Below are 57671 nucleotides of genomic sequence, written 5' to 3' on the forward strand. Positions count from 1 at the left end.
TCGACCACGTACTGGATCGCCGGCTTGTCCACGACCGGCAGCATCTCCTTCGGAGTGGCCTTGGTCGCCGGCAGGAACCGGGTACCCAGACCCGCCGCCGGGATGACGGCCTTGGAGATGGTGGGACGGGAAACCATGGAGTGCTCGTCTCTTTCGTTCTGCACGTCAGGCGCCGATGAGGCCACGCTCGCCGGCCGGCTGCAGCGGGATGTGCGCCTTGGCGAGGGCGGCCGGCGAGGGCGCCGGAGTCCGCTCGTCCAGGGGCACCACCGCGGGGGCGGCCTCCTGGCCGAGGAACAGACGGCGCACCACGCGCTCCGCCGCGTTCCCGTCGTCGTACTGCACGAACCGCTCGCGGAACGCGGCCCGCAGCTCGGCGGCCTCGCCGCTGTTCCAGGCGCCGGAACGGAAGGCCTCGATCAGCTCGTCCTCGCTGGTCGCGGTCGCGCCCGGGGTCTCGCCCGGCTCGCCGGAGAGAATGTCGAAGTAGACGCCGCGGGCCTTGCGGTAGACCTCCCAGTCGTCGGCGTAGGTGACGATCGGGCGGTCGAGGCAGGCGTAGTCGAACATGATCGAGGAGTAGTCCGTGATCAGCGCGTCGGCGGCCAGGCAGAGGTCCTCCACCACCGGGTACCGCGACACGTCCTTGATCAGGCCGCGCTCCTGCAGCGCCTCCAGCTGGGGGTCGGCGCCGTAGAAGTAGTGGGTGCGCACCAGGACGACGTAGCCCGGACCCAGCTCGCGGCAGAACCGCTCCAGGTCGATGCGGGGCACGTAGCCCTTCTGGTAGTCGCGCACCGTCGGGCAGTAGAGGATGGCGGTCTTGCCCTCCTCGATGCCGAGTTCACGGCGGATGCGCAGGACGTCCTCGCCGGTGGCCCGGAAGTAGACGTCGTTACGCGGGTAGCCGTACTCGACCGCCTCGAACGCGCAGGGGTACACCCGCTCCCAGATCTCCGTGGAGTGCTGGTTGGAGGTCAGGCTGAGGTCCCACTTGTCGGCCCGCTCCAGCATCTTGGCGAAGCTCATGTTCTTGGCGGCCGCCGGGTACCTCTGCTGGTCGATCCCCATCTGCTTGAGCGGGGTGCCGTGGTGGGTCTGCAGGTGGACCTGCTCCGGGCGCTTCACGAAGTTGTTCGGGAAGTTGACGTTGTTGACGAGGTACTTGGCGCGCGCCATGACCTCCCAGTAGCGGGGCGAGTTCGCCACCACGTAGTCCACGCCCGCGGGAATGGTGTCCACCGCGTCGCGCTTCACGATCCAGACGCCGTGGACGTTCGGGGCGAGTTCCTTCGCCTTCTCGTAGATGGCCGCGGGGTTGCAGGCGACGCCACGGTTCCAGTAGGCCGCGTAGACCGCGAGGTTCTCGTCCACGGGACGGCGCAGGTGCAGCCGGTACAGCCGGTCGTAGGCGGTCTTGCCGAGCTTGGTCTTCACCTTGGCAGCGCGCTTGATCATCTGGCGACGGGTGTTGCCGGCGGCCGTCACCGCGGCGTACGCCGTGTAGGAACCGCGCTCCAGCAGCTGGAAGCGGACGCCCTGCGAGCCCTCCGGCAGGACGAAGCCTTGCGGCTTGAAGCGCTTGTAGTTGGCGGCCGACAGCTTGAAGAACTCCGCGCGGTCCTTGGGGACGATGCGGTCCTCACGGGCCAGGGTGAACAGGTAGTGGCTGGCCGCGCGCTCGAACAGCAGCGCCCGCACCGGCTCCAGGTGGGGGCGCTCGTCGAGGAACTCGAAGAGTCGCTGGTACTGCTCGAAGATCCCGAAGTGCTTGCGGCCGGGCGTGCGCATGGAGTTGCCCTGGCGGCGCTGGCGGTACTCGACGCAGACGTGGTCGGTGGCGGCGATGCGCTCCGCGGTCAGCATGGTCTTGTAGACCATGAGGGCATCCTCGTAGATGCCGTCGGTGAAGGTGAAGTTGTGGTCGTCGACGTAGAACTCACGGCGGTAGGCGCGGTTCCACACGACGGCGAACATGCTGAGGTACTCGGGACGCTCCAGCGCCGTGAAGACGTCCGTGCCGGCGGCGGCGAGCATCTCGCCGGCCGCGCTCGCCTGGACCCGGTTGTTCCAGTACGTGCGGACGTGGTTGAGCAGCAGGATGTCGGGGTTGCCCGTGACCTCGAGGCGGTCGGCTATCGCCTGCAGGGCGCCGTCCGCGAGGGTGTCGTCGCTGTCGAGGAACAGGATGTACTCGCCGCGCGCCTTCAGCGCACCGGCGTCCCGCGCCTTTCCGATGCCCCGGTTCTCCTCGAAGTGCACAGGTATGACGCGGCTGTCGAGGGCGGCGTATTCATCGAGTATGCGGCCGCAGGAGTCGGGGGAGTGGTCGTCGATGGCGACGATCTCGAAGTCCTCGAAGGACTGGGAAAGTATGGAATCCAGGCATGCGCGGAGATATCCCTGAACTTTGTAAACAGGGACGACAACGCTTATCTTCGGCGAAGTGTTTCCATTCGCAACGGGCATGCTTGGGGCTCCTGGACGGTCGGTCAAACTCAACCGCGCCCCGCAGCCGGGGATGGGGTGCGGGACGCGAGAGGCACAAGGAGTGCAAGGTTAACGTTTGTAGAAGCCTACCGTACGTGCCCCTGTGGATGGTCCTACCGTACGTTCATCGACCCCTGGTCAACCGGGGTGTGTCAAGGCTCACGGGAGCCCCCATGCGGTTGTTCCGCGACGGTGCCGGTGCTCCGATCCGCTGATGTGATGAAGGTGTTGCCGTTCGGTGACACGGAGCCCTCCTTGTCGTACCGGATTCGACACCTATCTGCACGCCATGTCCGAATTCGCGGAGATGCATGCACCGGCACCGCCCGGGCGGCGTCCGTCCAGCGGACCGGAGCGCACGGTTCTTGCCCCTTGGCGTAGATTGCGACGCAGGGAGCACGCTCCGTGAAGACCGAAGGGGACGGACCGCAGGTGGCAAGGGCAAGGCAGGCCGTGGGCGAGGCCCGCAGGATCGTCGTCAAGGTGGGATCTTCCTCGCTGACCACCGCCGCCGGCGGTCTGGACGCCGACCGCGTCGACGCGCTCGTCGACGTGCTCGCCAAGAGCCGCAGCGGGGGAGAGAAGGAGATCGTCCTCGTCTCCTCCGGCGCCATCGCCGCAGGCCTCGCGCCGCTCGGCCTGCGCCGCCGCCCCAAGGACCTGGCCCGCCAGCAGGCCGCCGCCAGCGTCGGCCAGGGCCTGCTCGTCGCCCGCTACACCGCCTCCTTCGCCCGCTACGGCGTCCGCGTCGGCCAGGTCCTGCTCACCAGCGACGACATGAGCCGCCGCGCCCACCACCGCAACGCCTCCCGCACCCTGGACAAGCTGCTGGCGATGGGCGCCTTCCCGATCGTCAACGAGAACGACACCGTTGCCACGGACGAGATCCGCTTCGGCGACAACGACCGCCTGGCCGCCCTCGTCGCCCACCTCGTCCACGCCGACCTGCTGGTCCTGCTCTCCGACGTCGACGGCGTCTATGACGGCGACCCCAGCAAGCCGGGCACCTCGCGGATAGCGGAGGTACGGGGGCCCGAGGACCTCGCCGAGGTCGAGATCGGCAGCGCGGGCAAGGCCGGCGTCGGCACCGGCGGCATGGCCACCAAGGTCGAGGCCGCCCGGATCGCGGCCGCCGCGGGCATCCCGGTGGTGCTCACCAGCGCGATCCACGCGGCCGACGCCCTGGCCGGCGGCGACACCGGCACCTACTTCCACCCCAGCGCCAAGCGCTCCGGCGGCCGGCTGCTGTGGCTGCAGCACGCCTCCACCCCGCAGGGCTCCCTCACCCTGGACGACGGCGCGGTCAGCGCGGTGGTCGAGCGGCGCAAGTCGCTGCTGCCCGCCGGAATCGCCGCCGTCGAGGGCGAGTTCAGCGCCGGCGACCCCGTCGAGCTGCGCGACGGCACCGGACGCGCGGTGGCCCGCGGACTCGTCAACTTCGACGCCAAGGAGATCCCCCAGCTGATCGGGCGTTCGACCCGCGAGCTGGCGCGCGAGCTGGGCCCGGCGTACGAACGTGAGGTCGTACACAGGGACGACCTGGTGCTCCTGCACTCGTAACACTTGTAAAACCGCTCGTAAAACGGGGCGTAACGAACGCCCCCGCTGGGGGACGTTCCGTAAAACCGCCACGCGGAGCCCTGCGGCCTGCTCAACTTTGTCCCAGAGGCATGTTGAAGGGACACGTTCCGTCAAGAGGCATTGCGTGTAAGGAGACCGTCGTGAGACGAGTGCGCCCTGGGGCGGCGTCCCGCGGTGCTCTGACGAGCGTCGCGGCCGGTGACACCTACCAGGACTACGAGGAGCCCAAGGACCTGCCCCGCCTGTGGCACGTCACCCTCAGCGTCTCCGGGGAGAGTGTGCCGCTGCCGGACCTGCGGCGTGCCCTGGAACAGCTCGCCCACGACCACCCCTTCCTGCTGACCAGCAGATACGCGAGCGATCACGCGGAGATCCGGTACTGGGAGGAAGCCCGCGACCTGCACGACGCGGCCGCCGTCGCGCTGCGCCTGTGGGGCGAGCACCGGCAGACCGCCGGGCTGCCGGCCTGGGAGATCGTCGGCCTGGAGGTCATCGACCGCGAGACCTACCACCAGCGCATCGCCGAGGGATACGGCCCGGCCCCCGCCACTCCGGTCGGCATCCACCCCTTCTGACCTGCACCTCGAGATGACCCGCCGACGGTCCCCACGGTGTGGTGGCCCCCACGGCGCGGTCGGTGGCGACCACGGAACCCGCAGGGACTGCGGGCGCCGTCCCGTCTCGGCTTCCGGGACAATTGCCGCGTCCGCCTCCCGGCGCACTACCCTGCGAGCATGACCACGCTCTCGCCGTACGACGCCATGTCCCCGGTCACCCAGGCCGCCTACCGGGCCAAGGCCGCCGCCGCCGACCTCGCGCCGCTCCCGCGCGCCGTGAAGGACGACGCGCTGCTCGCCATCGCCGACGCCCTGGAGGTCCGGACCAGCGAGATCGTCGAGGCCAACGCCAAGGACGTGGCCAAGGCCCGGGAGAACGGCACCAGCGAGGCCATCGTCGACCGGCTCACCCTCACCCCCGAGCGAGTCCGCGCCATCGCCTCCGACGTCCGCGACGTCGCGAAGCTGCCCGACCCCGTCGGTGAGGTCGTCCGCGGCTCCACCCTCCCCAACGGCATCGACCTGCGCCAGGTCCGCGTCCCGCTCGGCGTGGTCGGCATCATCTACGAGGCCCGCCCGAACGTCACCGTCGACGCCGCCGCCCTCTGCCTGAAGTCGGGCAACGCCGTACTGCTGCGCGGCTCGGCCTCCGCCTACGAGTCCAACAGCGCACTCGTCCGGGTGATCCGGGACGCCGTCGGCGGCGCCGGGCTGCCCGCCGACGCCGTCCAGCTGGTGCCCGGCGAGAGCCGCGAGTCGGTGCGCGAGCTGATGCGCGCCCGCGGCCTGGTCGACGTGCTGATCCCGCGCGGCGGCGCCTCCCTGATCCAGACCGTGGTCAACGAGTCCACCGTCCCCGTCATCGAGACCGGCACCGGCAACTGCCACGTCTACGTCGACGCCCACGCCGACATCGACATGGCGATCGAGATCCTGATCAACTCCAAGGCCCAGCGGGTCAGCGTCTGCAACGCCGCCGAGACCCTCCTGGTCCACCAGGACATCGCCCCCGAGTTCCTGCCGCGCGCCCTCGACGCCCTCGCCGAGGCCGGCGTGACCGTACACGCCGACGAGCGCGTGCTCGCCTACGGCAAGGACTCCAAGGCCACCGTGGTCGAGGCCACCCCGGAGGACTGGGAGACCGAGTACCTGTCCTACGACATCGCCGCCGCCGTCGTGGACTCGCTGGACCGGGCCGTAGAGCACATCCGGCTGTGGACCTCCGGCCACACCGAGGCGATCGTCACCACCTCCCAGCAGGCGGCCCGCCGCTTCACCCAGCTGGTCGACTCCACCACCGTCGCCGTGAACGCCTCCACCCGCTTCACCGACGGCGGCCAGTTCGGCTTCGGCGCCGAGATCGGCATCTCCACCCAGAAGCTGCACGCCCGTGGCCCGATGGGCCTGCCGGAGCTGACCAGCACGAAGTACATCGTCACCGGCGACGGCCACGTGCGCCGCTGACCGACCTTGCGTAAAGGCGTCTCATCAGGCGGATGAATTTCCATACCGTCTGCCCAAATTGACCCCCCAGGTCTACTCTGGATCCGTGCCGGAGGACGTGGGGGGCACGCCGTTCCCTGACGGCTGGGAGCCCGACGACGACCACGACCACGGGGTGTCGGACGAAGAGTTCGCCTCCGTGGTCTTCGACGAGGCCTTCGTACAGGCGGCCGTGGTGCACGAGCCGACCGCCGTCGAGCGCCTCCTGGCCGCCGCGCAGGCCAGAGCCGAGGCCTCCGAGGCAGAAGCCCGCCGCGCCCACGCCAGAGGCGAGCGCTACGACGACGGGTACGGCTCCGACGGCACCGATTTCGGTCATGATCGGGACGACGACGAACTGGACGAGACGTACGTCCTCGGCGACCACGGCCGCGTCTTCGGGACCCATGGCAAGCAGGTCCGCTGGCATCGGCCCGTGGCCTGGGTGCTCGCGCTCGTGATGGGAATCGGCATGGTCGCGCTGGCCTTCGCCGCGGTCTACCGGGGCGCTTCCTCGCACACCCGGGACCGGATGCCGTCACCCACCTCGACCGGCCTGGAGCAGGGCGCGGCCTCGCCTCCCTCCGCCTCCGTCAACTCCTCCCAGCCGGCGATCTCGGCGATCCCCCGATCCCCCTGAACGCCCGCACACGTCGTTTGAACACCGGGCACAGGTCCTTGGTGAGAACCTGTCAGAAGTTGTCGTGTAGCAGGGCGTTTACCCGAGGCTCACGAGACCTACTCTGAAAGTATGGGCGGGCCTGGAGACCCACCGGAGGGGACACCCGAGGGCGGCCCCGCAGGTGGAGAGGACGAGTACCGATCCGTCGTGTTCGACGAGTCGTTCGTCCGTGCTGCCCGCCTCCAGGAGTACTCCGCGCAGGAGCGCATGGCCGACCACGCGCCCGCCGTACGCCGCCGCCCGCCCCTGCGCCGGGGACTGACCCGGCAGATCCTGATCCTCGCCGTGCTGATCGTCGTCGCCTTCGGCACCGCGGTCTACATGAGCGTCCGCCACACCTACGACGCCCCGCTGGCCCGGCGCCCCGTCGAGGCCCTGCGGATGACCGTCATCCCGCTCGCCCCACAGGGCAAGGTGCCCGGCGCCGCCGACGCCGAGACCCTGTACACGCACAGCCACGCCGCCCAGTTCGAGACCGGCGCCGCCGGAATCCCGCTGCCGGCCTCCCGCGGCACCGCGCACTTCTCCGACAGCCAGATCACGGCCGCCCTGAGCATCGCCAGGACCTACCTCGTCCGCTCCTCCCTCTACCCCGAGGTGCTCACCGGCCGCCAGGTCCGCCCGGCCCGCTCCCTCCTCGGCTCCGATCAGCTCGACCAGTTCGACCAGAGCTTCGACCACCCGGCGGCGGACGGCCGCCATGCCCCCACCGGCTGGCTGGTCCGCTTCGACCCCTCCCATGTGCAACTGGCCGACGACCGGATCCGCGTCCAGGGCACCCTGCAGGCCGGCGAGGCCGACTCGGCCACGCTGGAGGTCAGCGCCGACACGATCTTCGTCTACGCGCTGCGTCCGACCGGTGCCGCCGACGCCCCCGTGTCCCTGTTCACGATCCGGCGCGAGATCACGTTCCGCTTCGACCGCGACGACCTGCGCGTCGGCCAGACGCAACTGGCCACGTCCTACGCCCAGGCCGGCCCCATGTCCTGCGCGGAGGACTCCACCTCCTACCTCCACCCCCTCCTGGCCGGCCAGACCGCCCGGACAGGCGGCCCGGCAGGCACCGATCCCTATGCGACGGACAGCGCCACCGCCCTGTGCGGGACGCTGGCCGCTGGGGCTCAGCCGACGGCGTGAGGTGGGCTGACGGGGTGCGCTGTCGGGTGCGGGTGGGTGTTGCGGCTGCGTAGGTGGGGCTGGTCGCGCCCACGCGGCGGAGCCGCATGTCCTACGGCCCGGCGCCCCTGGGCGGGACCAGTTACTCCTCGTCCCGAGGGGGCGTGTCCTTCGGTCCCTCCTGGGACTGCGGCGGGCTCCGGAAGCCGTCGAAGCCGCGGCGGACCCGGCCGCCCAGGTCGCCGGCGCCGCCCGCAAGGTCCGTGACCAGCTTCATCAGCGGGTCCTTGGAGCTCTTCACGTCCTCCGCGTAGCTCGCGGCGGACTCGCGGAAGGAGCCACTGACCGAGGTGTCCTTGTCCTCGCTGCGGCGCGGGTAGTGGCCGTCCATGATCCGCTGGTAGTCCCGCGACTCGGCCCACTTCTTCAGCTCGGCCGCCCGGATGGTGGCGAATGGGTGCGAGCGGGGCAGCACGTTGAGGATCTTCAGCACCGAGTCGCGCAGATCGCCCCCGGACTCGTACTCCTCGGCCTGCTCCAGGAACGCGTCCACGTTCATCTCGTGCAGATGGTTGCCGCCCGCGATCTTCATCAGACCGCGCATGGAGGCCCGCAGATCCTGGCCCGCCAGCAGCCCGGCCCGGTCCGCGGACAGCTCCGACTTGCGGAACCACTCCCGCAGCGCCGTGACGATCGCCATGATCGCGAGGTTCCCCAGCGGGATCCAGGCGACCTTCAGCGCCAGGGTCGTCAGGAACAGCAGGATCGTGCGGTACACCGAGTGCCCGGACAGGGCGTGCCCCACCTCGTGCCCGACGACCGCCCGCATCTCCTCCTCGTCGAGCAGCTCGACCAGGCCCGTGGTGACCACGATGATCGGCTCGTCCAGCCCGATGCACATCGCGTTCGGCTGCGGATCCTGGTTGACGTACATCGGCGGGACCTTCTCCAGGTCCAGGATGTAACAGGCGTCCAGCAGCATGTCGTGCAGATGCTTGAACTGCCGCTCGGAGACGCGCACCGAGTCGGACAGGAACAGCAGTCTCAGGCTCCGCTCCGGAAGCAGCCCGCTGAGCGCCTTGAACACGGTGTCGAAACCGCTCAGCTTGCGCAACGCCACCAGGGCCGACCGGTCGGCCGGATGCTCGTACGCGCGCGAGGAGATCCCGGGGAAGCGCCTGCGCTGCCTGCTCGGCACGCTCTCGTGCCCCGTCTGCTCGCGGCCGTCGTCGGACATGTCTTCCCCCATGTGCGTATGAGTGCCCACTGTGCCCCCGAGGCAGGAGCCAGCCTAGGCGGAGATACCGTGGACGGGCAGTAAAGCCGAAGGAGTCCATGTCATGGAGCACCACCCCGCAGCCGCCTGGCTGACCGAGGCCGCGAGTGCCGTCCAGCAGCACGGGGCGGGAAATCTGCTCCGGGTCGTCCTGATCGTGATGGTCCTTGGCTGCGTACTGACCGCATGGTTCCTGCTGCGCGGCTACAAGCAGAAGGACGACTGACGGGCGCCGGAAGTTCCCCGCCGACGGCCGGCCCGTGCCCCGCGCCGGTCCCAACGGCGGAGTCGGCGTGATCGGCGCCGGGCCGCCCGCTTACGATGAGCCGACGTCTTTATCCCGCCCACACGCGATAGGTCCTGCCGAAGATGAGCTTCCACAGCACCGCTGCCCAGTTGGTCACCCTCGCCGCCGAGGGCGAGGAGCACGGCGGCCACCACAACAGCCTGAACCCGGCCGTCACCGGCGGCAGCGCTCTGATCATCCTGCTGCTCCTGCTGTGGATCACCACCCGCTTCAACCGCGACCGCTGACCCGGGACCCCGTCCCCGGCCGGGGCCCTCAGGCCGGGCCGGTAGGGTCTGCACGCATGGGAGAGCAGGACATGCCTACCGGTCCGGCGAACGAAGCGGCCGCCTACGCGGCCGACGACGCCGCCAGGAGCGCCTACCCGGCGGCCGGCACGGTGAGGACCCCGGAGTACGGGCCGGGCAACGGCCCCGCCCACACGGGCAAGCGCCGTCTCGGCGTCATGGGCGGGACGTTCGACCCGATCCACCACGGGCACCTCGTGGCGGCCAGCGAGGTCGCCGCGCAGTTCCATCTGGACGAGGTGGTGTTCGTGCCCACGGGCCAGCCGTGGCAGAAGACCCATCGCAAGGTGTCCCCGGCCGAGGACCGCTATCTGATGACGGTCATCGCGACCGCCGAGAACCCGCAGTTCTCCGTAAGCCGCATCGACATCGACCGCGGCGGCCCCACCTACACCGTGGACACCCTGCGCGACCTGCGGGCTCTCAACCCCGACACCGACCTCTTCTTCATCACCGGCGCCGACGCCCTCGCCCAGCTGCTGACCTGGCGTGACTCGGAGGAGTTGTTCTCCCTCGCGCACTTCATCGGCGTCACCCGGCCCGGCCACCACCTGACCGATCCCGGGCTGCCGGAGGGCGGTGTCACGCTCGTCGAGGTGCCGGCGCTCGCCATCTCTTCCACCGACTGCCGCGCGAGAGTCGCCAAGGGCGAGCCCATCTGGTACATGGTGCCGGATGGAGTCGTGCGCTACATCGACAAGCGCGAGCTGTACCGCGGCGAGTGAGCCGAGAGGGGCACCGGTGAACGACCGATACGACACGGGTTCCGCCGACCACGGCGCAGCCCCGTACGAACTCGTCGGCTACGACGAGTACGGGCAGCCCGTGTACCGGCAGATCCCGGCACAGCAGCAGTCCTACGATCCGTATGCCCAGCAGGGCTACGGCTACGACCCGTACGCCACGGGCGGCCTGCAGCAGTCGACGCCGTCCTACGACCCGTACGACACCGGTCAACAGCCGCCCGCCGCACCCTCCTACGACGGCTACGGCTCCCAGGCCCCCTACGACCCGTACGGCACCGGGACCCACGGCACCGCCGCCCCGTACGACCCCTACGGGCAGGCCGCGACCAGCGGGCAGCAGCCCCGGGTCGCCGAACAGACCGCGTACATCCCGCAGCAGGCCGGTCCGGCCGAGCGCACGCAGGCCCGGCAGGAGCCCGAGGAGCAGGCGGACGCGCGGGAACGGGACTACCACACCGGGCAGTTCGCGTTCGTGGAGGAGCCGGACGGCGACTCCGAGGACGTCATCGACTGGCTGAAGTTCACCGAGAACCGCACCGAGCGCCGCGAGGAGGCCCGCCGCCGCGCCCGCAGCCGGATCATCGCCCTCCTCGTCGTCCTCGCCCTCGTCGCCGTCGGCGGCGTCGGCTACCTCTGGTACGCCGGAAAACTGCCCGGCCTGTCCTCCTCCGGCTCCAAGACGGGCACGGCGACGCCGGTCACCGCCCAGAAGCGCGACGTGATCGTTGTCCACCTGCACAACACCGGCAAGGGCGGCACCTCCACGGCGCTGCTGGTCGACAACACCACCACGAAGCAGGGCACGACCGTCCTGCTGCCCAACTCTCTCGCGCTGAGCGGCGACGACGGCTCCACCACGACCCTCGCCAAGTCGGTCGACGACGACGGCTCCTCGGGCACCCGCGACCAGCTCGACACCGTCCTCGGCACCGACATCCAGGGCACCTGGCGCCTGGACACCCCCTACCTACAGAACCTCGTCGACCTGGTCGGCAGCATCGACATCGACACCAACGCCGACGTGCCCGACCCGGACGCGAAGAAGAAGGGCACCGCGCCGCTGGTCCACCGGGGCAAGGGCCAGACCCTCAGTGGCAAGATGGCCGTCGCCTACGCCACCTACCGCGCCTCCGGCGAGGCCCAGAACGCCCAGCTGGAGCGGTTCGGACAGGTCATGCAGGGTGTGCTGCGCAAGATCTCCTCCGACGCGGCGGACGCCACGGTCACCGTGCAGACCCTCGCGCAGATCCTCGACCCGCCGCTGACCGACAAGGACCTCGGCGCCTTCCTCGCCAAGCTCGCCGACCTCGCCAAGGGCGGCGACTACAGGACGGCCCTGCTGCCCGTGCAGTCCGACGGCACCTTGACGGCCAAGACCAGCGACAGCGTCGTGAAGGACATCCTCGGCGGCACCGCCAAGAGCCCCGACGCGGGCTCTGCGGTCCGGGTCTCCGTCCAGAACGCCACCGGTGTGAAGGACGACTCCGAGAAGGCCCGCGTGGTGCTCCTCAACGGCGGCTTCACCTTCCTCGAGGGCGGCACCGCCTCCAGCACCCGGGCCACCTCCAAGGTGCTCTACGCGGACTCCGCCGACAAGGCGAACGCCACCGAGGTCGCCAAGACCCTGGGCCTGCCCGCCGCCTCCGTGGCCAAGGGCACCGTCTCCTCCGGTGCCGACGTCTCGGTCGTCCTCGGCACCGACTACAAGCCCGCCTCCTCCTGACAGCGCCCGGGGCACCCCACGTGATGCCGTAATCACGTGGGGTGCGTCAGGCGGTCCGTGAGACCCTTGGTGTCAAGTGACCCCTTGACGGAAAGCCATGTAGTGACCGCCACCGATCGTTCCCTTGAGCTCATCAACACCGCCGCCCAGGCGGCGGCCGACAAGCTCGCCCACGACGTCATCGCCTACGACGTCAGCGACGTCCTGTCGATCACGGACGCATTCCTGCTGGCCTCCGCACCGAGCGACCGCCAGGTCAAGGCGATCGTCGACGAGATCGAAGAGCGCCTGCTGAAGGAGCGCGGCGCCAAGCCGGTACGCCGCGAGGGCGACCGCGAGGCCCGCTGGATCCTGCTCGACTACGTCGACATCGTCGTCCACGTCCAGCACAGCGAGGAGCGGGTCTTCTACGCCCTGGAGCGGCTGTGGAAGGACTGCCCCGAGCTCGAGCTGCCCGCCGACGCCAAGGCCACCCGCGGCAAGGCCGCGGAGCACGCCAAGCTGCAGGCCGCCGAGGCCGCCGACGAACCGGGCAGGGAGTGGTGATGAGCGCCACGGGCGAGGTGAGCGACCGCAAGGACCGGGGGCGCCGCATCATCCTGTGGCGCCACGGCCAGACCGCCTGGAACGTGGAGCGCCGCTTCCAGGGCACCACGGACGTCGAGCTGACCGAGACCGGCATCGGCCAGGCCCGCCGTGCCGCCCGGCTGCTCGCCTCCCTGGGACCCGACGCGATCGTCTCCTCGGACCTGCAGCGGGCCTCGAACACGGCCGCCGAGCTGGCTGCCCTCACCGGCCTCGACGTCGTCCGCGAGGAGGGCCTGCGGGAGACCTACGCGGGCGTCTGGCAGGGGCTGACGCACGACGAGATCATCGCCCGCTACGGCGAGCAGTACGCCGCCTGGAAGCGCGGTGAGCCGGTCCGCCGCGGCGGCGGCGAACTGGAGACCGAGGTCGCCGACCGTGCCGCACCTGTCGTGCTGCGGCACGCCGAGAAGCTGACGGAGGACGGCACCCTCGTGGTGGTCAGCCACGGCGGCACCATCCGGACCACCATCGGCCGTCTCCTCGGCCTGGAGGCCGGCCACTGGGAGAGCCTCGGCGGTCTCTCCAACTGCTGCTGGTCGGTGCTCGGCGAAGGCGCCCGCGGCTGGCGGCTGCTGGAGCACAACGCGGGCACCCTCCCGGAGCCCGTCCTCGGCGACGACGACTGAGCGGCCCGAGGGCCCGCCGTTCCCGGCCCGGGGACCCGGATTTCACTTTCCGGCAGGTCGCAGGCTAAAGTTCTTCTTGTTCGCCCCGCCGAGCGGGAAGAACACCAGGGGCTATAGCTCAGTTGGTAGAGCGCCTGCATGGCATGCAGGAGGTCAGGAGTTCAATTCTCCTTAGCTCCACGGATCGACACTCTGTTGAGTTGTCAAAGATCGGTGATGAGAATCCCGTCCCCTCAGGGGGCGGGATTTTCTGTATTCCATCGACGGATGATCTCGGCGGCCTCCCCGTCGGTCGGCGGCCACAGCGGCTGTCTCCGTTCTCTCAGCAACGCGACCTTCGCGCGCGCGTCTTCGTCAGCCGGCGTGTAGATCACGATCCGGCACTCGGGCATCCCGTCGATGGACAGCGACTGCGAGGTCATCCGCATCTCGCCCACCCTCTGGTGACGGAACGTCTTCACCCGCGGCCCCGGCGGCGTCACCTCCCCGCTCGCCCACAGCGTCGCGAAGTAGGGGCTCGCAGCCGACAGCCCGCGTATGTACTCCTCCCAGGCCGGCTCGCCCACGTGTCTGCCGTACGCCGACCGCAGCGTCGCGACCATCACCGGCAGCTCGCACTGCCGGTGCACCACCGGACAGGTCTCCTCCGGAATCGTGAACAGCGTCCACAACACGTTGGCCACACCGATCCGGAGGGTCTCCGGCACCACGAACAGGTCGCGGTAGGGCGCGTTGGTGGCGAGGACGTCGTACCGCGAGTTGTAGACCACCGCGAGCAGCGGGTCGAGGGCGTCGATGATGCCCTGGACCTCCGGGCCGATCCGGCGGGTGAGGCTCTCGGGGGCCGGCTCGAAGGGCACCTCCGCCAGCCGGTACAGGTGCTCGCGCTCCGGCGGGTCCAGCCGCAGCGTTCGCGCGACCGCGTCCAGCACCTGCGGAGAGGCGTTGATCGGCCGCCCCTGCTCCAGCCACGTGTACCAGGTCACCCCCACGCCCGAGAGCTGGGCGACCTCCTCCCGGCGCAGCCCCGGCGTGCGCCGCCGCAGCCCCGGCGGCATGCCCACGTCGGCCGGTGTCACCCTGGCCCGCCTGCTGCGCAGAAAGGCGGCCAGCTCCGGCCTGCGGCGCTGTGTCGTCGTCCCCATCGTCGATCCCCCGTCCCCCGTCGTCCCGTCCCCATGGTCGGCACCCGGCCCGGGCGCTGCCAGGTGCTGCCAGTACCAGCATCAGCGGGCACTCGGCACCCGTACCGGCCCGTCGTCAGGCTCGACGCCATGACGACGACATCTCGAACCGGGCCGAGTCCCGCGCCCGTTCCGAACCCTGCGATCAGTGAACCACTCGCCACTGACAGTGAGGCCTTCGTCGCCGACGGCTCGGCAGCTGCCGATGGCGGTACATCACCTGTCACTCACAGTGAACCACCCGCCACTGACAATCGGTCCCGACTGCTGCTTGCGGCGCTCCTCACCGCCTTGTTCATGGCGGCCCTCGACGTCTTCATCGTGAACGTCGCGGCCCCCACCATCGGTTCCGACCTCCATGCCTCGGGCGCCGACCTGCAGCTGGTGGTCGCCGGCTACGCCATCACCTACTCCGTGCTGCTGATCACCGGCGCCCGGCTCGGTGACCGGTTCGGCCACGGCCGGGTCCACCTCGCCGGGCTCGCCCTGTTCACCGCGGCCTCGCTCGCCTGCGGCCTGGCACAGGGGGCGACCGAGCTGATCGTGTTCCGGCTGGTGCAGGGCGCCGGAGCGGCGCTGATGATCCCGCAGGTGCTCAGCCTGATCCAGCGCACCTTCACCGGCGAGGCCCGGGCCCGGGCGCTCGGCGCCTACTCGGCGGTCCTCGCCGTCGGTGCGGCGGCCGGGCAGGTCACGGGCGGTGTGCTGGTCAGTGCCGATCTGTTCGGCACCGGCTGGCGGCCCGTGTTCCTGGTCAACGGGCCGGTGGGCGTGCTCCTGCTGGTGCTGGGCCGACGGGTCCTGCCGGCGAGCCGCGCAACCGAGCCCGAGCGGGCACGCCCCCTCGACCTGCCCGGACTCGTTCTGCTCGGTGCAGCCGTGTCGCTGCTCACCGTCCCGCTGGTGCTCGGGCAGGAGGAGAACTGGCCGCTGTGGTCCTGGCTGTCGCTGGCCGCCGCCGTCGTGCTGTTCGCCGTGTTCTGCGGCCATGAATCCCGGCTGGCCGGGCGCGGCGGTGCCCCGCTGATCGCGCTGCGGGTCCTGCGGCACCCCGGCATCGGCCTGGCCGTGGTCCGCCTCCTGGTCGTCATGTCGGTCAACGCCGGCTTCCTCTTCGCGCTGACACTGCACGTCCAGGGCGGTCTCGGCTACAGCGCCCTGCGAGCCGGTCTGAGCTTCGCGCCGACCGCGGTCGTCTTCGGCGCGGTCAGTCTGACCTGGCGGAAGTGGCCCGCTGCCTGGCAGCGGGCGCTCACCCCGGCAGGTTTCGCGCTCACGGCGGTGTCCGCGGCTGTGGTGGGCCTGGCCTTCCGCGGCGGCGGTGACGGGGGAGCGGTGCTGTACGCCGGGTACGCCGGTGTGGGGGTCGGGCTGGCGCTCGCCTTCAGCCCGACGCTCACGGGCGCACTGGCCACCGTGCGGCCCGAGGACGCGGCGGACGCCAGCGGGCTGCTGGCGACGGTCGTCCAGCTCGGCCAGCTGATCGGGGTGGCGGTATTCGGCACACTGTTCCTGAACCGGCTTGAGTCACTCGGGGCTCTGCGGGCGTATACCTCTGCGGAGGCGTTCTCGGTGTGTGCATGGGCGCTGGCCGGAACGGCCGCAATGGGGGCCGTGGCCGGACTGGTACTGAGGCGTCGCTGACCGTATTGGTCCGGCCGTGGCAGAATCAAACGGCCGGAAGGGGGCGCGGCCCGACGGGAGGGAGTAGCGATGCCTGCGAGCATCCATGAGGAGGGCGGCCACCTCCTCGGTGCGGCGTTGATACGGGATACGGCCACCCGGCTCAGCTGCCCTTCCTGCGGTTCCGCGCGTGTGGCCCAGGTTCTCGGCGACAACGGCGGAATCTCCTACGTGTGCACGGCCTGCGGCCACAGCTGGAGCTGATCGATGGGTGCACACCGGCGAAAGTGCGACTGGTGCGGGAGCGGAACGCCGATCGTCCGTGACATGGAGCCGATCAATCCCGACTACCAGTACTGGTGCGAGGAATGCGCGCGGGCGCTGATCATAAAAGGCGACCCGATCGAGACCTACCGCGAGCTGGAGGGCGAGCCGATCTACGGCCGTCTGCTCGAAGAGCACTGCACGCTGAAGAGGTTCTACTCCTTCGTCACCGCTTGACGCGTCTGCGACCGCGGCCGGGACCTCGGCAACGATGTCCTGGCCAGCGCGAGGAACAGCACACCGGCCACTCCGTAGAGGGCCGACAGCATCAACTGGCCGACCGTCTGGTGCAGTTCGGGCCGCCTTGTGCCGTGCGGCACCCACCACGGGGCGTACGAGCAGAAGACCAGCGCCGTGCCCAGGGCGGCCGCCCGGTGTGTGTGCGCCCACAGCAGCAGTACCAGAGGTACGCACCACACCCAGTGGTGTGTCCACGAGACCGGGCTGATCAGCAGTGCCGTGACCGCGCAGGCGCAGACCGCCCAGGGCCGCGACCCGCGCAGCTCGGCCGTCACCGCCAGCGTGAGCCCCAGGAGGCCCACCACGGTCGCGGCGGCCGCCCAGAGGGCTCCCGGGTCGGGGGAGTGCAGCAGACGGGCCAGAACGCCGCGCAGGGCCTGGTTGGCGGTGGCCTCGACGTGCCCGGCCCGGTCCGCGCGGAACACGATGTCGGTCCAGAACCGCCACGAGTCGTACGGCAGGACGGCTGCCGCGAGCAGAGTCGCCCCGGCGAACGCGGCCGCTGCCCCGCGCGCGGGGCGCATCCAGGGCCCTGCGTCCCCGCCTCGGAGGTGGGCGACGGCGCCCGTCGTGAGCAGGAACACCGGGAACAGTGCGGGCGTCAGCTTGACCGCCGCGGCGAGTCCGAGCCCCGCTCCGGGCCAGCGGCCGTACCCGTCGACGGGCCGGCGGGACAGGTCCCACAGCACCAGGGCGGCCAGCAGCAGGTTGACCTGGCCGTAGCGCAGGGTCGTCCACACCGGCTCGCACCACACCGCCACCGCCGCGACCCACCAGACGCTCTCCACGCGCGCGTGGCCGACGAGTTTCAGCGACAGCCGTACGAACACCACGAGGAGGGCGAGATTCCCCGCTGTCGCCAGTAGCCGCAGCGTCATGGGATCCGGCAGGGTCAGCGCGGTGAACAGCAGGGCCGCGAACGGCGGGTAGGTGGCGGGCAGGTGCGCGGCGGTCGCCCGCAACGCGTACAGGTCGCCTCCCGCGCGGACGGTGGCCCCCTCGGCCCGGTACACCATCAGGTCGACCATCGACACGTGGGCGGCCCGCTGGGCCAGCCAGAACGCCGTGAAGGACACCAGGCACGCGCCCACGGCCACCGGCACCCGGCGACGGGCTCCGGAGAACGCGATCAGGGTCACGAATGCAGACAATATCTCCCGTACGGGAGCAGACCGGAAACCGATTTGGTACTGCACCCCGGTGACCGTGTAATGTTGGCGTCGCCGCCGGGGAAACCGGGCGACACGGTCGATATGCGGCTCTGCCGCGTGGCCGCAAGGGGCTATAGCTCAGTTGGTAGAGCGCCTGCATGGCATGCAGGAGGTCAGGAGTTCAATTCTCCTTAGCTCCACAGAAGTCGAAGGCGGACCTTCCTAATGGAAGGTCCGCCTTCGACGTGTTTGCACGACGGTTCCGGAGCATGCGGTGTGTTCCAGAGGACGCGCTATACGACGGCGGGTCACCCGAGCGGGTGACCCGCCGTCGGTGTGCTCAGCGCCCGAGGGCGCGGCGGCCGCGGCCCTGGGACAGGACGGGCAGGTTGCGCGACGGCGCCTGCCCGCGCGTGTCCTCCTCGATGCGCAACGCCAGCGCCGGGCAGCGGCGTACCGCCCGCAGCGCCTTCGCCTCCGCATAGCGCGGCACCTGGGCCTGCGCCACGGTCGGGAACCCGTCCGCGCCCAGTTCGAAGACCTCCGGGAGGATGTCGGCGCACAGACCGTGGCCCCGGCACAGCGTCCAGTCGACGTAGATCTTCTGGCGGCTTGCGCCGGTCTCCTCGGGCTCTCCGCCGCCCGGGATGCCCGTAGGGGCCCTGCCCCCCTCGAAGAGCGGCAGAACGCCCTCCACGGGCCGTCCGCAGCCGTTTCCGAGGACGTGCGCGGCCAGGTCGTCGGTGAACGCCTTGATGGTCGACTCCAGGAACATCGCGGAGCCGTCGGGGTGCGAACACGCCCCGCGTCGCTTCACGTTCTTCGCGACCTGCTTGAGCGCCTCCAGGGCGGCCGGTCCGCCGCCGTTGAGGATGTCCTCCATGCCGCGCGCGGCGGCGGGCAGTCCGAGGTAGCAGGGGCCGCACTGGCCGGCGCTCTCCTCCGCCAGCCACTGGGCCACCCGCAGTGACTCGCCCAGCGGGCAGGTTTCCTGGCTGATCGGCAGGATCGCGCCCGCGCCCAGCGAACCCCCCACCGCGTCGAGGGAGTTGCGGGAGACGATCGCCTCGTTGACCGTGGCGGCGTCGATCCACTTGCCGTGGTAGCCGCCGGTCAGCACGCCCTGCGGTACCGGCGGCGCGCCGGCCAGCTGCAGCACGTAGCGCAGCGGCACGCCCGTGGGGACCTCGAGCACCATCGGGCGGGCGACGGCGCCGGAGACCGTGAGCATGACGGTGCCCGGCTCGTCGTACAGGCCGGTGTTGCCGTAGCGCTCGGGCCCGATCCGGGCGGCGATGGCCAGCTGTGCGAACGTCTCCGCGTTCGACAGCAGTGTGGGCGCACCGCCGACGCCGGACTGCGAGGCGCTGATCTTGCGGCCGGGCGGGATCGCCGGGCCGCCGTCGATCGAGCGGATCAGTGACGCGGCGGCGCCGGTGACCATGCGCACGGGGTTGCGCTGCACCCACGCGCGCAGTGCCGATCGACGGCTGTTGCTCAGGCCGCGTTCGGCGAGCGCGGCCTCCATGGAGCGCTGGGTGGACTCCCGGGTGACCCCGATCACGAGCGTGCGGGCACCGAGGGCCTCGGCGCACAGCAGGGCGCCGTCCAGGATGAGGTGCGGGGCGCGGTTGATGAGCACCGTGTCCTTGCGGCAGGCCGGCTCGTCCTCACTGCCGTTGACGACGACGACCGGCCGCACGCCGCGTTTGATCGCCGACTCGGCGACCGAGCGCAGCTTCTTGTGGAAGGGGAAGCCCGCGCCGCCGCGGCCCTTCAGATTGATGCGCTCGGCGAGTTGGGCGAGCTGTTCGCCGCCCAGCGGATCGAGCGGCCCGTGCACCTTCAGATGCATGGGCAGGTCGAGCCGCTCCACAAGGTCGAAGCCCGACGTGAGCTGGGGAAGACCGACCACGCGGACTTCTGGGACGTCGGGCAGGGCCTCGTTCACCTATAGCCTCCGGAAGGCATGTTCCAAGGTTCGCCCGAACCCGGCGTGTCGAAGGAGGCGCCGGGGGTTGGTTCAGTGGCGGGACCGCTGTTGAACGTGTCACCCGAGTTGTACGTGCCGTACAGGTTGTTCGTCTCACCGGTGTCGTACACGTCACTTCCGCCGTATCCGCCGGTGCCCGAATTGCCGTAGACGGGGATGTTGTATCCGGTGTCCTGCAGTGGGTCGTACGCCGAACGCGGGGCCTCGCCGACCGGCGGCGGGGACGGGATCGGCCAGCTGCCCGAGGTGCTGGACGGGCCGTCCACGCGCGGGATCGCCTCCGTGGCCTGCAGATCGAGCGGCAGGTCCATACGGGCGGTCTGGCCGGCCGCGAACGGCTGCTGCTGGGGGCGGCCCGGAGTGGACACCGCGCGGTAGGCCGCCGCGAAGCCGGACGCGGGCTCCGGGGCCGGGGTCGGGGTCGCGGGGGTCTGGTACAGCGGTGCGGAGGCGGGGCCCGGCGCGTCGGCGGGCGACGCCTTCGGCTCGCGCCGGCCCTCGAAGCCCGCCAGGCCGGACTCGGCGACCCGGGAGCGGCTCGCGTCGAGGTCCTCGAGCCCCGGCCGCTCCGAGCTGCCCAGGACGGCGACGAGCCGGTCGGCGACCTTGCGCTTGAAGGGGCGCGGCGCCGAGCGCAGCGCGAGGGCGCCCATGACGCCCAGCAGGGAGAGGCTGTAGAGGATCACGAAGATCGGCTTGGCCTGGCGACCCGCGTAGAGGCCGTGGATCAGCGCCGCGCACCAGGCCGGGTAGGCCAGCATGTGCATGGCCCGCCAGCGGGCGGCCACGGGAGCCGGGGTGGCGAAGTTGCTGCGCAGGGCGCCGGTGATGCCCACGAAGATCATGAGCAGGCCCGCCAGCGAGCCCAGTCCGATCAGGCCGGCGCTTCCGGTGACGCCGAGCGAGAACGGGATGATCGCCGCGATCAGCTGGGTGTGGTCCAGCGCGATCTTGGTGGTGATGTGCAGCAGCAGGAACGCGATCGAGGCGACCGCGGTCGTCCGGTGCACGGCCTGGCCGACGATCCGCTGCCGCGTGTTCAGGAAGATCCGGTCCTGCGCGAACAGGCCCCAGATCACCGAACAGCTCAGTGAGACAAGGGACAGGACGCCCGCGCCGAAGTTCAGGAACTCGCGGAACTGGCTGCCTCCGACCAGCACGACCACGGGTATGAGCAGCAGGACGACGGCGGACGCCACCCCATAGGCCGACCGGCCCGGCTTGGGGAGCGAACTGTTACTACGACGAGGGTTCATGGGGGCAACTCCGAGCAGTTTCGGGAAGGCGGTCCCGCTGCCGAACTCTAGGTGGCGCCATACCGATCAGTACGAGCTTTGAGTTATTGCGTTGTTATCAAAGGACAATGTGCTTGGGATGTTGTCCCATAGCGGGTGTTACGCGAAGTAATCTTTGACCTTGGTTCAGTTCTGGCGGGCTTCATGACATGTCCACCAGGCATACGCAAGTGCGTCGCGGCTTGCTCAAGGGCTGCGGTACCCTAGCGCCATGCGTGCCGTACGCCTTCTGCTTAGCGGGCCGCGCTGATCAGTACCGACCCCCGGGCGACCTGGGTGGTCGGCATCGGCGCGGCGTCCCCTCCTGTGCGAGGGGTTTTTTCGTTTTAAAGGACGCAGCCGCAGGCAGAGACGATCGATGGAGCTTTGAGGATCATGAGCGAGACGAACCCCGCTGCCACCGCCGAGGTGGCCGCGCCGCACCGCTACACGGCCGCCCTGGCAGCCGAGATCGAGGCACGCTGGCAGGACTTCTGGGACGCCGACGGCACCTACGCGGCACCGAACCCGAAGGGTGACCTGGCCGGCGATCCCGAGCTGGCCGCCAAGCCCAAGAAGTTCATCATGGACATGTTCCCGTACCCCTCGGGTGCGGGCCTGCACGTCGGCCACCCGCTGGGCTACATCGCCACCGACGTCTTCGCCCGGTTCCAGCGCATGACCGGCCACAACGTCCTGCACACCCTGGGCTTCGACGCCTTCGGCCTGCCCGCCGAGCAGTACGCGGTGCAGACCGGCACGCACCCGCGCGTGTCCACCGAAGCCAACATCGAGAACATGAAGGCCCAGCTGCGTCGGCTGGGACTGGGCCACGACAAGCGCCGGTCGTTCGCCACGATCGACCCGGACTACTACAAGTGGACCCAGTGGATCTTCCTGCAGATCTTCAACTCCTGGTACGACGACGAGGCCAGGAAGGCCCGCCCGATCTCCGAGCTGATCGCGCAGTTCGAGTCCGGTGAGCGCGCGATTCCGGGCACCACGCGCGCGTGGAACCAGCTGACCGCCACCGAGCGCGCCGACGTCCTGGGCGAGTACCGCCTGGCCTACGCCTCCGACGCCCCGGTCAACTGGTGCCCCGGCCTGGGCACCGTACTGGCCAACGAAGAGGTCACCGCCGACGGCCGCTCCGAGCGCGGCAACTACCCGGTCTTCAAGGCGAAGCTGCGCCAGTGGAACATGCGCATCACGGCCTACGCCGACCGGCTGCTGGAGGACCTGGAGGAGCTGGACTGGCCCGAGGCCATCAAGCTGCAGCAGCGCAACTGGATCGGCCGCAGCGAGGGCGCCCGCGTCGACTTCCCGATCGACGGCGAGCAGATCACGGTCTTCACCACCCGTCCGGACACCCTGTTCGGCGCGACCTACATGGTGCTGGCTCCCGAGCACCCGCTGGTCGAGAAGTTCACCCCGGCCGCCTGGCCGGAGGGCACCCACGACGTATGGACCGGCGGTCACGCGAGCCCGGCCGAGGCCGTCGCGGCCTACCGCGCCCAGGCCGCCTCGAAGTCCGACGTCGAGCGCCAGGCCGAGGCCAAGGACAAGACCGGCGTCTTCATCGGCGCGTACGCGACCAATCCGGTCAACGGCGAGAAGATCCCGGTCTTCATCGCCGACTACGTCCTGATGGGCTACGGCACCGGCGCGATCATGGCCGTCCCGGCGGGCGACCAGCGTGACTTCGAGTTCGCGCGCGCCTTCGAGCTGCCGATCCACTGCATCGTCGAGCCGACCGACGGCCGCGGCACCGACACCTCGACGTGGGAGAACGCGTTCGCGTCGTACGACGCGAAGATCGTCAACTCCTCGAACGACGAGATCGGCCTGGACGGCATGGGCGTGGCCGAGGCCAAGGCCCGCATCACCGAGTGGCTGGAGCGCAAGGGCATCGGCCAGGGCACCGTCAACTTCCGCCTGCGCGACTGGCTGTTCAGCCGCCAGCGCTACTGGGGCGAGCCCTTCCCGATCGTCTACGACGAGGAGGGCGTCGCCCACGCGCTGCCCGAGTCGATGCTGCCCCTGGAGCTGCCCGAGGTCGAGGACTACTCGCCGCGCACCTTCGACCCGGACGACGCCGACACCCAGCCCGAGACGCCGCTGTCGCGCAACGAGGAATGGGTCGACGTCACCCTGGACCTGGGCGACGGACCGAAGAAGTACCGGCGCGAGACCAACACCATGCCCAACTGGGCCGGTTCCTGCTGGTACGAGCTGCGCTACCTGGACCCGCACAACAGCGAGAAGCTCGTCGACCCCGAGATCGAGCAGTACTGGATGGGCCCGCGCGCGGGCCAGCCGCACGGCGGTGTCGACCTGTACGTCGGCGGCGCCGAGCACGCGGTGCTGCACCTGCTGTACGCGCGCTTCTGGTCCAAGGTCCTGTACGACCTGGGCCACGTGTCCTCCGCGGAGCCGTTCCACAAGCTGTTCAACCAGGGCATGATCCAGGCCTACGTCTACCGTGACAGCCGTGGCATCGCGGTGCCGGCCGCCGAGGTGGAGGAGCGCGACGGCGCCTACTACTACGAGGGCGAGAAGGTCACCCGCCTGCTGGGCAAGATGGGCAAGTCCCTGAAGAACGCGGTGACTCCGGACGAGATCGCCGCCGAGTACGGTGCCGACACGCTGCGCCTGTACGAGATGGCCATGGGGCCGCTGGACGTCTCCCGGCCCTGGGACACGCGTGCGGTGGTCGGTCAGTTCCGGCTGCTGCAGCGGCTGTGGCGCAACATCGTCGACGAGGACAGCGGCGAGGTCACCGTCACCGACGCCGAGCCAGACGAGGAGACGCTGCGGGCCCTGCACAAGGCGATCGACGGTGTGCGCCAGGACCTGGAGGGCCTGCGCTTCAACACCGCCATCGCCAAGATCACCGAGCTGAACAACCACCTGACCAAGGCGGGCGGAGCGGTGCCGCGGTCGGTTGCCGAGCCACTGGTGCTGATGGCCGCCCCGCTGGCCCCGCACATCGCCGAGGAGCTGTGGCGCAAGCTGGGCCACGCCGACTCGGTCGTCCACCAGGACTTCCCGGTCGCCGACCCGACATACGTGGTGGACGAGACGGTGACCTGCGTCGTGCAGATCAAGGGCAAGGTCAAGGCCCGTCTGGAGGTGCCGCCGGCCATCTCCGAGGAGGAGCTGGAGAAGGTGGCGCTGTCCGACGAGAAGGTCGTCGCTGCACTGGACGGCGCGGGCATCCGCAAGGTGATCGTGCGGGCGCCGAAGCTGGTGAACATCGTTCCGGCGTAAGCGCGGCAACGCTTCGGGGGAGCCGGACGCGCCTGGCGTCCGGGTAGTCCCCTACGGGCAGGTTCGGGGTTCTTCTGGAACTCCGGACCTGCCCGCTGCGTTTACCGTTGAGAGCGCAGCGGCTCGTGCCGCACCGGGTCGAGGAGGAGCGTCATGGAAGCGTTGATCACCGTGTTCGCCCTGCTCTTCCTCCTCTTCATCGGCCTCGGCGCGTACGCCACGGTCAAGGCGGTCGGCGCGGCCAAACGCGGAGTGGACCGTACGATCGCGCAGGCCAGGCGCACGGTCGAGGACCACACCCTGCGCGCCAAGTCCTTCGCCCAGATAGGCCCGGCCGGCGAGATCGCCCAGCTGCGGCTCACGCTGCGCACCTCGATGCGCGCCACGCAGGACGCGTTGCACGCGAGCGTGGCCGAGGACGAGTCGCTGAAGGAGTCCCTCGGCCTGTTCGAGCGGCTCAGCGTGCACGGGCACGAGCTGGACGCCGACCTCAAGCGCCTGGAGTCCGAGCCGGACCGGTCCACGCTCACCGCGCGCCTGCCCGAGCTGCGCAGCCGCACCGAGCGCATCACCCAGTCCGCCGACTCGCTGCGCTGGGCAGCCCGTGACCGGGCCCGCCGCTTCTCCGACGACGACCTGGACGCGCTCAGTGCCCAGATCGACGTCGAGGCAGGGGCCCTTCGGCACTGGACGCAGGCGGAGCCCGCGCCGGCACCCCAGCCGTGGCCCGAAGCCCCGGCCGCGGCCGACGGCTCGGCGACACAGCAGCAGACCTGGCGGGAAACACCCGGGTCCCGCACCGCCGAGAAGCCGGCGAAGCCCGCGATCACCCAGCCGACGCGGGGCCCCGCCTACCCCTGGCAGAAGAAGCCGCGCCCCGAGAGCACCACATGACCGGCCCGCACCCGGTTCGGCACGCAGGGGCCGGTCTGCCGCGCGGACGCTACGGCAGGTAACCTCCAGCTCATGTCCCGCCATGTCGCTATCGTCACCGATTCAACGGCCTACCTGCCGCCGCGGACGATGGAGCGCCACGGCATCACAGCGGTGCCCCTGACCGTGGTCCTCGGCGACCAGGCGCTCGAAGAGGGCACCGAGATCTCGACCCGTTCCCTGGCCCAGGCGCTGCAGAAGCGGCGCCCGGTCACCACCTCCCGCCCCAGCCCCCAGGTGTTCGCGGAGACCTACCGCAGGGTCGCCGAGTCCGGGGCGAGCGGCATCGTCTCCCTGCACCTGTCCGCCGAGCTGTCCGGCACCTACGACGCGGCGGTCCTCGCGGCGCGCGAGGCACCCGTGCCGGTACGGGTGGTGGACACCGGGATGGTGGCGATGGCCCTGGGTTTCTGCGCCCTCGCAGCGGCCGAGGCGGCGGAAGCCGGCGGCACGGTGGACGAGGCCGTGACGGCAGCGGAGAAGCGGGCCGCGGGCACCTCCGCCTACTTCTACGTCGACACGCTGGACTATCTGCGCCGCGGCGGCCGCATCGGTGCCGCACAAGCCCTGCTCGGCTCCGCGCTGGCCGTCAAGCCGCTGCTCCAACTGGACGGCGGCCGCATCGAACTCCTCGAAAAGGTCCGTACGGCGTCGCGGGCGATCGCCCGACTCGAGGAGATCGTCGCCGACCGGGCGGGCGCCGCCGAGGTCGACATCGCCGTCCACCATCTCGCCGCCCCCGACCGGGCCTCCGCCCTGGCCGAGCGGCTGCGGGTGCGGGTTCCCGGACTGGCCGATCTGCACGTCAGCGAAGTCGGGGCGGTGATCGGGGCCCACACCGGTCCCGGGTTGCTGGGAGCGGTCGTCTCGCCGCGCTGACGCCCGTTCGCCGGGCCCGCCTTCGCTCGTGTGGGTGAGGGAGTTTTCCACAACTGGGCGGTAATCCCCGGGAATTGACCAAGATCATCGCGGTGTGGCGAGATGCCAGATCCTCGTCGCATGGCACTTCGATCACGTTCACGCACAGCCACCCCGACCAGCGGACCGGGTCGTGGCCCCACGTCCGACGGTCGCATCCGCCGCCGACCCGCCGATCGCCGACCCGTAGACCGCCGCCACGCCCGTCACCGGGTGCCCGCACCCGCGGAGGAGCTGCGACGCCGCGCGGAACTCCTCTTCCGCGAACGAGCCGTGGAATGGCGGGAGTCGGGCAACGCTCCGCCGGACGAAGAGCGGCCTGCGCGCACGGCGATGGTGACAGGAGCGGCGCCGGGGCTGAGCGCGGCAGGAACGGCTCCGCCCGGACTGCTTCGGGCACGCACGCCAGCCAGTGCGCCTGCACCGGCCGGGGCAACCAAGGAACAACAAGCCGACGCAGCGGGTGATTTGGGACCTGCAGAGCCTCTCGCGCCAGGCCTGCGGGAACGGGCCGGGCTCGCTCTGCGGGAGCGGTTGCCGCTGTGGTTGCAGGTGCGGTGCGGGGTGGAGCGGCGGGGAGTGGTCGCGCTCGCCGTGGTGCTCGTGGCGGCCGCCGTGTTCGCCGTCCAGCACTTCTGGGTCGGCCGGACACAGACCGTGAGCGCTCCTCAAGTGGTGCGCGCGGAGGCGCCGTTCACCAAGAAGGGCGAGGACGCGAAGTCGGGTGGCGTCGTGAGCGCCTCGGCGACGCCGGGCGGGGAGATCGTTGTGGACGTCAGCGGCAAGGTCCGCAAGCCCGGGATCCGGCGGCTGCCGGCCGGCTCGCGGGTCGCCGACGCGCTGCGTGCGGCGGGCGGGGTACGGCCGGGTGTGAGTACCGAGGGGCTCAACCGGGCCCGCTTCCTGGTGGACGGCGAGCAGGTCCTGGTCGGCGCATCCGCAGGGGCGGCGGCCGCCCAGCCCGGTCCCGGTAGTGCTGCAGGCGCCGCACCGGCAGGAACAGGACCCGCGGCCCCCGTCTCCCTCAACACGGCGACTGCGGAGCAGCTCGACACCCTGCCCGGAGTCGGCCCCGTGCTGGCCCAGCACATCATCGACTACCGCACCCGACACGGCGGCTTCCGCTCGGTGGACGAGTTGCGCCAGGTCAACGGCATCGGCGATCGCCGCTTCGCCGACCTACGGACCATGGTGCAGCCATGAGCGGCCCCGCCGACCAGCAGCCGCCGGTCCCGGCCGACCTCCGCCTGGTGCCCCCGGCGCTCGCGGCCTGGGCGACGGCTGCCCTGGTCCTTGATGCGCCCCCGGGCTGGAGCGTCGGCATCGCGCTCGCCTGTCTGATCGGCGGGGTCGGGCTGCTGACGGTCCGGCGATGGGGGAGGAGACAGGGTTCGTCGCCCGCCCGGTTCGCCTGGGCCCGCGCCCCGGTCGCTGCCGTGCTCCTCTGCGTCGCAGCAGCCGCCGCGGCCGCGGGGTTGCACGGGGCGGATGTGCGGCGCGGGCCGGTGCCCGAGCTGGCGCGGCGGTTCGCGACCGTGACCGCCGAGGTCGAGCTGACCGGCGACCCCTGGCTGAGCAGGCCACGGGTGCGGGGCGATCACGTGGCTCCCGTGGCGGTGCTGGCCAGGGCGGAGGTGCGCCGTGTGGAGGAGGGCGACGGGGTGGATGTGCGGACACGCACTCCGGTGCTGTTGGTCGTCGACCTGGATGTTCCGGCGCCACGAGCACCTCCCGCTGGGGACGGGCCCACCACGCCCGCCGCGCCCACGGCGCCCGCCGCACACGGCACGCGCGGTGCGCGTCAGGTCTGGCTCGGGCTGCTGCCGTCCACGCGGCTGCGGGTGAACGCCCGGCTGGCGCCCGCCCTGACCGGTGGTGACCAGACCGCAGCCGTGCTGCGTGTGCGCAGCGAGCCCGCGCCGCAGGTCGTCGCGGGGCCGAGCGGGCCGCAGCGGCTGGCGGGCCGGCTCAGGGCAGGGTTGCGGGAGGCGACCGACGGGCTGCCGCCGGACGCCCGGGCGCTGCTTCCCGGGCTGGTCGTCGGCGACACCTCACGGATCACGCCCGAACTGGACGACGCCTTCAAGGAAACGGACCTGGCGCACACGCTCGCCGTCTCGGGCAGCAATCTCACGATCCTGCTCGCCCTGCTCATCGGGCCGCCGGGGCTGGCCCAGCTTGTCGAGCGCCGCGGACTCGCCCCGCGCCTGGGTCTCTCGCTGCGGGTCACCGCCCTGCTCGCGGGAGCGCTCACGATCGGCTTCGTGATCGTGTGCCGGCCCGACCCCAGCGTGCTGCGGGCCGCGGCCTGTGGCTCGGTCGCGCTGCTCGCCCTGGCGACAGGGCGCCGCAGATCCCTGATCCCGGCGCTGGCGACGGCCGTACTCCTGCTGGTGCTCTACGACCCCTGGCTGGCCCGCAGTTACGGCTTTCTGCTCTCCGTGCTGGCCACGGGTGCGTTGCTGGTGCTGGCGCCCGGCTGGAGCGAGGCGCTGCAGCGGCGCCGGGTGCCGGCCCGGCTTGCCGAGGCACTGGCCGCGGCCGCCGCGGCGCAGGCCGTGTGCGCGCCGGTCGTGGCGGTGCTGTCGGCCCGGGTGAGCCTGGTGGCGGTGCCCTGCAACCTGCTGGCCGAGGTCGCGGTCGCTCCGGCCACGGTGTTGGGTTTCGCCGCGCTCGCCATGGCGCCGGTGGCGATGCCGGTGGCCAAGGTGCTGGCGTGGTCCGCCGGTTGGCCCGCCGGATGGCTCGCGGGGGTCGCGCGGACCGGGGCGGCGTTGCCCGGCGGGGGAGTGGACTGGCCGGACAGCTGGTCCGGGGCGCTGCTGCTCGCGGCGGTCACCGTGGCCGTCGTCCTGGCCGGCAGGCGGCTGCTGCGGCACCCCTGGTGGTGCGGTGCGCTCGGCGTGCTGCTCCTGCTGGTCGTGGTGCGGCCGGCGCCGCTGACCCGGGTGATCACGGGCTGGCCGCCGCCGGGCTGGCGGTACGCGATGTGCGACGTCGGGCAGGGCGACGCGACCGTACTGGCGGCAGGCGAGGGAGCCGGGGTGGTCGTCGACGCCGGACCTGATCCCGGGCTGGTCGACCACTGCCTGCGGGAGCTGGGCATCACCCGCGTCCCGCTGGTCGTCCTGACCCACTTCCACGCCGACCATGTCGCGGGGCTGCCCGGCGTCCTGCGGGGCCGCTCGGTGGCCGCGATCGAGACCACGAGCTTCGAAGAACCGGCGGACCAGGCCGAGTTCGTGAGAAAGGAGGCGGCTGAACGGCACATCCCGCTCACCCGGGCCGCGGCCGGAGAGGAACGGCGCACCGGACCGCTGTCCTGGCGGGTGCTCTGGCCGCCGGCGGCACCCACCCCGGGTCAGCTCCCGGCGCCGGGCCAGGTCCCGGTGCCCGAGCCGGACGGTCCGAACGACGCAAGTGTCGCCCTGCTCGTCCGGTCCGGCGGACTGCGGCTGCTGCTGCTCGGGGACCTGGAGCCACCGGCCCAGCAGGCCCTGCTCCGTTCCCCGGCCGCGGCCGGCCTGGCCCGAGTGGACGTACTGAAGGTTGCCCACCATGGCTCGGCCTACCAGTCCCCGGACCTGATACGGCTGGCAGCCCCGCGGGTGGCGCTCATCTCCTGCGGCGCCGACAACCCCTACGGACACCCGGCACCGGCGACCGTCGCCGCGCTGCGGGCCCGCGGGGCGACGGTCCTGCGCACCGACCGGGACGGGGCGCTCACGGTCGGCGGGGACGGCGGGACGGAAGGGGAGATACAAGTGGCGAGAGACTGAGGAGGGATCGTTCGCCCGGACCGGGCTGTGAACTTCGCCCCAGGCTGAGCCGTGAGCTTCGCCCGGACCGGGCCGTGAACTTCGCCCAGACTGGACCGTGAGCTTCGCCCGGACCGGGCCGTGGACTTCGCCCAGACTGGGTGCATGAACTCAGCACAGGCAGACGCCTATCTCCGCCGTCTCGGGGCCGCTCGCCCGCAGCATCCCACCTCCGCAGCCCTGCGCGAGCTGCACCTGCGCCATCTGCGGACCGTCCCCTTCGAGAACCTGTCGATCCACCTCGGCGAGGAGATCGTGCTGGAGGAGAAGCGGCTGCTGGACAAGGTGGTGGAGGAGCGGCGGGGCGGGTTCTGCTACGAACTCAACGGTGCGTTCGGGGCGTTGCTCACCGCTCTCGGCTACGAGGTCCAGCTGCTCGCGGCGCGGGTGCACGGGGACGAAGGGCGCCTCGGCATCCCCTACGACCACCTCGCGCTGCGGGTGCGGACGTCGGACGGTGGTGACTGGCTCGCCGACGTCGGGTTCGGTGCGCACAGCCACTATCCGCTGGCCTGCGCGGAACGCGGGGAGCAGCCCGACCCGGGCGGGACGTTCCGGGTGGCGGAGGCCGGTGCGGACCCGGCCGGAGTGCTGGGCGGCGGGGGCGGGCCGGCCGGGGCCGCGGACCTGGACGTCGTACGGAACGGCAAGCCGCAGTACCGGTTGGAGACGCGGCCCCGCGCGTTCGGGGACTTCGCGGCCGGGGCCTGGTGGCACAGCACCTCGCCGCAGTCGCACTTCACCCGGTCCCTGGTGTGCTCGCGGGTGACGGCGGACGGAGGGCGGATCACCCTCAGCGGCCAGGCGTTGACGACGACGGCCCCCGACGGACACAAGGAGACCAGGGAACTGGGCACGGACGAGGAGGTGCTGTCGGTCTACCGGGAGCGGTTCGGAATCGGGCTGAGCGGTGTGCCCACGGTGCGGAAGGCCAACAGGGACGGCTGATTCGGGACGCCGGGCGGCGGCCTGTGCCCGAGGTCTCGCCTGTCGGAAGGGCTGATTCGTGACTTCGGGCGGCGGCCTCTGCCCCAGTTCTCACCTGCCGGAAGGGCTGATTCGGGTCCCCCGGACGGCGGCCTGTGCCGGGGGCTCACCCGGCCATGGGGACTGGGCCGGGTATCGGGAGAATAGGGCCGTGAGCGATGTGAGACACGTGCTGGTGCTGCCCGACCGCGATGCCGCCGAGGAGGCGGCCGAGGCGCTCGGGGAGCGCTTCGCCCTCGACGAGGAGCCCCAGCTCGTCCGGGACGCCCTGGCCGGCGAGGACGACGCGGAGGACGCCCAGTGGCTGGTGGTCCTGCGCGACGAGCAAGGACGCCTGGACCCCGCCGAACTGGACGCGTTCGCGGGGGAGTGGGACGGCTGGCGCGAGGAACCGTGACCCCGAGACGGACCCCGGGTACGGTCCGGGACCGGTCAGGGTGCGCGGGCCGGTTCGTTGTCAGTGCCGCGTGGGATGCTGTAGGCGATGGCCAGAAAGACTGCGAATGACGACCCTCTCGCCCCGGTGACACTCGCCGTGGGCCAGGAGGACCTCCTGCTCGACCGTGCCGTGCAGGAGGTGGTGGCCGCCGCCAAGGCCGCCGACGCCGACACGGACGTACGGGACCTGACCCCGGACCAGCTCCAGCCCGGCACGCTCGCCGAGCTGACGAGCCCCTCGCTCTTCGCCGAGCGCAAGGTCGTGGTCGTACGCAACGCGCAGGATCTGTCGACCGACACGATCAAGGACGTGAAGGCGTATCTCGGGGCGCCCGCGGAGGAGATCACCCTCGTGCTGCTGCATGCGGGCGGCGCGAAGGGCAAGGGGCTGCTCGACGCCGCGCGCAAGGCCGGAGCGCGCGAGGTGGCCTGCCCGAAGATGACCAAGCCGGCGGACCGGCTGGCGTTCGTGAGAGGGGAGTTCCGGGGGTTCGGGCGGTCGGCCACGCCCGAGGCGTGCCAGGCCCTGGTCGATGCGATCGGCAGTGATCTGCGCGAGCTGGCCTCGGCGGCGGCGCAGCTCGTCGCCGACGTCGAGGGGACGATCGACGAGGCCGTCGTCGGGCGGTACTACACAGGGCGGGCCGAGGCGTCCAGCTTCACCGTCGCCGACCGGGCGGTGGAGGGCCGTACGGCGGAGGCGCTGGAGGCGCTGCGGTGGTCGCTGGCCACCGGAGTGGCTCCGGTGTTGATCACCAGCGCGCTCGCGCAGGGCGTGCGGGCGATCGGGAAGCTGTCGTCGGCGCGCGGCGGCCGGCCCGCCGATCTGGCCCGTGAGCTGGGCATGCCGCCGTGGAAGATCGACCGCGTGCGCCAGCAGATGAGGGGCTGGACCCCGGACGGGGTGGCCATGGCGCTGCGGGCGGTCGCCGAGGCCGACGCCGGCGTGAAGGGCGGCGGTGACGACCCCGAGTACGCGCTGGAGAAGGCGGTCGTGACGATCGCCCGCGCCGCGCGGTCCCGGGGGCGGGCCTGAGCGGCATGGCGGAGTGCTGGGCCAGTGGGCTGAGCCGTACGGCGGAGCGCTGATCCAGTGGGCTGACCCGCCCGGCGGGGCGGTGATCCAGTCGCCTCCCGGTCGGCGGCGAGGAGAATCGGAGCTGTCAGCCGTTACATCGCCGAGGCGCTGGAAGGCGGCGGTCGCCGTGGCTGAACACCCGCACGCAACGCTCGTCCGCAAGGGTTACGACGCCTTCTCCCGTGCCGACATGGACACCCTGCGCGGGCTGATGACGGCGGACGTGACCTATCACGCGCCCGGCAGCCACCCGCTGTCCGGCGACTTCAAGGGCCAGGACGCCGTCATGAACATGTACGGCCGGCTGTTCCAGGACAGCGGTGGCAGCCTGCGCGCCCAGTTGCGCAGTGTGTTCGTCGACGGCCGGGGTCACGTCGTGTCTCTCCACCACATCACGGCGGAGCGCGAGGGCAGGCGCTATGCAGAGGACGGATGCCTCGTCGTCCGGATCGTCGGAGACAAGATCACCGACATAGACGAGTGCGTACCGGACATCGACAAGGACGACGCCTTCTGGGCGTGATGCGAAGGCCGGGTGGGGGCCATGCCGAAGGCCCCGCCGCCCGCCCTGGGGAAGGGAGGGCGCCGGGGCCTTCGGATCAAGCTGTTGGATCCGCGCCCGCGTGGCGAACGCAGGCCGCGCACGGATCCGGGGGTGCCGGTCGGGAGCGGATGAGAGAGGGCCCGCTCTGGGTCCTGCCGGCGGTCAGATCAAAAAGGAGGTTCAGCCCTTGAGGGACGTGACCTTGGAAGCAAGCGCCGACTTCTTGTTGGCGGCCTGGTTCTTGTGGATGACGCCCTTGGAGACGGCCTTGTCGAGCGCACGCGCGGCAGCGCGCTGCAGCTCGGTGGCCTTCTCGACGTCACCCGCGGCAGCGGCCTCACGGGCCTTGCGGATCGCGGTCTTCAGGGAGGACTTGACGGCCTTGTTGCGCAGCCGAGCCTTCTCGTTGGTCTTGATCCGCTTGATCTGGGACTTGATGTTCGCCACGAAGGAGCCTTTTCAGGTTCTGGTCCGGGGCCGCTCGGGTCCCGTACCGGTGATTCAGAAATTTTCTGTCGCGCCTCGCGCTGAGAGGGCATGAGGCACAGCCATCTACAGTACCAGTGGCCCTGCGAGCGGCCCAAAACGGTCCCCGGTCCCTCCGCGTGGGACCATGGAGACTACGTATCGATCCGACCCGAGACCCTTACCCTGCGGATACCTCAAGAATCAGGACCCTGCGTGCCCGCGACCCCTAACCATGTGCCCGAGCCGAGCCGTACCGACCCGGCTCTGATCCGCAATTTCTGCATCATCGCGCACATCGACCACGGCAAGTCCACGCTCGCCGACCGGATGCTCCAGTTGACCGGTGTGGTCGAGCAGCGGCAGATGCGTGCTCAGTACCTCGACCGGATGGACATCGAGCGCGAGCGCGGCATCACGATCAAGTCCCAGGCGGTGCGTCTGCCGTGGGCTCCGAGCCAGGACCCAGGCAACACGCACATCCTCAACATGATCGACACCCCGGGGCACGTCGACTTCACCTACGAGGTCTCGCGGTCGCTGGCCGCCTGCGAGGGGACCATCCTCCTCGTCGACGCCGCCCAGGGCATCGAGGCGCAGACCCTCGCCAACCTCTACCTGGCGATGGAGAACGACCTCACGATCATCCCCGTGCTGAACAAGATCGACCTGCCGGCCGCGCAGCCCGAGAAGTTCGCCGAGGAGCTCGCCAACCTGGTCGGCTGCGAGCCCGACGACGTGCTCCGGGTCTCCGCGAAGACCGGTGTCGGCGTCGATGCGCTGCTCGACAAGGTCGTCCGGGAGATCCCGGCGCCGGTTGGCGTCAAGGACGCCCCCGCGCGCGCGATGATCTTCGACTCGGTGTACGACTCCTACCGCGGTGTGGTGACGTACGTCCGTGTCATCGACGGCCAGCTCAACAAGCGCGAGCGCATCAGGATGATGTCGACCGGCGCCACCCACGAGCTGCTGGAGATCGGCGTCAACTCGCCCGAGATGCTCCCGGCGGACGGTCTCGGTGTCGGTGAGGTGGGTTACCTCATCACCGGCGTGAAGGATGTCCGCCAGTCCAAGGTCGGTGACACCGTCACCAGCCAGGCCAAGGGCGCCACCGAGGCGCTCGGCGGCTACAAGGACCCGAAGCCGATGGTCTTCTCCGGTCTGTATCCGCTGGACGGCTCCGACTACCCCGAGCTGCGCGAGGCCCTGGACAAGCTGCAGCTCAACGATGCCGCGCTGGTCTACGAACCGGAGACCTCCGCGGCCCTCGGCTTCGGTTTCCGTGTCGGCTTCCTCGGCCTGCTGCACCTGGACGTGATCCGGGAGCGGCTGGAGCGCGAGTTCGGGCTCGACCTGATCGCCACCGCGCCCAACGTGGTCTACCGCGTGGTCATGGAGGACCGCAGCGAGCACATCGTCACCAACCCGAGCGAGTTCCCCGAGGGGAAGATCGGCGAGGTGTACGAGCCGGTCGTGCGCGCCACCATCCTGGCGCCCACGGAGTTCATCGGCTCGATCATGGAGCTGTGCCAGACCAGGCGCGGCACCCTGCTCGGCATGGACTACCTCTCCGAGGACCGGGTCGAGATCCGCTACACGCTGCCGCTCGCGGAGATCGTCTTCGACTTCTTCGACCAGCTGAAGTCCAAGACCCGCGGCTACGCCTCCCTCGACTACGAGCCCACCGGCGAGCAGACCTCCAGCCTCGTCAAGGTCGACATCCTGCTGCACGGCGACAAGGTGGACGCCTTCTCGGCGATCACCCACAAGGACGCGGCGTACGCGTACGGGGTGCGGCTTGTCGCCAAGCTGCGCGAGCTGATCCCGCGCCAGGCGTTCGAGGTGCCCATCCAGGCCGCCATCGGCTCCCGGGTCATCGCCCGCGAGACCATCCGCGCCATCCGCAAGGACGTCCTCGCCAAGTGCTACGGCGGTGACATCTCCCGTAAGCGGAAGCTGCTGGAGAAGCAGAAGGAAGGCAAGAAGCGGATGAAGATGGTGGGTTCCGTGGAGGTTCCGCAGGAGGCCTTCATCGCGGTTCTGTCCAGTGATGACAGCGCGGGGTCGGCCAAGGGCAAGAAGTAACCAGCGGTAACAACGGGTTACGTCCGCAAACCGGGCACAGGGGGCTCGTCGTACGAAAGTGCGGCGGGCCCCTACGCGTGCGTAGCGTCGCTCTGCGTGGAAAGTGACAGGCCGATGCCCCTTACGCAGCGGCCGGTCGCGGCTTACTCTGATCCCTGCTCGATAGTTACTCGCGAGTTAAACAACAAACGCGAACCCCACCGTGAGTTAACCCAGCCGCACCGAGTCAGCCGCACCGTCGCGGGCCCCGGAGGATGTCGTGACCGACACACAGACCCTGATCGAGAACCGTCCGCCGTCCGTCGCGGCCCTCTTCCTGGAACGCGTGGCAGCCACACCGGACGCCGAGGCCTACCGCTATCCCGTCCCGCCGGCCTCGGGCCAGGGCCCCGACGACTGGAAGTCGCTGAGCTGGGGCGAGGCGGCGCAGCGGGTGTACGCGATCGCGGCCGGCCTCATCGAACTGGGCCTCCAGCCGGAGCAGCGGGTGGCGCTCGCCTCCTCGACCCGGGTCGAGTGGATCCTCGCCGACCTCGGCATCATGTGCGCGGGCGGCGCCACCACGACCGTCTACCCGCAGACCAACGCCGACGAGTCGGCGTTCATCCTCTCCGACTCCGAGAGCCGGGTGCTGATCGCCGAGGACGCGGCCCAGGTCGCCAAGGCGGTGGAGAAGCGTGCGGAGCTGCCCGCGCTGACCAAGGTCGTCGTCATCGACCCGGCCGGCGTCGAGACGGACGACTGGGTGACCACCCTCACCGAGCTGGAGCAGCGCGGCGCCGCCTACCTGGAGCAGCACCCCGAGCTGATCAAGGAGCGGGTCGGCGCGCTCACCAGCGACCAGCTCGCCACCCTCATCTACACCTCCGGCACCACCGGCCGCCCCAAGGGCGTGCGCCTGCCGCACGACAACTGGGCGTACATGGCGAAGGCCATCGCCGCGACCGGCCTGATCAGCGGCGAGGACGTGCAGTACCTGTGGCTGCCGCTCGCCCACGTCTTCGGCAAGGTGCTCACCTCAGGGCAGATCGAGGTCGGGCACGTCACCGCCGTGGACGGCCGCGTCGACAAGATCATCGAGAACCTTCCGGTGGTGCAGCCGACGTACATGGCGGCCGTGCCGCGCATCTTCGAGAAGGTCTACAACGGCGTCGCGGCCAAGGCCCGCGAGGGCGGCGGGGCCAAGTACAAGATCTTCCAGTGGGCCGCCGAGATCGCCCGCGAATACGCCAAGACCAGCCAGGACACCTTCCGGCGCACCGGCACCGCCGCCGTCCCGTTCTCGCTCGGCGCCAAGCACAAGGTCGCCGACGCCCTCGTCTACTCCAAGCTCCGCGCGGCCTTCGGCGGCCGGCTGCGCGCCTGTGTCTCGGGCGCCTCCGCCCTCTCCCCGGAGATCGGCTACTTCTTCGCCGGTGCCGGCATCCACATCCTGGAGGGCTACGGCCTCACCGAGACCTCCGCGGCCTCCTTCGTCAACCCCGGCGAGGCCTACCGCACCGGCACGGTCGGCAAGCCGCTGCCCGGCTGCGAGGTGCGCATCGCGGACGACGGCGAGATCCTGCTGCGCGGTCCCGGCATCATGGAGGGCTACCACCAGCAGCCCGAGAAGACCGCCGAGGTGCTGGAGTCCGACGGCTGGTTCCACACCGGCGACATCGGCGAGCTGTCGCCCGACGGCTACCTGCGCATCACCGACCGCAAGAAGGACCTCATCAAGACCTCCGGCGGCAAGTACGTCGCCCCCGCCGAGGTCGAGGGCCAGTTCAAGGCGGTGTGCCCCTACGTCTCCAACATCCTGGTGCACGGCGCCGACCGGAACTACTGCACCGCCCTCATCGCGCTGGACGAGATCGCCATCCTCCAGTGGGCCAAGGAGAACGGCCTGGAGGGCACGTCGTACGCCGAGATCGTCGCGGCGCCGCAGACGGTCGAGATGGTCGACGGGTACGTCAAGCAGCTCAACGAGGGCCTGCAGCGCTGGCAGACCATCAAGAAGTTCCGGCTGCTGCCGCGCGACCTCGATGTCGAGCACGGCGAGATCACGCCGAGCCTGAAGCTGAAGCGGCCGGTGGTCGAGCGGGCGTACAAGGCGCTGATCGACGAGATGTACGCGGGGACGCGGGAGGCGTAGGAGCGGCGGGGGAACTGCGCGTCGTCCTGCGGCTGCGGGTCGTCCGTGGCTTGGCGCGCAGTTCCCCGCGCCCCCGGGTACCTCGCGCTCGGGCACGCTCGAAAGTGTTCGTCTTCTAGCGCTCCTGTAGCACAGTTCTCAGCCATTGCTGCCCGCTTCGGTAACTCAGCGCTTAGGCACGGGGTCTGTCTGTCACCCTGGCCGCATGGACATGGCGGCCATACCGGCACAGCGGGAGAGCGAGACCCACGACCGTGGGGGACCACAGGGACACGCCAGCCTGCCCGGAAGTCCCCTCGCGCCCGGGGTGGCCCGTGCGCTGGTGCGTGCCGCGTTCGCCGAGTGGGCCGAGCCGGAGCTCGCCGACCCGCAGGGGTGGGCGCGGCTGGCCGAGGACGCCATGGCCGTCGTCAGCGAGCTCGTCACCAACGCCGTCGTCCACGCCGGCACGGAGGTGGAGGTCGACTGGCGGCTCGAGGAGACCGGCGCGTTCGTCGTGGAGGTGCGCGACCACCACCCCGCCCGGGCCCCGCGCGACCCCGCGGACGGCGACGCGCCGTACGACGTCCCCGAGCACGGGCGCGGCCTGCGCATGGTCGCCACGCTCGCCGAGTCCTGGGGCGTCACCTACCGCACCGGCACCAAGACGGTGTGGGCGCGGCTGCCCGCAGGCGGCAAGGAGGACCCGGAGGGGCCCGCCCCGGACCTCGCCCTGGAGACGGCCGAGGCCCTCGCCCCGCAGCCGCAGCGCCCCGGAGCCGACCGGGACTGGCTCGGCCGGGGCGCGCTGTCCTTCCTCGCCGAGGCCTCCGACCTGCTCGCCGGCCAACTGGACGAGGGCCTGGTCACGGCCCTGACCGGCCAGCTGATCGTGCCCCGGCTCGCCGACTGGTGCGCGGTGTGGCTGGAGGACGAGGCGACCTTACGCGGTGGCGACGGCAGCGCCCCCGCACGGGTGTGGCACGCCAGCGAGAGCCGCATCGAGGAGCTCACCCGCGCCCTGGAGAAGGACCCGCCGTGCCCGCGCAGCGGGCTCAGGTCCGGTCCGGAGCCCTACCCCTGGCCCGGCGACGCGCTCGGCCCGCAGGGCGCCCACGGCACGGCGCTGGCGTACCGGCTGATCGCGGGCGGCCGCCCGCTGGGCACGCTGGTCATCGGGCGCTGCGGGCTGCACCGCTTCCCGGACGAGGTCACCGGTCTGATCGAGGACCTCGGCCGCCGGGTGGCCCTCGCCATCGGCGCGGCCCGCCAGTACGCCCGGCAGGCCACGATCAGCGCCGTCCTGCAGCGCGGCCTGCTGCCCGGCGCGGTCGCGGAGATCCCCGGGGTGAGCAGCGCGCTCGTCTACGAGCCCTGCGACAAGGGCGGCCCCAGCGGCGACTTCTACGACCTGTTCCCGGCGGGCGACGGCCGCTGGTGCTTCGCCGTCGGCGACGTCCAGGGCAAGGGCCCCGAGGCCGCGGTGGTGATCGGGCTGGCCCGTCCCTGGCTGCGCCTGCTCGCCCGCGAGGGCTACCGGGTCGCCGACGTCCTCGACCGCCTCAACCAGCTCCTCCTGGACGACGCCACCGAGGCCGCCGACGCGGCCGCCCGCGCGCTGGTCGCCGCCGGCGGCCGGCCCGTGCTGCCCGGGGACGGCCCGCAGACCCGCTTCCTGTCCCTCCTCTACGGCGAGCTGACCCCGCACGACGGAGGCGTCCGCTGCACCCTCGCCTCCGCCGGACACCCCCTGCCGCTGCTCCTGCGCCCCGACGGCGAGGTGCGCACCGCCGCCCGCCCGCAGACCCTGCTCGGGGTGGTCGAGGACGAGACGTACACCAGCGAGACCCTCGACCTGCGGCCCGGCGACAGCCTGCTCTGCGTCACGGACGGGGTGACCGAGCGGCGCTCCGGCTCCCGCCAGTTCGACGACGGCGACGGGCTCGCGCGGGCCCTGTCCGGCTGTGCGGGCCTGAGCGCCGAGCTGATCGCGGAAAGGATCCGCCGTCTGGTGCACGACTTCGGCGGCGGACTGCCCGAGGACGATCTGGCCCTGCTGGTCCTCCAGGCCGAAGGCGGGTGACCGCCGCCGCACGGGACAGGTGACCGCCGTCGTACGGGACAGGTGACCGCCGTCGTACGGGACAGGTGACCGCCGTCGTACGGGACAATGGAGGACATGCCTTCCGCACTCCCCGACGGCGAGCCGGTCCCCGACGACGGCGCGCTGCCCGCCTCCGCGCTCGCCGGGGCCACCGACCGGCCGCTCGGGTTCTACCTGCACGTCCCGTACTGCGCGACCCGTTGCGGCTACTGCGACTTCAACACGTACACCGCCACCGAGCTGCGCGGCACCGGCGGAGTGCTCGCGTCCAGGGACAACTACGCGGATACCCTGACCGACGAGATCCGCCTGGCGCGCAAGGTGCTCGGCGACGATCCGCGCCAGGTCCGTACGGTGTTCGTCGGGGGCGGTACGCCGACGCTGCTGGCTGCCGATGATCTCGTACGGATGCTGGGGGCGATCAGGGACGAGTTCGGTCTGGCGCCGGACGCGGAGATCACGACGGAGGCGAACCCGGAGTCGGTCGACCCCGCGTACCTCACGACCCTCCGGGAGGGCGGCTTCAACCGCATCTCCTTCGGCATGCAGAGCGCGAAGCAGCATGTGCTGCGCGTGCTCGACCGCACGCACACCCCGGGGCGCCCCGAGGCCTGCGTGGGGGAGGCGAAGGCCGCGGGCTTCGAGCACGTCAACCTGGACCTGATCTACGGCACGCCGGGGGAGTCGGACGACGACTGGCGGGCCTCGCTGGACGCGGCGATCGGGGCGGGCCCGGATCACATCAGCGCCTACGCCCTGATCGTGGAGGAGGGCACCCAGCTCGCCCGCCGGATCCGCCGGGGCGAGGTCCCGATGACGGACGACGACGTCCACGCCGACCGCTACCTGATCGCGGAGGAGCGGCTGTCGGCGGCGGGCTTCGACTGGTACGAGGTGTCGAACTGGGCCACGTCCGAGGCCGGGCGCTGCCTGCACAACGAGCTGTACTGGCGGGGTGCGGACTGGTGGGGCGCGGGCCCCGGGGCGCACTCGCACGTGGGCGGGGTGCGCTGGTGGAACGTCAAGCACCCGGGGGCGTACGCGGCGGCGCTGGCGTCGGGGCGGTCGCCGGGGGCCGGGCGTGAGCTGCTGTCGGAGGAGGACCGGCGGGTGGAGCGGATCCTGCTGGAGCTGCGGCTACGGGAGGGTGTCCCGCTGTCGCTGCTGAAGGAGGAGGGGCTGGCGGCATCCCGGCAGGCGCTGAGGGAGGGGCTCCTTCAAGAGGGACCGTACGACGAGGGGCGGGCCGTGCTGACGCTGCGCGGGCGGCTGCTGGCGGACGCCGTGGTGCGGGATCTGGTGGACTGATCACTCCGGCGAGTGAATCGGTGCGGAACGCCGGTTCGGTCCCTAACCTGATTCGTAGGCTGCCGCCAAAAGGACGCGGCGGATGTGGAGGGCCACGGAGATGACCGCTGTGGACGAGCGTGGGATGACCAAGTTCTTCGAGGAGCTCGAGGCTCCGGAGGGCGCCAAGGTCGAGCTTCTCCGGGGGGTAATCGTGATGATGGCCAGCCCTGACATCGTGCACAACATGATCGTTGCCGATGTACAGGACCAGATCCCGCGACAGCGCTGGTCTCGCCTTCAGACTCAGGACGTGGACATCCTGGACGAGGCCAGCGAGCCGGTACCGGACCTGGTGGTCGTGGAGCGTGACCTGCTTCCCGGCTCAGGCCGCCTGCTGCCGTCCCTGCTGATCACGATGGTCGTCGAGGTCGTCTCCAAGTCCAGCGTCCACCAGGACTACGTGGTCAAGCGCTCGATCTACGCGGCAGGAAAGATCCCCGCCTACCTCATCCTGGACCCGATCATGGCGCACTGCGTCTTGCTGACGAAGCCTGCCGGCCAGGGCGAGGATGCCGACTACCGGAGCCAGGAGATCATCAAATTCGGCGATGCAGTCCCCGTGGAGGTTCTGGGACTCGAACTGGACACCAGCGAGTTCGGCACGTTCCCCAACGTCAGGCCCCACCGCTACCCGTGACGAAATCGATCAGCTCCTCCACCCGCCCCAGCAACTCCGGCTCCAGATCCTTGTAGGACCCCACCCGCTTCAGAATCGCCTCCCACACCGCCCCGGTGTTCTCCGACGGCCACCCGAGCGCCCGGCACACCCCCGTCTTCCAGTCCTGCCCGTGCGGCACCCGGGGCCACCCCGCGATCCCCAGGGACGACGGCTTCACCGCCTCCCAGATGTCGATGTACGGGTGCCCGACCACCAGCGCGTGCTCGCTCGTCACCGACTCCGCGATGCGCCACTCCTTGCTGCCCGGCACCAAGTGGTCCACCAGGACACCCAGCCGCGCGTCCGGGCCCGGAGCGAAGGACGACACGATCGACGGCAGGTCGTCCACGCCCTCCAGGTACTCCACGACCACCCCCTCGATGCGCAGGTCGTCGCCCCACACCTTCTCGACCAGCTCGGCGTCGTGCCGGCCCTCGACGTAGATGCGGCCGGCGCGGGCCACGCGCGCGCGGGCGCCGGGGACGGCGACCGAGCCGGATGCGGTACGGGTGGGACGTACCGGAGCCGAGGACGACGGCAGTACGAGCGTCACCACCCTGCCCTCCAGCAGGAACCCGCGCGGCTCCAGCGGGAACACCCGGTGCTTGCCGAAGCGGTCCTCCAGCGTCACCGTGCCCGCCTCGCAGCGGATCACCGCCCCGCAGAACCCGGTGCCCGGCTCCTCCACCACCAGGCCGGGCTCCGCCGGGACCTCCGGGACGGGCTTCGGCTTCTTCCACGGCGGGGTCAGGTCGGCGGAGTACTGGCGCATTCGGATGACGATAGGAGAAGCGTCGGACCCCCGCTCACGACACGCCGAAACGTGCTGCCAGCTCGTCGCGTTGCCGTCGTACGAAGGCCGCGTCGACCACCGCTCCGTGACCGGGCACGTACAGCGCGTCCTCGCCGCCGAGGGCGAGCAACCGGTCGAGCGCGGCCGGCCACTGCGACGGTACGGCGTCCGGGCCCGCCTGGGGTTCGCCGGACTCCTCCACCAGGTCGCCGCAGAAGACGATCTCCGGGGTGCCGGGGACGAGGACCGCGAGATCGTGGGCCGTGTGGCCGGGGCCCACGTTGGCCAGCAGCGCCTGGCGGCCGTCGCCGAGGTCCAGCGTCCACTCGCCCGAGACCAGGTGGCGGGGAGGGGTCAGCGCAGCCGCCGCCTCGTCCGCGTCCGTCGCCGGCAGGCCGTTCCTGATCGCATCCGCTCGCAGTTCCTCGCGCTCGTACGCGAACACCGCGTCCATGCCCACCGCCGCGTACACCTCCGCCCCGGCGAACGCGGGCGCGCCGAGGACGTGGTCGAAGTGGGGATGGGTGAGCGCGAGATGGGTCACACGGCGCCCCGCCAGCCGCTGCGCCTGCTCCCGCACCCGCGCGCCCTCGGCCAGGCTCGAGCCGGCGTCGACCACCAGGGCCGTACCCTCCCCGAGAATCAGGCCCGTCGTGCAGTCCCAGCCGGGCAGCCGGCACCGTCCGACCCCGGGGGCCAGCCGCTCCCAGCCCAGCTCTTCCCAAGTCACCGTCATACCGCGACGCTATCCGTACCACCGTCCCCCACTCTCGACTTCGCTCGAGCGGGGGGACCCCATCGGCCCGACCGACCTTGCCCAGTCAGTACCCCACGCCCGTACACTGGGCTCGGGAATGCTGGCACTCGGACACGCAGAGTGCCAGGCGGACGACCCGAAGGGCCGAGGGGACGACATGCTGGAGGTGCGCGCGAATGCTGAGTGAACGCAGGCTTCAGGTACTGCGCGCCATCGTCCAGGACTACGTCGGCACCGAGGAGCCGGTCGGGTCGAAGGCCCTGACCGAGCGGCACAACCTCGGGGTCTCCCCGGCCACCGTCCGCAACGACATGGCAGCCCTGGAGGACGAGGGGTTCATCGCGCAGCCGCACACCAGTGCCGGGCGCATCCCCACCGACAAGGGCTACCGGCTGTTCGTGGACAAGCTCGCGGGCGTCAAGCCGATGACGGCGCCCGAGCGGCGGGCGATCCAGAACTTCCTCGACGGCGCCGTCGATCTCGACGATGTGGTGGCGCGGACCGTGCGGCTGCTCGCGCAGCTGACCCGGCAGGTCGCCGTCGTGCAGTACCCGTCCCTGACCCGGTCCACCGTGCGGCACGTGGAGCTGCTCTCGCTCGCGCCCGCGCGCGTGATGCTCGTGCTGATCACGGACACCGGCCGGGTCGAGCAGCGGATGGTCGACTGCCCGGCGCCGTTCGGTGAGGCGTCCCTGGCGGACCTCAGGGCCCGGCTGAACAGCCGGGTCGCGGGCCGCCGCTTCACCGACGTACCGCGCCTGGTCGAGGACCTGCCCGAGGCCTTCGAGTCCGAGGACCGCGGTACGGTCTCCACGGTGCTCTCCACCCTGCTGGAGACACTCGTCGAGGAGAACGAGGAGCGGCTGATGATCGGCGGCACCGCCAATCTCACCCGCTTCGGACATGACTTCCCCCTCACGATCCGGCCCGTCCTGGAGGCCCTGGAGGAGCAGGTCGTGCTCCTCAAGCTCCTCGGCGAGGCGGGGGATTCGGGCATGACCGTGCGCATCGGGCACGAGAACGCCTACGAGGGACTCAACTCCACCTCTGTCGTGTCGGTCGGTTACGGTTCGGGCGGCGAGGCGGTTGCCAAGCTCGGCGTGGTCGGACCGACCCGCATGGATTACCCGGGAACGATGGGAGCGGTACGCGCAGTGGCACGGTACGTCGGACAGATCCTGGCGGAGTCGTAAGTGGCCACGGACTACTACGCCGTTCTCGGCGTGCGCCGCGACGCGTCGCAGGATGAGATCAAGAAGGCGTTCCGTCGGCTCGCGCGCGAGCTGCACCCGGACGTCAACCCCGACCCGAAGACGCAGGAGCGGTTCAAGGAGATCAACGCCGCTTACGAGGTGCTGTCGGACCCGCAGAAGAAGCAGGTCTACGACCTCGGCGGCGACCCGCTCTCCCAGGCCGGCGGCGCCGGCGCGGGCGGCTTCGGGGCCGGTGGCTTCGGCAACTTCTCCGACATCATGGACGCGTTCTTCGGTACGGCGTCGCAGCGCGGCCCGCGCTCGCGCACCCGGCGCGGCCAGGACGCGATGATCCGCATCGAGGTCGAGCTGGACGAGGCGGCCTTCGGGACGACCAAGGACATCCAGGTCGACACCGCGGTCGTCTGCAACACCTGCAACGGTGAGGGCGCGGCCCCCGGCACGTCCGCGCAGACGTGTGACATGTGCCGCGGGCGCGGTGAGGTCTCGCAGGTCACCCGGTCCTTCCTGGGCCAGGTCATGACCTCGCGGCCCTGCCCCCAGTGCCAGGGCTTCGGCACGGTCGTGCCGACCCCGTGCCCGGAGTGCGCCGGCGACGGCCGCGTCCGCTCCCGTCGCACGCTCACCGTCAAGATCCCGGCCGGTGTCGACAACGGCACGCGGATCCAGCTCGCCGGTGAGGGCGAGGTCGGGCCCGGTGGCGGTCCGGCCGGTGACCTGTACGTAGAGATCCACGAGCTGCCGCACCCGACCTTCCAGCGGCGCGGTGACGATCTGCACTGCACGGTGACGATCCCGATGACCGCGGCGGCCCTCGGTACCAAGGTGCCGCTGGAGACCCTGGACGGCATGGAGGAGGTCGACATCCGGCCCGGCACCCAGTCCGGCCAGTCGATCCCGCTCCACAACCGCGGTGTCACGCATCTGCGCGGCGGCGGCCGGGGCGACCTGATCGTGCACGTCGAGGTCACGACCCCGACGAAGCTCGACCCCGAGCAGGAGCGGCTGCTGCGCGAGCTGGCGAAGCTGCGCGGTGAGGAACGACCGCAGGGTCAGTTCCAGCCGGGTCAGCAGGGGCTGTTCTCTCGGTTGAAGGATGCGTTCAACGGGCGCTGAGGCCTCTCGGAAGGGGTGCCTCGGCACCCCTTATGCCAGTGTCCTATGCCGCGGGAAGCCCGGATTCGGACTTGTTCGGAGGACGTGACAACATGCCGTCATGTCCTCCGCACTGACCGATCTCTTCCCCCACCCGATCGTGCAGGCCCCCATGGCGGGCGGTGTCTCCGTCCCGCAGCTCGCCGCCGCCGTGTCCGAGGCGGGCGGTCTCGGGTTCCTCGCCGCCGGATACAAGACCGCCGACGGCATGTACCAGGAGATCAAGCAGCTGCGGGGGCTCACGACCCGGCCCTTCGGTGTGAACCTCTTCATGCCCCAGCCCGAATATGCAGAGTCGGGCGCCGTCGAGGTCTACGCGCACCAGCTGGCCGGTGAGGCCGCCTGGTACGAGACCGAGCTGGGCGACCCCGACAGCGGCCGGGACGACGGCTGCGAAGCCAAGCTCGCCGTCCTCCTCGACAACCCGGTGCCGGTGGTCTCCTTCCACTTCGGCGTCCCGAGCCGGGAGGTCCTCGACTCCCTGCGCCGGGCCGGGACCCGCACCCTGGTCACCGCCACCACCGCCGAGGAGGCCCGCGCGGTCGAGCGGGCCGGGGCGGACGCGGTGATCGCGCAGGGCGTGGAGGCCGCGGGCCACCAGGGCACCCACCGGGACATCCCGGAGAACGACGGCTCCGGAATCGGACTGCTCTCGCTGATCGCGCAGGTCCGGGAGGCCGTGGGCATCCCGGTCGTCGCCGCCGGCGGCATCATGCGCGGCAGCCAGATCGCCGCCGTCCTCGCGGCGGGCGCGTGCGCGGCCCAGCTGGGCACGGCGTTCCTCGCCACCCCCGAGTCCGGCGCCCACCCGCTGCACAAGCAGGCGCTGACCAACCCCCTGTTCGCCCGAACCGAGCTGACCCGCGCCTTCTCCGGCCGCCCGGCCCGCGGGCTGGTCAACCGCTTCCTGCGCGAGCACGGCCCGTACGCCCCCGCCGCCTACCCCGAGATCCACCACCTGACCTCGCCGCTGCGCAAGGCCGCCGCCAAGGCCGGGGACGCGCAGGGCATGGCGCTGTGGGCGGGGCAGGGGCACCGGATGGCCCGCGAGCTGCCGGCCGCGGACCTGGTGGAGGTCCTGGCGGCCGAACTCGCCGCCGCCCGGACAGCGTTGTCGGCCGGAGGTGACGGGCGATGACGGCCCCGGTCTTCGTGGTGGAACAACTCGACCGCATCGGGCCGGAGTTCGTGCTCGACGGCCCCGAAGGACGGCACGCCGTCTCCGTGAAGCGGCTGCGGCCGGGCGAGGACGTCGTCCTCACCGACGGGCGCGGCCGCTGGGCCGAGGGCGTCGTCAAGGCCGCCGAGGGCAAGGACCGCCTGGTGGTCACGGACCTGGAGCCCGTCCACGAGGAACCCGAGGCCTCCCCCCGGATCACCGTCGTCCAGGCCCTGCCCAAGGGCGACCGCGGCGAACTCGCCGTCGAGACGATGACCGAGGTCGGCGTCGACGCGATCGTGCCGTGGCAGGCGTCCCGGTGCATCACGCAGTGGAAGGGCGACCGCGGTCTGAAGGCGCTCGGCAAGTGGCGGGCCACCGCCCGCGAGGCCGGCAAGCAGTCCCGCCGGGTCCGCTTCCCCGAGGTCGCGGACGCGGCGACGACCAAACAGGTTGCCTCACTTCTGGCCGAGGCGGACTTCGCGGCCGTACTCCACGAGAGCGGCGAGGAGCGGCTCGCCACCGCCGGACTCCCCGCCGAGGGCGACATCGTGCTCGTCGTCGGCCCCGAAGGGGGAGTGTCCCCCGAGGAGTTGGCGCTCTTCGCGCAGGCGGGCGCCCGGCCCTACGTGCTCGGCCCCACCGTGCTGCGCACCTCCACCGCCGGCACCGCCGCCGCGGCCCTCCTCCTCGGCCGCACCGGCCGCTGGTCCTGACACACCTGGGGGAACACGATGGAACTCGCACAGGTACGGCTCCTCGTCACCGACTTCGCCGCCTGCTACCGCTTCTACGCCGAAGTCCTCGGCCTCAAGCCGCAGTCGGGCGCGACCGAGGGCCCGTACGAGAAGTTCAGCCCGCACGCCGGCTCCGCCGGGATCGCGCTGCAGGACCGGTCGATGATGGCCGAGATCCTCGGCGAACTGGCCGAGCCGGCCAACGGCCACCGCTCCCTGGTCGTGCTGCGCGTCGACGACCTCGACGCCTACTGCGCGGAGATCACCTCCCGCGGCGCCACCCTGGTCCACGGCCCGGCCCCCATGACCGACCGCATGCGCGTGGCCCACCTCAAGGACCCCGAGGGCAACCTGGTGGAACTCCAGGAGTGGCTCCTGCTGCGCGGCTGAACCACGCGGCCGAACCACACCTGCAAGTCCTCCGATGGAGGGCGTAACCGAACAGACGAGTGGCCGTATGCGGCCTTCCGCCGCGCGTGAGCCGGTGGCACGCTGCCCTCCATGGGGGCATTGAGGCGGATTCGGCGCCTGCCGCGACCCGCACGCGTGCTGGGCGCGGCCGGGCTCGCGGCGGTGACCGTGGGTGCGGTGACGGCATGCCGGCCGGGGGATCTCAGTTCGGCGGCGGTCGCCTACACCACCGACACGACCGCGACCGCGGAACTCGGACGGCAGCACGTGAACGTCGACTGGCTGACCTGCACCGGGACCTACGGCAAGGCCGACTACACGCCCGGGAAGACCCCCTCGCCGTCGGAGACCACCGTCGTCTCCGTCGACTGCCGGGGGGAGACCAAGGACGGACGGAAGATCACCGTCACCGGCAAGGTGACCAAGGCCGTCGACGGGGCCTGCGTCCGCGGGGACCTGACGGCCAGGGTCGCGGGCAGGCAGGTGTTCCACGTCGGCGGGCTCGGCGACTGCGACGCCACGCCGAGGCCGCCGTACACCCCGCCCGTCACCTACCGGCCCCCCGGCGGGCAGCCGACCGTCACCGTCACGGTCACCCGGACCCTGTGGTGCAAGGGCGACCCGACCTGCTGGCCGGTGCAGGGCAAGTGATCGAAACCGAGGGCGGACCAGCCGCCCGCTGCGTAAGGTGACGGGGTGACTCAGGGCACTTCGACGGCATCCTCCGGCTACCTCCGATTCCCCCATCTCCACGGCGACTTGGTGACCTTCACCGCCGAGGACGACGTATGGCTGGCACCCCTGGACGGCGGGCGCGCCTGGCGGGTCAGCGCCGACAACGTGCCGGTGAACCATCCCCGCATCTCGCCCGACGGCACGACCGTCGCCTGGACCTCCACCCGGGACGGCGCCCCCGAGGTGCACATCGCCCCGGTCGACGGCGGTCCCGCCAAGCGGCTGACGCACTGGGGCAGCTGGAAGACCCAGGTGCGCGGCTGGACCCCGGACGGCGAGGTCCTCGCCCTCAGCACGGAGGGCCAGGCGAGTCTGCGCCGCACCTGGGCGCGCGCCGTCCCGCTGGACGGCGGACCCGCCGCCACGCTGCCGTACGGGCCGGTCGGCGCCGTCGCCCACGGCCCGCACACCGTGCTGCTGTCCGCCCCGATGGGCCGCGAGGCCGCCTGGTGGAAGCGCTACCGGGGCGGCACGGCGGGCAAGTTGTGGATCGACCGCGAGGGCACCGGGGAGTTCGTCCGGCTGCACGAGGAACTGGACGGCAACCTCGAGGACCCGCTGTGGGTGGGCCACCGGATCGCGTTCCTGTCCGACCACGAGGGCACCGGAGCCCTCTACTCCTCCCTCGCCGACGGGACGGACCTGCGGCGCCACACGCCCCTCGACGGCTTCTACGCCCGGCACGCCGCCACCGACGGCCGCCGGGTCGTCTACACCAGCGCGGGCGAACTCTGGCTGCTCGACGACCTCGACGCAGCAGCACCGCGCCGGCTGGACGTGCGGCTCGGCGGCCCGCGCGTGGACCTCCAGCCCTTCGCCGTGGACGCCGCCCACTGGTTCGGCTCCGCCGCACCCGACCACACCGCGCGCGGCAGCGCGGTCGCCGTACGCGGCGCCGTCCACTGGGTCACCCACCGCTCCGGCCCGGCCCGCGCGCTCGCCGCACAGCCCGGTGTCCGGGCCCGGCGGCCGCGCACCTTCCGCACGGAGGGCGAGGAGTGGGTGGTGTGGGTGACCGACGCCGAGGGCGAGGACGCCCTGGAGTTCGCGCCCGCCACCGGCGTCGCCCCCGGCGCGATCCCGCGCCGGATCGCCGCCGGACAGCTCGGCCGCGTCCTGGACCTCGTCATGGCCCCCGACGGCAGCAGGGCCGCCGTCGCCTCGCACGACGGGCGGCTGCTGCTGGTCGAGCGCGAGAGCGGCGAGGTCCGCGTGGTGGACCGCAGCGAGTACGGCGACGTCAGCGACCTCGCCTTCTCGCCCGACTCCGGCTGGCTCGCCTGGTCCCACCCCGGCCCGCCGCCGCTCGCCCAGCTCCGCATCGCCCACACCACCGACCTGGCGGTCACCGAGGCGACCCCGCTGCGCTTCAGGGACTACGCGCCCGCCTTCACCCTCGACGGCAAACACCTCGCCTTCCTCTCCAGCCGCTCCTTCGACCCGGTCTACGACGAGCACGTCTTCGACCTGGCCTTCGTGGAGGGTGTCCGCCCGCACCTGATCACCCTCGCCGCGACCACGCCGTCCCCGTTCGGGCCGCAGCGGCACGGCCGGCCCTTCGGAACGCCCGACAAGGAGGAGACACCCGACAGCGAGGGCACCCCGACGACCCGGATCGACCTCGAAGGGCTCGCCGACCGCATCGTGCCCTTCCCGGTCGAGGCCGCCCGCTACACCAACCTGCGCGCTGCCAAGGACGGCGTGCTGTGGCTGCGCCACCCGGTGCGCGGAGTCCTCGGCGCCACCCGCGCCACCCCGGAAGCGCCCGACCCGAAGACCGAGCTGGAGCGCTACGACCTCGTCCAGCAGCGCCTGGAGCATCTCGCCGCCGACGCCGACCACTTCGCGGTCAGCGGGGACGGCAAGCGGGCCCTGCTGTGGACCGACGGCCGGCTCAAGGTCGTACCCGCCGACCGGCGCGGCTCCGACGACGAGGACGGCGACTCGCACATCACCGTCGACCTGAGCCGCATCCGGCAGACCGTCGACCCGGTCGCCGAATGGCGGCAGATGTACGACGAGACCGGCCGCATCATGCGGGACAACTTCTGGCGGCCCGACATGAGCGGCGTCGACTGGGACGGCGTCCTCGACCGCTACCGGCCCGTCGTCAGCCGCCTCGCCACCCACGACGACCTGGTGGACCTCCTGTGGGAGGTGCAGGGCGAACTGGGCACCTCGCACGCCTACGTCACCCCGCGCGGCGGCTTCGGAGGCGGCGCCCGGCAGGGCCTGCTCGGCGCCGACATCTCCCGCCACCCGGACGGCAGTTGGCGCATCGACCGCATCCTGCCCTCGGAGACCTCCGACCCGCACGCCCGCTCCCCGCTGGCCGCGCCCGGTGTCGCCGTGCGCCCCGGAGACGCGATCGTCGCGGTCGGCGGACATCCCGTCGACCCCGTGACCGGCCCCGGCCCGCTGCTGACCGGCACGGCCGGAAAGCCCGTCGAGCTGACCATCACGCCGGCCGGCGGGGGCGACCCCCGGCACGCGGTCGTGGTCCCGCTCGCGGACGAGGAGCCGCTGCGCTACCACGCCTGGGTCGCCGACCGCCGCGCCTACGTCCACCGGAGGTCCGGCGGCCGCCTCGGCTACCTCCACGTACCCGACATGCAGGCGCCCGGCTGGGCCCAGATCCACCGTGACCTGCGCGTCGAGGTGGCCCGCGAGGGCCTGGTCGTGGACGTACGGGAGAACCGCGGCGGCCACACCTCCCAGCTCGTCGTGGAGAAGCTGGCCCGCCGGATCGTCGGCTGGGACGTGCCGCGCGGCATGCAGCCCGAGAGCTACCCGAGGGACGCACCGCGCGGTCCCGTCGTCGCCGTCGCCAACGAGTTCTCCGGCTCGGACGGCGACATCGTCAACGCGGCGATCCGCGCCCTGGGCATCGGCCCGGTCGTCGGCACCCGCACCTGGGGCGGCGTCATCGGCATCGACAGCCGCTACCGCCTGGTGGACGGCACCCTGATCACCCAGCCGAAGTACGCGTTCTGGCTGGAGGGTTTCGGGTGGGGCGTGGAGAACCACGGCGTGGACCCGGACGTGGAAGTCCTCCAGCGCCCCCAGGACTGGGCAGCGGGCCGGGACCCCCAGCTGGACGAGGCGATAAGGCTGGCATTGGAGGCACTCGAAACCTCACCTGCAAAAACACCGCCGAGTCTGCCGACCTAGGGGCGCGGGACGGTATCGATGTGCGGCTCCGCCGCGTGGGCGCGATCAACCCTCACCAGCCCGAAGTCGAACGACTACGATGGCCACCCACACTGATCACCGGCGAAAGCGAGCGCAGCGCAATGGCGGGAGAACCGCAGGACGACTGCCTGTTCTGCAAGATCGTCGCAGGCCACATCCCGGCGACGATCGTCCGCGAGACCGAGACCACCGTCGCCTTCCGCGACATAAACCCCCAGGCGCCCACGCACGTCCTGGTGATCCCCAAGGCCCACTACAAGAACGCGGCCACGCTCGCCGCACAGGCCCCTCAGCTCGCCGCCGACGTCCTCGCGGAGACGCAGCTCGTGGCCGACGAGGACAAGCTCGAGAGCTACCGCGTCGTCTTCAACACCGGCAGCGGCGCCGGCCAGACCGTCTGGCACGCCCACGCGCACGTGCTCGGCGGGCGTGGCATGGAATGGCCCCCCGGATAAGTCGCCATGTCCGTACGTGAATTGGTGGTCCTCGGCACCGCCAGCCAGGTCCCGACCCGGCACCGCAACCACAACGGCTACCTGCTGCGCTGGGACGGCGAGGGCATCCTGTTCGACCCCGGCGAGGGCACGCAGCGGCAGATGCTGCGTGCCGGGGTCGCCGCCCACGACCTGAACCGGCTCTGCGTCACGCACTTCCACGGCGACCACTCCCTCGGTCTCGCCGGCGTCATCCAGCGGATCAACCTCGACCAGGTGCCGCACGAGGTCACCGCCCACTACCCGCGCTCCGGCCAGCGCTTCTTCGACCGGCTGCGGTACGCGACGGCCTACCGGGAGACCGTCCGCCTCACCGAGGCGCCGGTCGCCGCCGACGGCACCCTCGCGACGACCCCGTCGTACACGCTGGAGGCCCGCAAGCTGTCCCACCCCGTGGAGTCCTACGGCTACCGGCTGACCGAACCCGACGGGCGCCGCATGCTGCCCGACCGCCTCGCCGCGCACGGGATCAAGGGGCCGGACGTCGGCCGGATCCAGCGCGAGGGCCGGCTCGGGGGCGTGACCCTGGACGAGGTCAGCGAGGCGCGGCGCGGGCAGCGGTTCGCGTTCGTCATGGACACCCGGCTGTGCGACGGGGTGCATGCGCTCGCCGAGGGCTGCGACCTGCTCGTCATCGAGTCCACCTTCCTCGACGAGGACGCCGGACTCGCCGAGGAACACGGGCATCTGACGGCAGGTCAGGCGGCGACGGCGGCACGGGACGCGGGGGTGCGCCACCTCGTCCTCACCCACTTCAGCCAGCGCTACTCGGAGCCCGAGGAGTTCGAGCGGCAGGCACGCGCCGCCGGGTTCGAGGGAGAGCTGACCGTGGCGCACGATCTTCTGCGAGTGCCGGTCCCGAAACGCAGGTAGAGCACGCTTACGATGCTCTGATGGCTCTCCCCAAAGCGGAACTGCACCTCCACCTCGAAGGCACCCTCGAACCCGAGCTGGCGTTCGCCCTCGCCGCGCGCAACGGTGTCGAGCTGCCCTACGCCGACACCGACGAGCTGCGCAAGGCGTACCAGTTCGAGGACCTCCAGTCCTTCCTGAACCTGTACTACGAGCTGATGGCGGTCCTGCGCACCGAGCAGGACTTCGAGGACCTGGCCGACGCCTACCTCGCCCGCGCCGCCGCGCAGGGTGTGCGGCACGCGGAGATCTTCTTCGATCCGCAGGCCCACCTCGCCCGGGGCGTGAGCATGGGCACGGTGGTGGAGGGGCTGTGGCGGGCGCTGGGTACCAGCGAGTCGGTGCACGGCGTCTCCACCAAGCTCATCCTGTGCTTCCTGCGCGACGAGTCCGCCGACTCCGCGCTGGAGACGCTGGAGGCGGCCCGGCCCTACCTGGACCGGATCACCGGAATCGGCCTCGATTCGGCCGAGGTCGGACACCCGCCGGTGAAGTTCCGCGAGGTGTACGAGGCCGCGGCCGCGCTCGGGCTGCGCCGCGTGGCGCACGCGGGGGAGGAGGGGCCGCCCGCGTACATCACCGAGGCGCTGGACGTCCTCGACGTGGAACGGATCGACCACGGCCTGCGCTGCATGGAGGACCCGGAGCTGGTCGAACGACTGGTCCGGGACCGCATCCCGCTGACCCTGTGCCCGCTGTCCAACGTCCGGCTGCGGGCCGTGGACGTCCTCGCGGACCATCCCCTCCCGGCCATGCTCGACGCCGGCCTGCTGTGCACGGTCAACTCCGACGACCCGGCCTACTTCGGCGGCTACGTCGGCGACAACTACCACGCCGTCCGCGACGCCCTCGGGCTGACCAAGGAGCAGATGCGCGAGCTGGCCCGCAACTCCTTCCTCGCGTCCTTCCTGGAGGACGACGAGGAGCGGCGGGCGCGTTACCTCGCCGAGGTGGCGGCGTACGAGTTCGGGTAGGCGGTGTCGTAGGTCTGCCGGGAAGGCACGGCGGGGGCGTCCACCTGGATCTGTACGACGGACAGGGGCTGCCTGCCCGCCCGCAGCGCCACCACCGTCAGCGGCACCGCGACTGCGAGCAGTCCCATCGCCAGGACCCCGCCCATGGCCGGGAACCCCGCCCACGCCGCCAGCGCGCTCCCGGTCAGCGGGCCGGCCGCCGTGCCCAGGGACGACGCCGAGCCGACCAGCACCGCCCAGCGGCCGCGCGGGTCCAGGGAGGCGGCCAGGCCGATGACGTACGACAGCACGACCGGATAGAGCACGTTCCAGGCGATCTCGCCCGCGGCGAAGGACGGCAGGTCGGTCGCCGAGGCGCTGAGCGCGATGCAGCCCGCGATGAGGGCCGTACCCGCGCCGATCGGCGCCGCCCGGCCCAGCCGCGGCCCGAGCGCCCCCGCGCCTACGACCCCGACCAGACCGGCGCCGAGCGCGAGCGCGAACACCGCGCCGACGGTGACCTCGGTGAGATGCGCCTGGCCGAGTCCGATGCGGCCGCTGACGCCCCACAGCGCGTTCTGCGCGAGGGACCAGCAGGGCATGGCCGCGGCCAGCAGCAGACCGGCACGGAGCTGGGGGAGGCGGCCGCGCTCGATCGGGGTGCGGGCCGCGGCCGTACGACCGGACAGGCGGCCGGTGAGCGGCCACACCGCGAGGGCGGTCAGGGCGAGCGCGGCGAGCGGCTGCCCGTGGCCGGGGCCGAGGTGCGGGATCGTCAGATAGAGGGCGCCCGCGAGGCCGGAGACGCCGAGCAGGCCGAGCGTGGTGACCCGGTGCGGGTCCTGCTGGGCCGCGATACCGCCGGCGGCGACCGCCGTGACCGTACCGGACCCGAAACCGCCGACGAGCGCACCCGCGACGACGGCCGGTACGAACCCGGTGAGCGCGGCCCCGCCGTAACCGAGGAGGGCGAGCGCGAGCCCGAGCCGGGCGAGGGTGCGGGCGCCGATCCGCTCGACCCGGGAGGCCAGCAGGAAACCCGCCGCCGCCGAACTCAGCAGCAGGGCACTGCCGATGGCCCCGGCCTGGGTCGCGGAGAGGGGAAGCCCGGCGTCCAGCCGGCCGACGGTGGTCGGCAGCAGATACGGGGCGAGGTACCCGGCCGTGAAAAGGGCGACGAGGGGCCAGGGCAGGGGGCGGGGGGCGGACACGGGCGTTCCCAGGGCAGGCGAAAGGAGCGGCTCGGAAGAGGGGGAGGGGCGACGGCCGTCGACGGACGGGAACGCGCGAGCAAGTTGTATCAAGCACGCGGTCCGGGAAGAAGGTTGGGGGATGTGATCCACGTCATCTTCGGTTTACGGGTCCCCGGTGGGGGTAACGGCTGTGTCGAAGCTCTGTTCTCATATATAGACAGCATTCAGAAGAGGAGATGATCAGGTGGGCGGCGACCCGAGTCCGCAGGACGTGACGCGGCGGCTGCGGGAGGGGATGGCGCACGGCGTGCTGTCCTTCCCGCTCACCGCCTTCCACGACGACGCCTCACTCGATCCCGACGGTCTGCGCGCCCATGTCGCCGCGCGGCTCACGCCGGGCCCGGGGCCCCCACGCGGCGGAGCCGCATATCGATGCAGCCCGGCCTGCGGCACCGGCGAGTTCTTCTCGCTGGACGAGGAGGAGTACCGGCAGGTCGTCGCCATCGCCGTCGAGGAGGCGGCCGGCCGGGTGCCGGTGGTGGCCGGGACCGGGTACGGCTGGGCGCAGGCCGCCCGGTTCGCGCGGATCGCCGAGGAGGCCGGCGCCGACGCCCTGCTCGTGCTGCCCCACTACCTCGTCGCCGCCCCGCAGGACGGCCTCGCCGCCCAGCTGGAGCAGCTCGCCGCCCGCACCCGGCTGCCGCTCGTCGCCTACCAGCGCGGCCAGGTCGCCTACGGAGTGGACTCGCTGCGGCGCATCGCACGCATCCCGAACGTCATCGGCCTCAAGGACGGCCACAGTGACCTCGACCGCCTCCAGCGCCTCACCCTCGCCGCCCCCGAGGGCTTCCTCTTCTTCAACGGCGCCGCCACGGCCGAGATCCAGGCCCGCTCCCCCACGCTCGAATGCGCTCGCGCGGGGGGACCCCCATCGCCACCGTCGGCGTCCCCGCCTACTCCTCCGCCGTGCACGCCTTCGCCTCCGAGATCGCGGACGCCTTCTTCACCGCCCTGCAGAGCGGCGACCACGGCACGATGGAGAAGCTGCTGCGCGACTTCTACGTCCCCTTCGTCGAACTCCGCGACCGCACACCCGGATACGCGGTGTCCCTGGTGAAGGCGGCGGCCCGGCTGCGCGGTGAACGCGTCGGCCCCGTCCGTGCCCCGCTCACCGACCCCTCGCCCGCCGACCTCGCCGGCCTGTTGGCCCTCCTCACCGCCGGACTCGACCTCGTAGGAGCCTCCCTGTGACCCGTGACCTGACCATCGCCGAGGTGCGGCTGACGCCGATCCTGGTCGCCGACGCGCCGCTGCTCAACACCCAGGGCGTGCACCAGCCGTACACCCCCCGGCTGATCGTGGAGGTCGTGACGGCCGACGGGATCACCGGCCTCGGTGAGACCTACGGCGACACCAAGTACCTGGAGCTTGCCCGCCCCCTCGCCGAGCACCTCACCGGACGCTCGGTCATGGATGTGAACAGTCTGTTCTCCCTGGACCTCGCCGTGGACGAGAGCCGGGTCCGGGGCGCCGTGGACGCCGGCGGGCTGCGCGGCGTGCAGAGCGCCGACAAGCTGCGGCTGTCCGTGCTCTCCGCCTTCGAGGTGGCCTGCCTGGACGCCCAGGGCCGGGCGCTCGGGCTGCCCGTGCACGCACTGCTCGGCGGCAAGGTGCGCGACGCGGTCGAGTACAGCGCCTACCTCTTCTACAAGTGGGCCGGTCACCCGGAGGGCGTCCCGTCCGAGCCGGACGACTGGGGCGCCGCCCTGGACCCGGCCGGAGTCGTCGCCCAGGCCCGCCGGTTCACGGAGCGGTACGGCTTCACCTCCTTCAAGCTCAAGGGCGGTGTCTTCCCGCCCGAGGAGGAGATCGCGGCCGTACGCGCCCTCGCCGAGGCCTTCCCCGGGCATCCGCTGCGGCTCGACCCCAACGGCGCCTGGTCCGTCGAGACCTCG

The 57671-nt window shown here is 71.4% G+C and carries 50 protein-coding genes, 2 tRNA genes and 1 pseudogene (1 of these 53 running past the window's edge); 42 read left to right on the forward strand and 11 right to left on the reverse strand.

Annotation, left to right across the window (positions count from 1 at the left end; translation table 11 throughout):
- A partial coding sequence (locus tag ACZ5DS_RS40610) for a sugar phosphate nucleotidyltransferase (RefSeq protein ID WP_351248458.1) occupies positions 1-137 on the reverse strand: 137 nt, incomplete at its 3' end.
- 28 nt (positions 138-165) lie between these two features.
- Positions 166-2469, reverse strand: coding sequence for a bifunctional glycosyltransferase/CDP-glycerol:glycerophosphate glycerophosphotransferase (locus ACZ5DS_RS40615; RefSeq protein WP_468249036.1), 2304 nt, complete (start codon positions 2467-2469; stop codon positions 166-168).
- Between the two features lie 474 nt (positions 2470-2943).
- Between ACZ5DS_RS40615 and proB the strand changes: the two genes are divergently transcribed.
- The 5 genes from proB (at position 2944) to ACZ5DS_RS40640 (ending at position 7929) form a co-directional block, all read left to right on the forward strand.
- The gene (proB, locus tag ACZ5DS_RS40620) at positions 2944-4050 is read left to right on the forward strand and encodes a glutamate 5-kinase (protein WP_468249219.1); all 1107 of its coding nucleotides are present in this window, start codon (positions 2944-2946) and stop codon (positions 4048-4050) included.
- Positions 4051-4211: 161 nt separating this feature from the next.
- Positions 4212-4646, forward strand: coding sequence for a hypothetical protein (locus ACZ5DS_RS40625; protein WP_468249038.1), 435 nt, complete (start codon positions 4212-4214; stop codon positions 4644-4646).
- 159 nt (positions 4647-4805) lie between these two features.
- Positions 4806-6092, forward strand: coding sequence for a glutamate-5-semialdehyde dehydrogenase (locus ACZ5DS_RS40630; protein WP_468249040.1), 1287 nt, complete (start codon positions 4806-4808; stop codon positions 6090-6092).
- Between the two features lie 85 nt (positions 6093-6177).
- Positions 6178-6750, forward strand: coding sequence for an SCO2584 family spore wall biosynthesis protein (locus tag ACZ5DS_RS40635; protein ID WP_468249043.1), 573 nt, complete (start codon positions 6178-6180; stop codon positions 6748-6750).
- Between the two features lie 111 nt (positions 6751-6861).
- Positions 6862-7929 carry an SCO2583 family membrane protein gene (locus ACZ5DS_RS40640; protein ID WP_468249045.1) on the forward strand — a complete coding sequence of 356 codons (1068 nt, stop codon included), beginning with the start codon at positions 6862-6864 and terminating at the stop codon, positions 7927-7929.
- 121 nt (positions 7930-8050) lie between these two features.
- Here the strand turns inward: ACZ5DS_RS40640 and ACZ5DS_RS40645 are convergent, their stop codons facing one another.
- Entirely contained in the window at positions 8051-9145 is a 1095-nt protein-coding gene (locus ACZ5DS_RS40645) for a M48 family metallopeptidase (protein ID WP_468249048.1), read from the reverse strand.
- Between the two features lie 103 nt (positions 9146-9248).
- Here ACZ5DS_RS40645 and ACZ5DS_RS40650 point away from each other — a divergent pair, with 103 nt between their 5' ends.
- The 7 genes from ACZ5DS_RS40650 (at position 9249) to ACZ5DS_RS40680 (ending at position 13641) form a co-directional block, all read left to right on the forward strand.
- Positions 9249-9410, forward strand: a complete 162-nt coding sequence (locus ACZ5DS_RS40650; RefSeq protein WP_468249050.1) for a hypothetical protein — start codon at positions 9249-9251, stop codon at positions 9408-9410.
- 143 nt (positions 9411-9553) lie between these two features.
- A complete protein-coding gene (locus ACZ5DS_RS40655) occupies positions 9554-9718 on the forward strand; it encodes a hypothetical protein (RefSeq protein WP_468249053.1) in 165 nt (54 codons plus the stop codon).
- Positions 9719-9774: 56 nt separating this feature from the next.
- On the forward strand, positions 9775-10503 hold the full coding sequence (gene nadD / locus ACZ5DS_RS40660; RefSeq protein WP_468249055.1) for a nicotinate-nucleotide adenylyltransferase: 729 nt from the start codon (positions 9775-9777) through the stop codon (positions 10501-10503).
- A 16-nt stretch (positions 10504-10519) separates the two neighbouring features.
- Positions 10520-12247 carry an LCP family protein gene (locus ACZ5DS_RS40665; protein ID WP_468249058.1) on the forward strand — a complete coding sequence of 576 codons (1728 nt, stop codon included), beginning with the start codon at positions 10520-10522 and terminating at the stop codon, positions 12245-12247.
- A 102-nt stretch (positions 12248-12349) separates the two neighbouring features.
- Positions 12350-12793, forward strand: a complete 444-nt coding sequence (rsfS, locus tag ACZ5DS_RS40670; protein WP_468249061.1) for a ribosome silencing factor — start codon at positions 12350-12352, stop codon at positions 12791-12793.
- Positions 12793-13461 carry a histidine phosphatase family protein gene (locus ACZ5DS_RS40675; RefSeq protein WP_468249064.1) on the forward strand — a complete coding sequence of 223 codons (669 nt, stop codon included), beginning with the start codon at positions 12793-12795 and terminating at the stop codon, positions 13459-13461. The genes rsfS and ACZ5DS_RS40675 overlap by 1 nt, the downstream gene beginning before the upstream one ends.
- Positions 13462-13568: 107 nt before the next feature.
- Positions 13569-13641, forward strand: a tRNA-Ala gene (locus tag ACZ5DS_RS40680).
- Between the two features lie 53 nt (positions 13642-13694).
- On the opposite strand, the gene ACZ5DS_RS40685 is transcribed toward ACZ5DS_RS40680, so the two are convergent.
- Positions 13695-14606 carry a helix-turn-helix transcriptional regulator gene (locus ACZ5DS_RS40685; RefSeq protein WP_468249066.1) on the reverse strand — a complete coding sequence of 304 codons (912 nt, stop codon included), beginning with the start codon at positions 14604-14606 and terminating at the stop codon, positions 13695-13697.
- Positions 14607-14735: 129 nt separating this feature from the next.
- Between ACZ5DS_RS40685 and ACZ5DS_RS40690 the strand changes: the two genes are divergently transcribed.
- From ACZ5DS_RS40690 to ACZ5DS_RS40700, 3 genes are all read left to right on the forward strand, one after another.
- A complete protein-coding gene (locus tag ACZ5DS_RS40690; protein ID WP_468249069.1) occupies positions 14736-16289 on the forward strand; it encodes an MFS transporter in 1554 nt (517 codons plus the stop codon).
- Between the two features lie 69 nt (positions 16290-16358).
- Entirely contained in the window at positions 16359-16532 is a 174-nt protein-coding gene (locus ACZ5DS_RS40695) for a hypothetical protein (protein WP_468249072.1), read from the forward strand.
- Positions 16533-16535: 3 nt separating this feature from the next.
- Complete coding sequence (locus tag ACZ5DS_RS40700; RefSeq protein ID WP_006136074.1) at positions 16536-16769, forward strand: hypothetical protein; 234 nt, start codon at positions 16536-16538, stop codon at positions 16767-16769.
- On the opposite strand, the gene ACZ5DS_RS40705 is transcribed toward ACZ5DS_RS40700, so the two are convergent.
- The gene (locus tag ACZ5DS_RS40705) at positions 16748-17971 is read right to left on the reverse strand and encodes a glycosyltransferase 87 family protein (RefSeq protein ID WP_468249074.1); all 1224 of its coding nucleotides are present in this window, start codon (positions 17969-17971) and stop codon (positions 16748-16750) included. The genes ACZ5DS_RS40700 and ACZ5DS_RS40705 overlap by 22 nt on opposite strands.
- A gap of 139 nt (positions 17972-18110) precedes the next feature.
- Between ACZ5DS_RS40705 and ACZ5DS_RS40710 the strand changes: the two genes are divergently transcribed.
- Positions 18111-18183, forward strand: a tRNA-Ala gene (locus ACZ5DS_RS40710).
- A gap of 140 nt (positions 18184-18323) precedes the next feature.
- On the opposite strand, the gene ACZ5DS_RS40715 is transcribed toward ACZ5DS_RS40710, so the two are convergent.
- Positions 18324-19934, reverse strand: a complete 1611-nt coding sequence (locus ACZ5DS_RS40715; protein ID WP_468249077.1) for an NADH-ubiquinone oxidoreductase-F iron-sulfur binding region domain-containing protein — start codon at positions 19932-19934, stop codon at positions 18324-18326.
- Complete coding sequence (locus tag ACZ5DS_RS40720; RefSeq protein ID WP_468249079.1) at positions 19931-21232, reverse strand: cytochrome b/b6 domain-containing protein; 1302 nt, start codon at positions 21230-21232, stop codon at positions 19931-19933. Before ACZ5DS_RS40720 ends, ACZ5DS_RS40715 begins: the two co-directional genes overlap by 4 nt.
- Before the next feature lie 414 nt (positions 21233-21646).
- Between ACZ5DS_RS40720 and leuS the strand changes: the two genes are divergently transcribed.
- From leuS to ACZ5DS_RS40765, 9 genes are all read left to right on the forward strand, one after another.
- The gene (leuS, locus tag ACZ5DS_RS40725) at positions 21647-24520 is read left to right on the forward strand and encodes a leucine--tRNA ligase (RefSeq protein WP_468249082.1); all 2874 of its coding nucleotides are present in this window, start codon (positions 21647-21649) and stop codon (positions 24518-24520) included.
- 153 nt (positions 24521-24673) lie between these two features.
- The gene (locus ACZ5DS_RS40730; protein ID WP_468249084.1) at positions 24674-25414 is read left to right on the forward strand and encodes a hypothetical protein; all 741 of its coding nucleotides are present in this window, start codon (positions 24674-24676) and stop codon (positions 25412-25414) included.
- A 72-nt stretch (positions 25415-25486) separates the two neighbouring features.
- Positions 25487-26332 carry a DegV family protein gene (locus tag ACZ5DS_RS40735; RefSeq protein WP_468249087.1) on the forward strand — a complete coding sequence of 282 codons (846 nt, stop codon included), beginning with the start codon at positions 25487-25489 and terminating at the stop codon, positions 26330-26332.
- 120 nt (positions 26333-26452) lie between these two features.
- A complete protein-coding gene (locus ACZ5DS_RS40740) occupies positions 26453-27574 on the forward strand; it encodes a ComEA family DNA-binding protein (protein ID WP_468249089.1) in 1122 nt (373 codons plus the stop codon).
- Entirely contained in the window at positions 27571-30150 is a 2580-nt protein-coding gene (locus ACZ5DS_RS40745) for a ComEC/Rec2 family competence protein (RefSeq protein WP_468249092.1), read from the forward strand. Before ACZ5DS_RS40740 ends, ACZ5DS_RS40745 begins: the two co-directional genes overlap by 4 nt.
- A 144-nt stretch (positions 30151-30294) precedes the next feature.
- The gene (locus ACZ5DS_RS40750; protein WP_468249094.1) at positions 30295-31137 is read left to right on the forward strand and encodes an arylamine N-acetyltransferase family protein; all 843 of its coding nucleotides are present in this window, start codon (positions 30295-30297) and stop codon (positions 31135-31137) included.
- A 190-nt stretch (positions 31138-31327) separates the two neighbouring features.
- A complete protein-coding gene (locus ACZ5DS_RS40755; protein ID WP_468249097.1) occupies positions 31328-31573 on the forward strand; it encodes a hypothetical protein in 246 nt (81 codons plus the stop codon).
- An 87-nt stretch (positions 31574-31660) separates the two neighbouring features.
- A complete protein-coding gene (gene holA, locus ACZ5DS_RS40760) occupies positions 31661-32650 on the forward strand; it encodes a DNA polymerase III subunit delta (RefSeq protein ID WP_468249100.1) in 990 nt (329 codons plus the stop codon).
- A 169-nt stretch (positions 32651-32819) separates the two neighbouring features.
- Positions 32820-33215, forward strand: coding sequence for a nuclear transport factor 2 family protein (locus ACZ5DS_RS40765; RefSeq protein ID WP_468249102.1), 396 nt, complete (start codon positions 32820-32822; stop codon positions 33213-33215).
- 201 nt (positions 33216-33416) lie between these two features.
- On the opposite strand, the gene rpsT is transcribed toward ACZ5DS_RS40765, so the two are convergent.
- Positions 33417-33683, reverse strand: a complete 267-nt coding sequence (gene rpsT / locus ACZ5DS_RS40770; RefSeq protein WP_067006864.1) for a 30S ribosomal protein S20 — start codon at positions 33681-33683, stop codon at positions 33417-33419.
- A 234-nt stretch (positions 33684-33917) separates the two neighbouring features.
- Between rpsT and lepA the strand changes: the two genes are divergently transcribed.
- The 5 genes from lepA to ACZ5DS_RS40795 all read left to right on the forward strand — a co-directional run bounded on the left by lepA (position 33918) and on the right by ACZ5DS_RS40795 (position 41990).
- Complete coding sequence (gene lepA / locus ACZ5DS_RS40775; protein ID WP_468249105.1) at positions 33918-35786, forward strand: translation elongation factor 4; 1869 nt, start codon at positions 33918-33920, stop codon at positions 35784-35786.
- Positions 35787-36045: 259 nt separating this feature from the next.
- Positions 36046-37920 (forward strand): AMP-dependent synthetase/ligase, encoded by a 1875-nt coding sequence (locus tag ACZ5DS_RS40780; RefSeq protein ID WP_468249107.1) that lies wholly within the window; start codon positions 36046-36048, stop codon positions 37918-37920.
- A gap of 211 nt (positions 37921-38131) precedes the next feature.
- Positions 38132-39982, forward strand: coding sequence for a SpoIIE family protein phosphatase (locus ACZ5DS_RS40785; RefSeq protein ID WP_468249221.1), 1851 nt, complete (start codon positions 38132-38134; stop codon positions 39980-39982).
- A 96-nt stretch (positions 39983-40078) separates the two neighbouring features.
- Positions 40079-41311 (forward strand): radical SAM family heme chaperone HemW, encoded by a 1233-nt coding sequence (gene hemW, locus ACZ5DS_RS40790; protein ID WP_468249109.1) that lies wholly within the window; start codon positions 40079-40081, stop codon positions 41309-41311.
- 100 nt (positions 41312-41411) lie between these two features.
- Positions 41412-41990 (forward strand): Uma2 family endonuclease, encoded by a 579-nt coding sequence (locus tag ACZ5DS_RS40795; protein WP_468249112.1) that lies wholly within the window; start codon positions 41412-41414, stop codon positions 41988-41990.
- Here ACZ5DS_RS40795 and ACZ5DS_RS40800 read toward each other — a convergent pair.
- Entirely contained in the window at positions 41968-42783 is an 816-nt protein-coding gene (locus ACZ5DS_RS40800; protein ID WP_468249114.1) for a DUF3097 domain-containing protein, read from the reverse strand. The two genes, ACZ5DS_RS40795 and ACZ5DS_RS40800, sit on opposite strands and share 23 nt — an antisense overlap.
- A gap of 34 nt (positions 42784-42817) precedes the next feature.
- Positions 42818-43540 carry an MBL fold metallo-hydrolase gene (locus ACZ5DS_RS40805; protein ID WP_468249117.1) on the reverse strand — a complete coding sequence of 241 codons (723 nt, stop codon included), beginning with the start codon at positions 43538-43540 and terminating at the stop codon, positions 42818-42820.
- A gap of 197 nt (positions 43541-43737) precedes the next feature.
- Here ACZ5DS_RS40805 and hrcA point away from each other — a divergent pair, with 197 nt between their 5' ends.
- The 10 genes from hrcA to ACZ5DS_RS40855 all read left to right on the forward strand — a co-directional run bounded on the left by hrcA (position 43738) and on the right by ACZ5DS_RS40855 (position 54544).
- Entirely contained in the window at positions 43738-44754 is a 1017-nt protein-coding gene (hrcA, locus tag ACZ5DS_RS40810) for a heat-inducible transcriptional repressor HrcA (protein WP_468249120.1), read from the forward strand.
- Positions 44755-45891 carry a molecular chaperone DnaJ gene (gene dnaJ / locus ACZ5DS_RS40815; RefSeq protein WP_389174497.1) on the forward strand — a complete coding sequence of 379 codons (1137 nt, stop codon included), beginning with the start codon at positions 44755-44757 and terminating at the stop codon, positions 45889-45891. It abuts the gene before it with no gap.
- A gap of 100 nt (positions 45892-45991) precedes the next feature.
- Positions 45992-47068, forward strand: coding sequence for a nitronate monooxygenase (locus tag ACZ5DS_RS40820; protein ID WP_468249122.1), 1077 nt, complete (start codon positions 45992-45994; stop codon positions 47066-47068).
- Positions 47065-47805, forward strand: coding sequence for a 16S rRNA (uracil(1498)-N(3))-methyltransferase (locus ACZ5DS_RS40825; RefSeq protein WP_468249125.1), 741 nt, complete (start codon positions 47065-47067; stop codon positions 47803-47805). Before ACZ5DS_RS40820 ends, ACZ5DS_RS40825 begins: the two co-directional genes overlap by 4 nt.
- Before the next feature lie 18 nt (positions 47806-47823).
- The gene (locus ACZ5DS_RS40830; RefSeq protein ID WP_468249127.1) at positions 47824-48216 is read left to right on the forward strand and encodes a VOC family protein; all 393 of its coding nucleotides are present in this window, start codon (positions 47824-47826) and stop codon (positions 48214-48216) included.
- Positions 48217-48327: 111 nt separating this feature from the next.
- Positions 48328-48888, forward strand: coding sequence for a hypothetical protein (locus tag ACZ5DS_RS40835; protein ID WP_468249130.1), 561 nt, complete (start codon positions 48328-48330; stop codon positions 48886-48888).
- Positions 48889-48933: 45 nt separating this feature from the next.
- Positions 48934-52143, forward strand: a complete 3210-nt coding sequence (locus ACZ5DS_RS40840; RefSeq protein ID WP_468249132.1) for a S41 family peptidase — start codon at positions 48934-48936, stop codon at positions 52141-52143.
- A 122-nt stretch (positions 52144-52265) separates the two neighbouring features.
- The gene (locus ACZ5DS_RS40845; RefSeq protein ID WP_468249135.1) at positions 52266-52619 is read left to right on the forward strand and encodes a histidine triad nucleotide-binding protein; all 354 of its coding nucleotides are present in this window, start codon (positions 52266-52268) and stop codon (positions 52617-52619) included.
- A 6-nt stretch (positions 52620-52625) separates the two neighbouring features.
- Positions 52626-53531, forward strand: a complete 906-nt coding sequence (locus ACZ5DS_RS40850; protein ID WP_468249137.1) for a ribonuclease Z — start codon at positions 52626-52628, stop codon at positions 53529-53531.
- Between the two features lie 20 nt (positions 53532-53551).
- Complete coding sequence (locus ACZ5DS_RS40855; protein WP_468249140.1) at positions 53552-54544, forward strand: adenosine deaminase; 993 nt, start codon at positions 53552-53554, stop codon at positions 54542-54544.
- On the opposite strand, the gene ACZ5DS_RS40860 is transcribed toward ACZ5DS_RS40855, so the two are convergent.
- Positions 54508-55734 (reverse strand): MFS transporter, encoded by a 1227-nt coding sequence (locus ACZ5DS_RS40860; protein WP_468249142.1) that lies wholly within the window; start codon positions 55732-55734, stop codon positions 54508-54510. The genes ACZ5DS_RS40855 and ACZ5DS_RS40860 overlap by 37 nt on opposite strands.
- A 277-nt stretch (positions 55735-56011) precedes the next feature.
- Here ACZ5DS_RS40860 and ACZ5DS_RS40865 point away from each other — a divergent pair.
- Both ACZ5DS_RS40865 and ACZ5DS_RS40870 read left to right on the forward strand, forming a co-directional pair.
- Positions 56012-56967, forward strand: a pseudogene (locus tag ACZ5DS_RS40865) (5-dehydro-4-deoxyglucarate dehydratase).
- Positions 56964-57671 carry the 5' portion of a glucarate dehydratase family protein gene (locus tag ACZ5DS_RS40870; RefSeq protein WP_468249145.1) on the forward strand. It continues 582 nt past the right edge of the window, so only the first 708 of its 1290 coding nucleotides appear in the window; it begins with the start codon at positions 56964-56966; its stop codon lies off the right edge, out of view. Before ACZ5DS_RS40865 ends, ACZ5DS_RS40870 begins: the two are co-directional and overlap by 4 nt.

Source organism: Streptomyces sp. NPDC031100, from assembly GCF_055570785.1.

What these genes read in the sequence shown, in the direction of transcription:
- ACZ5DS_RS40615 (WP_468249036.1), bottom strand. Translation starts at nt 2,469, where the DNA reads ATGCCCGTTGCGAATGGAAACACTTCGCCGAAGATAAGCGTTGTCGTC.
- ACZ5DS_RS40630 (WP_468249040.1), top strand. Translation starts at nt 4,806, where the DNA reads ATGACCACGCTCTCGCCGTACGACGCCATGTCCCCGGTCACCCAGGCC.
- ACZ5DS_RS40640 (WP_468249045.1), top strand. Translation starts at nt 6,862, where the DNA reads ATGGGCGGGCCTGGAGACCCACCGGAGGGGACACCCGAGGGCGGCCCC.
- ACZ5DS_RS40645 (WP_468249048.1), bottom strand. Translation starts at nt 9,145, where the DNA reads ATGTCCGACGACGGCCGCGAGCAGACGGGGCACGAGAGCGTGCCGAGC.
- ACZ5DS_RS40650 (WP_468249050.1), top strand. Translation starts at nt 9,249, where the DNA reads ATGGAGCACCACCCCGCAGCCGCCTGGCTGACCGAGGCCGCGAGTGCC.
- ACZ5DS_RS40655 (WP_468249053.1), top strand. Translation starts at nt 9,554, where the DNA reads ATGAGCTTCCACAGCACCGCTGCCCAGTTGGTCACCCTCGCCGCCGAG.
- nadD (WP_468249055.1), top strand. Translation starts at nt 9,775, where the DNA reads ATGGGAGAGCAGGACATGCCTACCGGTCCGGCGAACGAAGCGGCCGCC.
- ACZ5DS_RS40675 (WP_468249064.1), top strand. Translation starts at nt 12,793, where the DNA reads ATGAGCGCCACGGGCGAGGTGAGCGACCGCAAGGACCGGGGGCGCCGC.
- ACZ5DS_RS40685 (WP_468249066.1), bottom strand. Translation starts at nt 14,606, where the DNA reads ATGGGGACGACGACACAGCGCCGCAGGCCGGAGCTGGCCGCCTTTCTG.
- ACZ5DS_RS40690 (WP_468249069.1), top strand. Translation starts at nt 14,736, where the DNA reads ATGACGACGACATCTCGAACCGGGCCGAGTCCCGCGCCCGTTCCGAAC.
- ACZ5DS_RS40695 (WP_468249072.1), top strand. Translation starts at nt 16,359, where the DNA reads ATGCCTGCGAGCATCCATGAGGAGGGCGGCCACCTCCTCGGTGCGGCG.
- ACZ5DS_RS40700 (WP_006136074.1), top strand. Translation starts at nt 16,536, where the DNA reads ATGGGTGCACACCGGCGAAAGTGCGACTGGTGCGGGAGCGGAACGCCG.
- ACZ5DS_RS40720 (WP_468249079.1), bottom strand. Translation starts at nt 21,232, where the DNA reads ATGAACCCTCGTCGTAGTAACAGTTCGCTCCCCAAGCCGGGCCGGTCG.
- leuS (WP_468249082.1), top strand. Translation starts at nt 21,647, where the DNA reads ATGAGCGAGACGAACCCCGCTGCCACCGCCGAGGTGGCCGCGCCGCAC.
- ACZ5DS_RS40730 (WP_468249084.1), top strand. Translation starts at nt 24,674, where the DNA reads ATGGAAGCGTTGATCACCGTGTTCGCCCTGCTCTTCCTCCTCTTCATC.
- ACZ5DS_RS40735 (WP_468249087.1), top strand. Translation starts at nt 25,487, where the DNA reads ATGTCCCGCCATGTCGCTATCGTCACCGATTCAACGGCCTACCTGCCG.
- ACZ5DS_RS40740 (WP_468249089.1), top strand. Translation starts at nt 26,453, where the DNA reads ATGGCACTTCGATCACGTTCACGCACAGCCACCCCGACCAGCGGACCG.
- ACZ5DS_RS40745 (WP_468249092.1), top strand. Translation starts at nt 27,571, where the DNA reads ATGAGCGGCCCCGCCGACCAGCAGCCGCCGGTCCCGGCCGACCTCCGC.
- ACZ5DS_RS40750 (WP_468249094.1), top strand. Translation starts at nt 30,295, where the DNA reads ATGAACTCAGCACAGGCAGACGCCTATCTCCGCCGTCTCGGGGCCGCT.
- holA (WP_468249100.1), top strand. Translation starts at nt 31,661, where the DNA reads ATGGCCAGAAAGACTGCGAATGACGACCCTCTCGCCCCGGTGACACTC.
- ACZ5DS_RS40785 (WP_468249221.1), top strand. Translation starts at nt 38,132, where the DNA reads ATGGCGGCCATACCGGCACAGCGGGAGAGCGAGACCCACGACCGTGGG.
- hemW (WP_468249109.1), top strand. Translation starts at nt 40,079, where the DNA reads ATGCCTTCCGCACTCCCCGACGGCGAGCCGGTCCCCGACGACGGCGCG.
- ACZ5DS_RS40795 (WP_468249112.1), top strand. Translation starts at nt 41,412, where the DNA reads ATGACCGCTGTGGACGAGCGTGGGATGACCAAGTTCTTCGAGGAGCTC.
- ACZ5DS_RS40800 (WP_468249114.1), bottom strand. Translation starts at nt 42,783, where the DNA reads ATGCGCCAGTACTCCGCCGACCTGACCCCGCCGTGGAAGAAGCCGAAG.
- ACZ5DS_RS40805 (WP_468249117.1), bottom strand. Translation starts at nt 43,540, where the DNA reads ATGACGGTGACTTGGGAAGAGCTGGGCTGGGAGCGGCTGGCCCCCGGG.
- hrcA (WP_468249120.1), top strand. Translation starts at nt 43,738, where the DNA reads ATGCTGAGTGAACGCAGGCTTCAGGTACTGCGCGCCATCGTCCAGGAC.
- ACZ5DS_RS40820 (WP_468249122.1), top strand. Translation starts at nt 45,992, where the DNA reads ATGTCCTCCGCACTGACCGATCTCTTCCCCCACCCGATCGTGCAGGCC.
- ACZ5DS_RS40825 (WP_468249125.1), top strand. Translation starts at nt 47,065, where the DNA reads ATGACGGCCCCGGTCTTCGTGGTGGAACAACTCGACCGCATCGGGCCG.
- ACZ5DS_RS40830 (WP_468249127.1), top strand. Translation starts at nt 47,824, where the DNA reads ATGGAACTCGCACAGGTACGGCTCCTCGTCACCGACTTCGCCGCCTGC.
- ACZ5DS_RS40835 (WP_468249130.1), top strand. Translation starts at nt 48,328, where the DNA reads ATGGGGGCATTGAGGCGGATTCGGCGCCTGCCGCGACCCGCACGCGTG.
- ACZ5DS_RS40845 (WP_468249135.1), top strand. Translation starts at nt 52,266, where the DNA reads ATGGCGGGAGAACCGCAGGACGACTGCCTGTTCTGCAAGATCGTCGCA.
- ACZ5DS_RS40850 (WP_468249137.1), top strand. Translation starts at nt 52,626, where the DNA reads ATGTCCGTACGTGAATTGGTGGTCCTCGGCACCGCCAGCCAGGTCCCG.
- ACZ5DS_RS40855 (WP_468249140.1), top strand. Translation starts at nt 53,552, where the DNA reads ATGGCTCTCCCCAAAGCGGAACTGCACCTCCACCTCGAAGGCACCCTC.